The organism is Pseudomonas edaphica (genome assembly GCF_965277385.1).
Classification (GTDB): Bacteria; Pseudomonadota; Gammaproteobacteria; order Pseudomonadales; family Pseudomonadaceae; genus Aquipseudomonas; species Aquipseudomonas edaphica.
In genome coordinates this window covers 1,365,091-1,419,377 of the sequence record NZ_OZ255725.1, presented here as the reverse complement: position 1 = coordinate 1,419,377, position 54,287 = coordinate 1,365,091, and the positions used below count along the sequence as shown (strand labels likewise).

Genomic DNA, 54,287 nt, shown 5'->3' with positions numbered 1-54,287 from the left:
CATCGCTGCGGTCAGCGTCATGCCACCCAGGTTGATCAGGCCGTCGCTGTAGATCGCGGCGATACCGACCACACCGCCGGCGATAATGGCCCGGTGCGGTGTCTGAAAACGCGACAGTTTGGCCAGGAACGGCGGCAAGTAACCAGCACGGGCCAGGGCAAAGAACTGCCGCGAATAGCCGAGGATGATGCCGTGAAAGCTTGCCACCAAGCCAAACAGACCAATCCACACCAGCATGTGCAGCCAGCCGGAGCCGGTGCCCACCACGCTTTTCATCGCCTGCGGCAGCGGGTCGTTGATGTTCGACAGGGTGCGCCAGTCGCCCACGCCACCGGCGAAGAACATCACGCCCATGGCCAGGATCACCAAGGTCAGGATGCCGCTGATGTAGGCTTTTGGAATAGTGCGCTTGGGATCTTTCGCCTCTTCAGCTGCCATGGCTGCGCCCTCGATGGCGAGGAAGAACCAGATGGCGAAAGGAATAGCCGCAAACATCCCGGCAATGGCCGGTGCGCCAAAGGTGTCGGAACCCGCCCAGCCGTTCAGGGCAAAGTTGCTGAAGCTGAACGCCGGCGCGACCACGCCCATGAACACCAGCAATTCAGCGACGGCGAGCACGCACACCACCAGTTCAAAGGTCGCGGCGAGCTTCACCCCCAGGATATTCAGGCCCATGAACACGATGTAGGCCCCCACAGCCGCGTGTTTCGGGTCGAGTGCCGGGAACTGCACGTTCAGGTAAGCGCCGATGGCCAAGGCAATCGCGGGTGGTGCGAAGACAAATTCGATCAAGGTCGCCAGGCCCGCGATCAAACCGCCTTTCTCGCCAAAGGCGCGACGGCTGTAGGCGAACGGCCCGCCCGCGTGAGGAATCGCGGTGGTCAGTTCGGTGAAACTGAATATAAAGCAGGTGTACATGGCGGCGACCATCAACGAGGTCACCAAAAAGCCCAGCGTGCCGGCCACGCCCCAGCCATAGCTCCAGCCAAAGTATTCGCCGGAAATCACCAGCCCGACGGCAATGCCCCATAAATGCAGGGTGCCCAAGGTGGGTTTGAGTTGTGTGTTCATCGTGTGGCGCTCCCTGAACGGGTTGGAATGATTACTGGGTGTTGCAGCGGCCATGCCATTGCGCGAACTCATGTCGTAAAGGCGCCGAACTGTCGCCATGGGGACGGTTTGGCGTTTGAATTTTTTCGGCGTCGCACCAGATGGGTGCGGTGGTGGCCTCACCGACGCCATCGCGGGCAAGCCCGGCTCCCACAGGGAATGCATTTCAATGGTGGGAGCCGGGCATGCCCGCGATGAGGCCCGCCCAGGCGCTGAAAATCCCCCTGTAAACCCCGCATAAACCCACTCTTTACGCCGTCTTTACGCCCCGCCCATACCCTCGCTCTCGTTCCTTTACGCCACTCCTGCCGACAATTGCCCCACACGCGGCAATCGCCGCAAAACGGAGAGACTTCCATGAGCGTTCTGGACGGGGTGTCACTGCTATTGGCCGTGGCGCTGTTCATTTATCTGCTGGTTGCGCTGTTACGCGCGGATCGGAACTAGGAGCAGGCTATGCACAGTTATGACTATTGGCTGATCATCGCCTTCTTTGCCGTGGTGCTGGTGCCGGCACCGTTCCTGGGGCGGTTCTACTACAAGGTGATGGAAGGCCAGCGCACCTGGCTCTCGCCCGTGCTCGGCCCCGTCGAGCGCGGCTGTTATCGCCTGTCCGGCGTGGACGAGCACCAGGAGCAGAGCTGGCAGAAGTACACGTTGGCACTGCTGGCGTTCAACCTGGCCGGTTTTGTGTTGCTGTTTACCGTGTTGTTGTTCCAGGAATATCTCCCACTTAACCCGCAGAAATTGCCGGGTCAGGAATGGACGCTGGCCTTCAACACGGCGGTCAGTTTCATGACCAACACCAACTGGCAGAACTACAGCGGTGAAGCCTCCCTGAGCTATCTCAGCCAGATGATCGGTCTCACCGTGCAGAACTTCGTCAGCGCCGCCACTGGCCTGGCTGTGCTGGTCGCGTTGTGCCGTGGTATCGGGCGTAAATCCACCAAGACCCTGGGCAACTTCTGGGTCGACATGACCCGCGCCACCCTCTACGGCCTGCTGCCGTTGTGCCTGGTGTTCGCGTTGTTCTTGGTGTGGCAGGGCGTGCCGCAAACCTTCGCGCACTATGTGAATGCCGTGACGATGCAGGGCGTGGACCAAGTGATCCCACTCGGCCCGGCAGCCAGCCAGATTGCGATCAAGCAGTTGGGCACCAACGGTGGCGGGTTCTTCGGTGTCAACTCGGCGCACCCGTTTGAAAACCCGACTGCCTGGGCCAACCTGTTCGAGTTGTCGGCGATCATCCTGATCCCGGTGGCGCTGGTGTTCACCTTCGGTCATTACGTGAAAGACCTGCGTCAGAGCCGGGCGATCCTCGGTTGTATGCTGGCCTTGTTCCTGATCGGCGGCGCGACCTCGCTGTGGGCCGAATACCAGCCCAACCCCACCCTGAACAACCCAGCTGTTGAGCAAACCGCGCCGCTGGAAGGTAAAGAGGTGCGCTTCGGTACCACTGCCACCGTGTTGTGGTCGGTCACCACTACAGCGGCGTCCAATGGTTCGGTCAACGGTATGCACGACAGCCTCAACCCGCTGAGCGGCATGGTGGCGCTGGTCAACATGATGGTCGGCGAAGTGATCTTCGGCGGCGTCGGCGCCGGTATGTACGGCATGTTGCTCAACGTGTTGATCGCGGTGTTCCTCGCCGGCCTGATGATCGGCCGCACCCCGGAATACCTGGGCAAGAAGCTGCAGGCCAAGGAAGTGCAATTGCTGGTGGTGACTTTGCTGGTGATGCCGATCGGCACCCTGGTACTGGGCGCCATCGCCGCCAGCCTGCCGGGTCCGGCGGGGGCCATCAGCAACCCCGGCCCGCACGGTTTCAGTCAATTGTTGTATGCCTACACCTCGGCCAGTGCCAACAACGGCTCGGCGTTCGGCGGCTTCAGTGCCAACACCACGTTCCACAACCTGATGATGGGCCTGGGTATGTTGATCGGCCGCTTCGGCTACATCCTCCCGGTACTGGCCCTTGCCGGCAGCCTGGCGATGAAGAAAACCGCACCGATTGGCCAGAACAGCTTCCCGACCCATGGCCCACTGTTCGTGACCCTGTTGACCGTGACCATTTTGCTGGTGGGCGGCCTGACTTTCCTGCCGACGCTGGCACTGGGCCCAATTGCTGAACACCTGAGCATGGCTGCTCCTAAATAAAGAGCTAGAGGGGATATGAACATGAATATGCCTGCAAAAAATGCGGCCCCTGTGAGTTCTCAGGAACCGGCCAAAACCGCCATCTCCGCTCTTTGGCGTCCGGCGCTGGTCCAGGCTTTCGTCAAGCTGGACCCACGCCAACTGCAACGCTCGCCGGTGATGCTGGTGGTCGAGTTGACCGCCATCCTCACCACCGTGTTGTGCTTTGTGCCGGACACTGCGGTGCCGACCTTTGTTGCGGTACAAATCGCCGTGTGGCTGTGGTTCACCGTGCTGTTCGCCAACTTTGCCGAAGCCTTGGCCGAAGGTCGCGGCAAGGCCCGCGCCGACAGCCTCAAAGCCGGCAGCGAAGGCCTGAGCGCCCGCCGCAAAGAGGCCGACGGCAGCTTCAAGGTCGTGCCGGCCACCAGCCTGCGCAAAGGTGATGTGGTGCGCGTCGCGGCCGGGGAGATGATCCCCGGTGACGGCGAGGTCATCGAAGGTATCGCGGCCGTCAACGAGGCGGCGATCACTGGCGAATCCGCACCGGTTATCCGTGAATCCGGCGGCGACCGTTCGGCCGTCACCGGCAACACGCGGCTGGTGTCGGACTGGTTGCTGATCCGCATCACCGTCAACCCGGGCGAGTCCACGCTGGACCGCATGATCGCCCTGGTGGAAGGCGCCAAACGCCAGAAAACCCCGAATGAAGTGGCGCTGGATATCCTGCTGATCGGCCTTACGCTGATCTTCCTGCTGGTGGTGGTCACCCTGCAGCCGTTCGCCCACTTCGCCAATGGCAGCTTGCCGCTGGTGTTCCTGGTCGCGCTGCTGGTGACGCTGATTCCGACCACCATCGGCGGCCTGTTATCGGCCATCGGTATCGCCGGCATGGATCGCCTGGTACGCCTCAACGTCATCGCCAAATCCGGGCGTGCGGTGGAAGCGGCGGGTGACGTGCATGTGCTGCTGCTGGACAAGACCGGCACCATCACCTTCGGCAACCGTCGCTGTGCAGCCGTGATCGCAGCGCCTGGCGTCAGTGGTCGCGACCTGGCTGAAGGCGCGTTGCTGGCGTCCCTGGCGGACGACACGGCGGAAGGCAAATCCATCGTCGAATACCTGCGTGCTTTGCACCCTCAGGCCGAGCCAACCGTGGAGGAGCTGACCTCCGTGCCGTTCAGTGCCGAAACGCGCTTGTCCGGTGTCGACTACCAAGGCCGTGTGTTCCGCAAAGGCGCGGTCGATTCACTGCTGGCGTTTATCGGCCAACAACGCCGTGACCTGCAGCCGGCACTCTCGCGGGAAATCGACAAGATCGCCCAGAGCGGCGGCACGCCATTGCTGGTATGCGCCGATGGCAAACTGCTCGGTGCGATCCACCTCAAGGACGTGGTTAAACCCGGCATCCGCGAACGCTTCGCCGAACTGCGCAAACTGGGGATTCGCACCGTGATGGTCACCGGCGACAACCCGTTGACCGCCGCCGCGATTGCCGCTGAAGCGGGCGTGGACGACGTGCTGGCCGAAGCCACGCCAGAGAAGAAACTCGCCCGCATCCGCCACGAGCAGAACGACGGTCGCCTGGTTGCTATGTGCGGCGACGGCGCCAACGACGCTCCGGCGCTGGCCCAGGCCGACGTCGGCATGGCGATGAACGACGGCACCCAGGCCGCTCGCGAAGCGGCCAACATGGTCGACCTCGACAGCGACCCGACCAAGCTGCTGGATGTGGTGCAGATCGGCAAGGAACTGCTGGTGACACGCGGTGCGTTGACGACCTTTTCCATCGCCAACGACGTGGCCAAATACTTCGCGATTTTGCCGGCGCTGTTTGCCTCGATCTACCCGCAATTGGGCGTGCTCAACGTGATGCATTTGCAAAGCCCGCAGAGCGCGATTCTCTCGGCGATCGTCTTCAACGCGCTGATTATCGTGGTGTTGATTCCCCTGGCACTGCGCGGTGTGCGCGTACAGGCGGCGAGTGCGGCGGCGTTGCTGCGCCGCAACCTGCTGATCTACGGGCTGGGCGGGCTTTTGGTGCCGTTCGTGGGCATCAAGGCGATCGACATGCTCCTGACCGCGCTGCACCTGGTGTAACTGGATCGCACTTTTTGTGGAGAGGGAGCAAGCTCCCTCGCCACAGTGGTTACTCGATTTATTGAGGATTTCAAGATGACTAACATGATCCGCCCGGCCCTGAGCCTGCTGGTCCTCATGACCCTGATCACCGGCGTTGCCTACCCGCTGGTGGTCACCGGTGTCGCCCAAGTTGCGTTCCCCGACCAGGCCAACGGCAGCCTGGTGCGTGACGCCGAGGGCAAAGTGCGCGGCTCCAGCCTGATCGCCCAGGATTTTACCGGTGACAGCTGGTTCCACCCACGCCCATCGGCTGGCGCGTTTGCGACGGTCTCCAGCAGCGCCAGCAACCTGGCCCCAAGCAACCCGGCATTGGCCACGCGTATTTTTGATGACGCGAATAAACAGTTGGTGCCAGGCCAGGGGCCGGTGCCTTTGGCCTCCCTGACTACCTCCGGCAGCGGCCTTGATCCGCACTTGCCACCGGCGGCGATTGCCTATCAACTGGCGCGAGTGGCGGCGGCGCGAAATGTGCCCGTGTCTACACTGCAGCGCTTGCTCGATGAGCACATCGAAAGCCCGCTGGTGGGGCCGCCGGTGGTGAATGTGCTGGCGCTGAACATGGCGCTGGAAACGTTGTAAACCGTGGTGCCGTTATCGCGGGCAAGCCCGCTCCCACAGGGAAATGCATTCCAAATGTGGGAGCGGGCTTGCCCGCGATGACGGCCTGAAGGATTCCAAATAAACACCTGAAGGAACTCCAAAGCATGAGCGACTCCGGCCGCGCCGATGCCCTGTTAGCCGATCTGCCACGGGACGGCCGTGGCCGGCTCAAAGTCTTCCTCGGTGCGGCGCCCGGTGTGGGCAAGACCTACGCCATGCTCCAGGCCGCCCACACCCAACTGCGCCAGGGTGTGCGCCTGATCGCAGGCGTGGTTGAAACCCACGGCCGCGCCGAGACCGAAGCCTTGCTCAGCGGCCTGCCGCAGCAACCCTTGCTGCGCAGCGAATACCGTGGCGTGATGCTCGAAGAAATGGACCTCGACGGCCTGCTCGCCGCCAAGCCCAAGCTGGTGCTGGTGGATGAGCTGGCCCACAGCAACGCCCCCGGCAGCCGCCATGAAAAACGCTGGCAAGACATCCAGGAACTGCTCGCCGCCGGCATCAACGTGTTCACCACGGTCAACGTCCAACACCTGGAAAGCTTGAACGATCAGGTGCGTGGCATCACCGGCGTGCAAGTGCGTGAAACCTTGCCCGACTGGGTGCTGCAAGAGGCCGACGAGCTGCTGCTGATCGACCTGCCGTCCCGCGAGCTGCTGGAGCGCCTGCGCGACGGCAAGGTGTATGTGCCGGAACAGGCCCGCGCCGCCATCGACGCATTCTTCACCCAGACCAACCTGATGGCCCTGCGCGAGCTGGCCATGCAAACCGCTGCTGCGCATGTCGATGACGATTTGGCCCAAGGCTACCGCCAGCTCGGCCAGGCCGCCCCGGCGGTGCGCGGGCGTTTGCTGGTGGGCGTGGACGGTGATGCGCAGGCCGAACGCCTGGTACGTCACGCCAGCCGCGTGGCCCAGCGCCGGCATTTGCCGTGGAGCATGGTGCATATCGATAACGGCCGTGCGCACGACGAGCAATCGCGTCTGCGCCTGCAGAACGCCCAGCAGTTGGCTGAACGGCTGGGCGGCGAAGTGGTGTTGCTGCGCGCCGGTGAAGTGGCCAAGACGCTGATCCAGCATGCCGCCGAACGCCGCGCCAGCCTGCTACTCGTGGGGCAGTCGCGGATGCGCTGGCGGCGCAGGCTGTTCGGAGGGGGTTTGGCGGCACGCTTGCTGCGCAATGCGCGGGGTTTGGAGATCAACGTGCTCGACAGCGACGACATGCCCGCGCCGCCACGCCTGCCGGATGTGCGCGGGCTGGTGTGGTTCGACTATGGCCTGGCGGTGGTTGCAACCATCGTCGCGGCGGCGCTGGCCTGGGCGGTGGCCAGTGTGTTGCCGCTGCCGAATATCTCGTTGGTGTTTCTCGCTGCGGTACTGCTGGTCGGTGTGCGCAGCAGCCTGGGACCGTCGCTGGTGTGTGCGGCGCTGTCGTTCCTGAGCTACGACTTTCTGTTTATCCCGCCGAAATTCTCCTTCGCCATCCAGCGTGAAGAAGACGTGCTGACCCTGTTGTTTTTCTTGCTGATGGCGGCGCTGACCGGCAACCTCGCGGCGCGTCAGCGTCGGCAGTTGCAGGCCTTGCGCGACACCCAGGAAGAAACCAGCGAACTGCTCGACCTGTCGCGCAAGCTCACTGCGGCCACCGACCGCCAGGCGGTGATCAGTGCAGCGGCCCATCATCTGGACGGCTGGAGTGATCTGGACCTGTGTCTACTTAATCGCGACGGCCAGGGCGGCTGGAAGGTTGAAACCGGCACCGCGCTGAACCTCACCGAAGCCGAACGCGCCGCCGCCGATTGGGCCTGGCAGCATGATCAACCGGCTGGCATGGGCACCGGCACGTTGCCGTTTGGGCGTTGGTGGTGGTGGCCACTGTCGGGCGAGGAGGGGCCGTTGGGCCTGCTAGGCGTCAGCCCCAAACCCGGCCTGGAATTGAGCGGCCAACGCCGTCGTCTGCTCACCGCATTGAGCCAGCCATTGGCCCAGGCTCTGGCGCGCGCGCAACTGGCGCAGGAGCTGGAATCGGCGCGCCTGCACGGCGAAACCGAACAACTGCGCAGCGCCTTGCTGGCCTCGGTGTCCCACGATTTGCGCACGCCGTTGACCTCGATGCGCGGCAGCATCGACAGCCTGCTGGCGCTCGGCGAAGCCATCCCGCTGGAAGACCGCCGCGAATTGCTGGAAGGCACCCGCGATGAAGCCGAGCGCCTGGACCGCTATATCCAGAACCTGCTGGACATGACACGCCTGGGTCACGGCGCCCTGAAGCTGGCGCGCGATTGGGTCTCGCCGGGTGATATCGTCGGCAGCGCCCTGGGCCGCTTGCGCGCGGTACTGGCGCCGTTGCAGGTGCACACCGACGTGCCGGCGCAGTTGCCGTTGCTGTATGTGCACGCCGCGTTGATCGAGCAGGCCTTGGTCAATGTGCTGGAAAACGCCGCGCGTTTCTCACCGCCCCACGGCCGTTTGCAGGTGAGTGCCGGCGTGGCCGATGAGCAACTGTTTTTTTCGGTGGCCGACGAGGGACCGGGGATTCCCGAGGACGAGCGTGCGAAGATTTTCGATATGTTCTACACCGCCGCCCGTGGTGATCGCGGCGGGCAGGGCACGGGCCTTGGCCTGGCGATCTGCCAGGGCATGGTGGGCGCTCACGGTGGGCATATCCGCGTCGAGGATGGTATAGAAGGGCGCGGCACCTGCATCAGCTTGTTCCTGCCGTTACCGACGCAACCTGGCCCGGAGCGCGAGCCTTGAGCTACCCTCTTTTTTCCACGGATTTTGATTGGACACCATGAGCCAGACCGCGACGATTTTAGTCATTGATGACGAACCGCAGATCCGCAAATTCCTGCGTATCAGCCTGGCCTCCCAGGGCTACAAGGTGATCGAGGCCGGCACCGGCAACGAGGGCCTGGCCCAAGCGGCATTGAGCAAACCGGATTTGCTGGTGCTCGACCTTGGCCTGCCCGACATGGACGGCCAGCAAGTGTTGCGCGAGTTTCGTGAGTGGTCGACGGTGCCGGTGTTGGTGCTGTCGGTGCGCGCCAGCGAAGTGCAAAAAGTCGAAGCCCTGGACAGCGGCGCCAATGACTACGTGACCAAGCCCTTTGGCATCCAGGAATTTCTTGCCCGTGTGCGCGCCTTGTTGCGCCAGGCACCGGCGGGAGAAGCTCAGGAAGCGGCGTTGAGTTTCGGCCCTTTGACGGTGGACCTGGCCTATCGCCGGGTGCTGCTGGACGGTGTCGAGGTGGCCCTGACCCGCAAGGAATACGCGGTGCTGGCGCAACTGGCGCGGCATCCTGGACGGGTGATCACCCAGCAGCAATTGCTCAAGGATATCTGGGGGCCGACCCATACTGAAGACAGCCATTACCTGCGCATTGTGGTGGGCCATCTGCGTCAGAAGTTGGCGGATGATCCGACGCAGCCACGGTTTATCGTGACCGAGGCGGGTGTGGGGTATCGGTTGTTGAATGCCTGAATGTTGCAGTGCCTGAACGGGCCTCATCGCAGGCAAGCCAGCTCCCACCTTTCGATTTGTGACTACATTCAAAGGTGGGAGCTGGCTTGCCTGCGATAGGGCCATCAGCCACACCCACACGTTCAACCCTGCTCACTCTCATACTTGTCCAACGTATCACTGGCAATTTCGCGCCCCAACGCGATCAACTCCGGCGCCTTGTAGAACTCGAAAAACCGGCACACGCGCTTCGGCACGTTGATCAACACGTCCGGCGGGTAACCGGCAATCTTGTACTGCGCCAACGAGGTCTGCATCACTTCGAAGCTCTGGTTGATCAGGTCCAGCAGTGACGCCGGCCCGACGTTATCGATAATGAACGAGCCGGTCGCGGACTTCGGTGCGCCTTGTTTTTCCGGGGCGGCCGCAGGTTGTTGGGCCTCGGGTTCGGCCGACTCCAGCCACGGGTTGATTTCGGCGGCCTGGGACTGCAAGGCTTCCTGTTCCAGCTTCATCAGTTGCTCGGCCTGTTTGCGCCGAAACGGCAGGTGCGAACCCAGCGATTTGGCCAAGCTGTTGAAGCGGCTTTTGAACGCCGGCGGGCGCTGGATCACTGGCAGGTGGTAGTGCTTCTGGTTGGTGGCGTTGAGGTTGACTGCGATGATCAAGTCGCAATGGCTCGACACCACCGGCACGATCGGCAGCGGGTTGAGCAGGCCGCCGTCCACCAGCATGCGGTTGCCTTGCATCACCGGTGTGAACAGGCTGGGAATCGCCGCCGAAGCGCGCATGGCCTGGTGCAGGCAGCCTTCCTGGAACCAGATTTCCTGTTGGTTGGTCAGGTCGGTGGCCACGGCGGTGTAGGGAATGCGCAGTTCTTCGATATTGATCTCGCCGACGATCTTGCGGATTTGCCCGAAGACTTTTTCGCCACGAATCGCCCCCAGTCGAAAGCTCACGTCCACCAGGCGCAGCACGTCCAGGTAGTCGAGGCTCTCGATCCAGTTGCGGTATTCGTCGAGCTTGCCGGCGGCGTAGATCCCGCCGACCACGGCGCCCATGGAGCAGCCGGCGATACAGGCGATGTCGTAGCCGCGCCGTTCGATTTCCTCGATCACGCCGATGTGGGCGTAACCGCGGGCGCCGCCGGAGCCGAGCACCAAGGCAACACGTTTTTTCATGAGCTGATCCTTCGCAAAACAGTGGCCCACAATGCGCTTACCGGCCGAGGGCATCAAAATATTTTTCCAGAATAGCCATTACGCTCGGGTATGCTCTGGCGGTAGGCATTTCTGAGCAGGCACTTCTGAAAGCACTTTTGAATGGACACTTCTGATTTCAGGCGGCCCCCAAGGCACTTTTCCTTGGAGGCAACGTCTACAGCCTACGACTGTTTTTCTATATTTGAGGTGTCATTGATGAAAGCCTGGATGTGTGTGCCTGTGATCGTGTTGGCCCTGGCCGGTTGTGCCGGCAAAACCGCATACCGCGACAGCTGTGGCACACAATTGGATGCGGCCTGGCACGAGTTGGATTTGGCCAAGGCCGAAGGCTTTGCCGGCACCGTGAGCTACTCTAAGGCTTTGTCGCTGTTGACCGGCGCCAAGACCCAGCAGCAATTCGAAGCGTTTGAAGGCTGTTCCAACAAGGCCGAGAAAGCGCGCTTCTACATTCGTGAGTCCCGCGCCGGGCGTTGATCGGTAAGCGGCGACTAGGGTTTCATCGTTAAGGGGGAAGGGATGTCAGCGCTGGTTGATCAGTTAGTCGCTCAGGTCATTGGCCTGGAAGTAGGGTTACTGAGCTGCCAGGCTCGCCTCGCCGCCGTTACCGACGATGAAGCCTTGCATGACCTGCGCACCACCGTGCGGCGCCTGCGCAGTTTGTTGCGCCCCTTGCGTGGGCTACCGGGTGTCGAGCAGCTGGAATTGGCCGCCAGCACGGTCGGCCAATTGACCACGCCGTTGCGTGACCGTGAGGTGCTGGCGGCGTATTTGCAGCAGCACGGCCATCACGCGGCGGCCGACCGGCGCCTGCGTTTGCAGGCCGATGCTTACCGCCAGGTGGCGCAAAGTCCGGAACTCGCGCATTTGCTGCTGATCCTGGATGCCTTCCCGCGTTTTATCCGCGCCTCCCAACACCAGAAACTGCTCAAAGGCCTGCGCCCGCGCATCGAGAAGCGTCTGGCCAAGCAGTCGCAGAAACTCGATGACGCCCTCAAAGACCCGGATCATGACCGCCACCGTCTGCGCCTGCTGATCAAGCGCGTGCGCTACGCGGCCGAAGCCTACCCCGAACTGGACAAACTGCCGGCCAAGGCGATGCAACGCCTCAAGCAAGCGCAAGGCGCCCTCGGCGATTGGCACGATTGCTGGCAATGGCTGGCCCAGGCTGAACATCAACCCGACCTGCAGCCGTGTGTTGCGGTTTGGCAGCGCACCATGGCCAAGGCTGAAGGCCAGGCGGATCGGGTGCTGGACAAGCTCAGCGCGGATTGTTTCTAAACCGGTCCGGCTTTTGGCCGGAATAGGCGCTGTGCCTGCTCAACCTGCTGGTTAAGATCCCGACATCGGTTTTCTGGATGTGAGGTTGCCATGCGCTTTTGTGATTTGCTCGATGCCGCCCGTAACAACCCGCTCGAAGTGACCATCCCTGCCGAGTGGGCGCAGGGCCGCGCAACCTTTGGTGGCCTGGTGGCTGCCTTGCAATACGAAGCCTTGCGCGCCCAAGTGCCGGCGGAACGGCCTTTGCGCTCGCTGGCCATCACCTTTGTCGGCCCGGTAGCGCCGGATGTGCCCGCCAGTTATCAAGTCGAAGTGCTGCGCGAAGGCAAGGCGGTCAGCCAGTTGCTCGGCCGCGTGGTGCAGAACGGCGAAGTGGCGACCTTGGTACAAGCCAGCTTTGGCGCGGCCCGTGAGTCGGTAATTGATGTGTCGAGCGAAGCGCCGCCGGTGTTCAAACACTGGGATGAGTGCCAGGAACTGCCCTATATCAAGGGCGTTACCCCCGAATTCATGCGTCACTTGGCGATGCGCTGGAGTGTCGGCGGCCTGCCGTTTACCGGTAATAAATCCCGCGACATGGGCGGTTGGGTGCGTTTGCGTGGGGACGTGAAGGAAGAGCCGCTGACCGAGTCGCATATTCTTGCCCTGGTCGACGCCTGGCCACCGGCCTTGCTGCCGCACCTGACCAAGCCCGCGCCGGGCAGCACCTTGACCTGGACCATCGAGTTCATCCAGCCGCTGCAAAGCCTGACCACCCTCGACTGGTGCCAGTACTACGTCAACATCGAGCACGCCCGCGACGGCTACGGCCATGCCGCTGCCGCGCTGTGGAGCCCGAGCGGCGAGTTGATCGCCATCAGCCGCCAGACCGTGGTGGTCTTCGCCTGAGCCTCAGAAGTGCTGGCTGCCCTGGGCCTCCAGCGTGCGGCCGTGGCGTTGCAGCGCCACGCCCGCCAACACGCCGACGACGCCGATGGCAAAACTGGCCAGGCTGAAGCTGAATACGCCAGACACCATCAACAGAAAACCAATGATCAGCAAAGGCACGGCAATCAGTTGCAGGCCCAGGTTGGTGGGGTGCTGGTGAGCCTGTGGCTGAGTGCGCCATTGCCAGGCGGGGAAGTTGGGGTGACGTTTGCCCATGATGATCAATCCTCTGTCCGTTGAAACAACATGGACAAAGTTTAGGTCGCAGGCACCTGGGACGGCGAATCAAGGCTCGCTATGGAGGCCATAGCCAGCCTTGTTTGGCTTATAGCTTCAATTGCCCGATCGCCTTGCTCAACTCCCCGGCCAAGGTCGCCAGCTGATTGCTGGTGGTGGCCGACTCCACCGTCTGCTGCACGGTGTTCTCGGTCACATCGCGAATGCTCACCACCGCGCGGTTCATCTCTTCGGCCACATGGCTCTGCTGTTCGGCGGCCACGGCAATCTGGGTGTTGCTTTCGCGCATCTGGGCCACGGCACTGGTGATTTCGGCCAGTGCGGCACCGGCATCCTGGGCCTGTTGCACACAGTCGTCGGCCTTGAACGAGCTTTCCTGCATGAAGTCCACCGCGTCGCGGGTGCCGGCTTGCAGCGCCGAGACCATGCGGGTGATTTCGTCAGTGGAGCTTTGCACGCGCTTGGCCAGGTTGCGTACTTCGTCGGCGACCACGGCAAAACCACGGCCCATTTCGCCGGCGCGGGCGGCTTCGATGGCGGCGTTGAGGGCGAGCAGGTTGGTCTGTTCGGCAATGCTGTGTATCACGCCGACCACACCGTTGATTTTCTGGCTGTCTTCGGCGAGTTTCTGGATCATTTCAGCCGTCTGCTGCACGCCGGTGGACAGGCCGGCGATAGAGCGCTGTACCCGGGTGACCACTTCCTGGCCGCTGCCGGCGAGGGTGTCGGCGGTCTGGGACAGGTCGCGGGTAGCGCCGGCATGTTGAGCGATATGGTAGACGGTGGCGGTCATCTCATTGATGGCGGTAGCCGCCTGGTCGGTTTCGCTTTGTTGGCCGAGCATGCCGTGCTGTACCTCGTTCATGCTGCTGGCCAGGCGCGCGGCGCCGTCATCGAGTTGCTGGGCGGTGCGCGCCACGGTACTCACCACGCGCTGATAGCCGGCCTGCATGGCGTTGAAGGCGCTGGCCATCTGGCCCACCTCGTCCGTGCAGGCCAGGGGCACGCGGGCCGACAGGTCGCCGGTCTTCTCCACGTGCAGCATTACGTCCTTGAGGGTGTTGAGTTGGCTGAGCAGGAAGCGGATCAACAACTGCGAGGCACCGAGCATCGCCAGCATGAGGATCAACACGGCCACGGCGTAGTTGGCGAAGCGTTCGCTGAAGACCTGGCTGAGGCTGCGGCCATAGGCCAACACGGCGATCTGTTGGCCATCGGCCCGTGTGACGACGTCGGCACCGATCAGTGGGTTTTCCCCGAGCAAGGGCATGTGATTGAGTTCGACCCAACCGCTGGCGGTGCTCAAGGCGGTCAGATCCTGATCAGCCAACGATGGGATTTGGCCGCGGGCAAAGGTCAGCCAATGTTCATCTTTGGGTAATGGGGTGTTGGCCGGCCAGGCACCGAGTAATCGCGCCTGGGCCTGCGCCGAGGCCCGAGATGCATCGCTGCGGGCCTGTTGCTCGAGCTGCACGGCATAGAGCACCAGCAGTAAGGTGGTGATGAAAGCGACCGCATTCACGGCCCAGAATTTGTACTTCAGCGAGATATTGCTAAGCCAGGCACCCATGGAAGGTTTTCTCTGATAGCGGAAACAGCATTGGCAAGGTGCCATTATTGTGCCGCTACTCAGGAAAGCGTTTTTGACATGGGTCAATGCGCCGCATCATGTGTGAGCTGGCTTGCCTGCGATGGCATCAACTCGGTACACCTGACATACCAAGGTGCCTGCATCGCAGGCAAGCCAGCTCCCACATTTAATCGGGTATGGCTTCTGAGCTCAGGTCAAACCCTAAGTTGCCGCTAGACAGGCTACCGAGGGCAAACCGAAAAACGCACGGGAGCAGGCGGTGCTGTGCTCGGCCAGGTCTTCCGGCGTTTCATTGCGATGCAGTGCCACTTCACGCAGCACTTCGGGCAAATAAGCCGGTTCATTGCGGCCATTTTTCGGTTTCGGCCGCAGGGTGCGCGGTAGCAAGTACGGCGCATCGCTTTCCAGCATCAGGCGGCCACGGGGAATTTCTTTGACCAGCGGATGCAGGTGTGTGCCACGGCGCTCGTCGCAGATCCAGCCGGTGATGCCGATATGCAAGTCGAGGTCGAGGTAGCTGAACAGCGCCTGTTGCTCGCCGGTAAAGCAATGCACCACGGCGGCGCTGAGGTGGTCGCGGTAATCCTTGAGGATCTCCAGCAGGCGCTGGTTGGCGTCACGTTCGTGCAGAAACACCGGCAGTTTCAGCTCAACCGCCAGTGCCAGGTGCTCTTCAAGGACTTTTTCCTGCTGCGGACGCGGGGAAAAGTCGCGGTTGAAGTCCAGCCCGCATTCGCCCACCGCACGCACGCGGCTTTCGTTGAGCAACCCGCGCAAACGTTGGGCGCTGTCGCCGTTCCAGTCACTGGCCGAGTGCGGGTGGATGCCGGCGGTGCTGAACAGGCGTTGGCCGCTGTCATCGAGTTTTACGCACAGTTCCAGGGCTTGCTCGCTGCCTTCGACGCTGGTACCGGTGAGCACCAATTGTTGCACGCCGGCGGCGTAGGCACGGTCGAGAACGGCCTGGTGCCTCTCGTCGAAACTGGGGTTGGTCAGGTTGACGCCGATATCAATGAGTTGCATGGTGCTAGCTCCGCCTGCGGCCGGAAAGCATATCAGAGCTGTAGATTTATAAGAAAAACTAAGAACTACAACGCGTTATAGCTGTCTTTGAACGTCGCAAGTGACATTGTGGCTGGCCCGCCGCCTGCCCCGACGCCACCGTTGCGTGCCTTGCCAGCGCTTGAAGCGCTCTGTTTCTGACCTCCAGCTTCTCGTCTTTCACGAGATGGCTGGCCAGTATTCTTTCCGGAGAGCGGATGATCCGACCCTCGGCGTTGCTTATGTTGTGCCTGACGTTATTGCTGCCCACGGCGGCGGTCGCGCGTCTGGACGGGCCGCTGGAAGTGACCAAGCCCGGCAAGGTTCGTGATTTGGCGCAGATCCGTTCCAGCCGCACCCTGCGTGTGCTGGTCAACCAGAGCCGTAACAGTTCCGGTGAGGTCCAGGGCCAGGCCATCGGGGTCGAATACCATCGTCTGCGAGCCTTCGAGCAATACCTGAACGGCCATGCCCGGGATGGAGAAGCAATCAACCTCAAGATCATTCCCAAGGCCAAGGACCAATTGCTCGGCGCGTTGGCCCGTGGCGAAGGCGACTTGGTGGCGCCGGGTGAATTACTCGATGTGAAGGCCGCGCACAAAATCAGCACCAGCGACCCGATTGCCAGTGGTGTGCCGCTATGGCTGGTGGGCGTGAAGGGTGAGCGGCGGTTTACCAAGCTGGAGCAATTGTCCGGGCGCACCCTGGCGTTGACCACCGGCAGTGCGGCGGCGGACGCGATCAATCAGGTCAACCAGCAACTGGCGCTGCACAAGCGCCCGCCGGTAAAGGTGGAGTGGGTTGACCCGACGCTGGCCGTGGAGGATGTGTTGGAGATGGTCCAGGCCGGGATCTTCCACCTCACCATCGTTGAAAAACCGATTGCCGAACGCTGGTCGAAAATCCTGCCCAAACTGCGTTTTGATCGGCAGGTGGTGATCAGCGAGCCGGGCGACGAATACTGGTTTGTGCGCCAGGATGCCTCGATGCTGCGGGCCAGTATCGATCGCTTCCTCAAGACTTACCACACGCCGTCCGACCAGGACGTGGCGTTCCAGCGGATCTATCGACGTCTCTACCAAGTGCGCAACCCGCTGGCCCGCGCCGACCGCCAGCGCCTGGAGAAACTGCGTCCGGTGCTGCAAAAGCACGCCCGTGAGCAGGGCATGGACTGGCTGAACCTGGCCGCGCTGGCGTTCAAGGAATCCGCCCTGGACCCTGGCGCGCGTAACAGCGGCGGGCCTACCGGCCTGATGCAAATCACGCCATCGGCGGCGCAGCGGGTGGGGGTGAACAATATCGAGAGCCTGGACAGCAACGTGCAGGCCGGTGCGCGCTACCTGGCGATGATCCGCCGCAAGTTCTTCGCCAGCCCCAAACTCAACGAGCGCGAGCGCATGGCCTTTGTGCTGGCGGCTTATAACATGGGGCCGGAGCGGGTCCAGGGTATGCGTGCAGAAGCTCGCCGGCGGGGCTTGAACCCCAATCAGTGGTTCTTCCAGGTCGAACGTATTGCCATGGAACAGGTGGGAATGGGCGGCGTCAGCTATGTTAATAGCGTGAACAAGTATTACTTGGCGTTTGATCGGGAACGTGAATCCTTGGAGCCGTCGGCGCCGAAAATTGCCTCACGAAAATAATCGGTTTTATCGATAAGTATTAGGCGATTTTTGCGCTTTTATCATTGTCTGATCCGATTAATATAGCGGCCAACCAACCCCTACTTTGAAAAGGATTCTCTCCATGAGCCCACTGATCACTCGTATTCTGTCCACTCGCGCCGGTTACGGCCTGACCATCCTGCGAATTTTTGTCGGCATCGTTTTCGCCGCTCACGGTTCGCAAAAGCTCTTTGGCTGGTTTGGCGGCGGCGGCTTGGCCGGTACTGCGCAATACATGGAAAGCCTCGGCCTGACCCCAGGCACGCTGATGGCGGTGTTGTCCGGCGGTACTGAGTTCTTCGCCGGTCTGGCCTTGATCATCGGCTTGCTGGCGCGCCCAGCGGCTTTGGGCCTGACCTTCCTGTCGCTGGTGGCAATCTTCTCGGTGCATATCCATAACGGCTTGTTCATGGCCAACAACGGTTATGAGTTCGCCTTGGCCTTGCTCGGTGGTGCGTTGGCGGTACTGTTCGAAGGTGCTGGCAAACTTTCGGTCGACCGCGCCATCGCCCACTGATGACCCGCGTTACCTGCTGAAAAAGCCCGCCATGAGCGGGCTTTTTCATTGCTCGGGATTCTTGACATCGCCCCACCGGCTTCTCTAGGATGCTGCTCATGCGCCGATTTAAACAGCTAATTGCGGGGCGCCACTGGGACTCAATGCAGCCCGACAGAAGCATGCACTCATCAAGAGTCAGGTTTCGAAATACCGCTAAAGCGCTGGTTCGGTGTTGCCTCTCACCTGCCCGCAGACTTTTGAGGCAGAGACACGACACGATGAATGCACCACGCCCCCTCATACGCCTGGCTCCGATCACCGCGGACCTGACTCAACGCAACCCCAAAATCCTCTTGGGTGGCAAGCATCAGCCGACCTTGCTGCGTTACCTCGACGGATGGCCGCGCCGCACCGGGCGCCCTTCAGCGTTTCTGATCCAGTTTGTGGAAGATGGCGACTCCCTGGCGCGTTTTGCCAGCAACAGCTTTGATCTTGCCGTTATCCAGGCACCCAGCGCGGGCGATGCCGAGGAAGTGATCCGCCAACTGACGCGCATCGCCCGGCAAGGGCTGATTGCGCGTCGTTGACGGCTGATCAGTGAACGACAGCCGCCGATCGACGACGCCGGTGGTAGAGGAACACTGCACAGGCGATCAGGCATAACGGCAGCGGTACTGCGCCAATCATCAGCAGCTTGAGGTTGCGTTCTGTTCGATGCACCGATGCATACGCCTGGACCTTGAGTGCCTGCAACTCCATGGGCAGCCGCAGGCGTTCCTTGTTGAGCGCCTGCAACTGGATATTGGTGTCCACTGCACGGGTGCCGAAGCCAATACTCGGTGGGTTCAGGCGTTGCCATTCTTGCTCGGTTTGCTCCAGCCGTTTTTGCAGTTCCCCGGCCTTTTGTGCATAAGCCTGTGCGGCCGCCTCGCGCAGTTGCTCCAGTGCGTGGGTGGACTGGCTGCTTGCACGGGGTTGAATGCTTGCGAGCACGTCGGGAGCCGCAAGGTTATCCAAGGTGTTCAAGACAAACATCACGTTGTTGTTGGGCGCAGAGTTGATCACAGCGTCCATCAGTAAATCGGTGTCCGCGACCACCACCACCTCGATCTGTGCGGCCTTTTGCAAGCCTGCAGGCTGCCCGTCAATGCCGTCTGGAAAGGCCGAGTAGGCGGGGCCTTCGAGGCGCGCCGCGATCACGTGGGGTTGCGTGGCAGCCGGTATCCGTTCAGCCAGTAAGTCGTCTGCAGACGTTGCTGCAAAGCGGCCTGCGTCCAGCAGGGTGGAGCGCCTGGAGCTTTGTAACAGAGGCGTGAGTGTGGTGCGGCTTTTCCTCACGCGCGACAGCGCACCGCTGCTTGATACGATGACTGTATCCAATTTCCAGGCACTCACATCGTTGGCCGCCATTGCTTGCCGTGGCAGGTTCAGCTTGGCCGGGTGCAGTACTGCTGGCGCACCTGAACCAAATGCGTGATCGACCAGCAGTTTGTCCGCCGGCATCTGTATGCCCCAAGCCGCCAGTAGCCCGTCCAGCCTTGTGTCGACGGGTTTGGCGTTTGTCTCGGCCTCGCTCACCGGGTCAATAAAGAGCATCAGTTTGCCGCCCCTCAATACAAACTGGTCAATCGCATACAGGGTTTGTTCCGGCAGGGCGCGCGGGTGCACAACCATCAGGGTTTTGATCGATTCGGGCACTGTCGGAGTGCTTGATGCCAGACCTGTCAGATCAAAATGCTGATGCATCTGTGCCAGCAACTGTTCACCGGACGCGTTCAATGCCAACCCCGTCAATACGCCGACGGTGGGGGGCTCGGGGTGCATCAGTTGGTGGATCAGATGGCTGATTTCGTACTCAAGCAAGGGCTCGTCATCCAGGCGCAGTACATTGATACGTTGCGCGGGCTGGCCTGGGCGGGTGCCGATGAGGCCAAGAAAGCCTTGCTTGTCATCCAATCCGAACAGGCCGGCCTTGTAGGCATCCTCTGAATAAGGAGTAGGATCTATAACATGTAGGTTAATCATGGTTGCTGACGCTTTTTCGAACTCTTTGAGTAAATCTTCCACTCGTTCGCCGAAGCGGTTTATTGCCTGGCTTCTTCTGGGGTCATTACCTGAGTTGAAGTAATACAAATCCAGTGGGTGTTCCAGAGAGGCAAGCAGTTGTCGCGCAGGGGGCGATAACGTGTGGATTTTCTGCTGTGAGAAGTCCCAGCGGATATTCGGTAGTTTGCCGACCCACGCGAGATTGAATGCAAGGAAAAGCAGCAATATGACCACCAGTGTCATACCCGTACTCAGAGTAGAACGCATCGTTTGCTTTCCTTCTCAACTGGTTTTGTAGTTGAGCGTGACGGTGGATGCCGAGAGAAAGGCAAGGATCATGCTGATGTAGTACAAGCCGTCATGCAGCGTTAGTTTGCCGTTGTCGATAGCCCCGAAACGCGAAATCGGGTTAATCGAGACCAGGCTGTCTACGACCCAGATCGGCGCCTGATGCTCAAGTGCGTCGAGAACCGATGAAAGTCCGCTGGCGGCCAGTAACATCACCACCGTTATCAGGAAGACAGCCAAACGTTGGTGGGTCAGGGTAGACGTAAAGCATCCGACAGAAAGATAAGCGCCGGCCAGCAACCAACTGGCTAGAAACTGTGAAGCGATAACACGGTTGTCGGCGGTGCCGAGGTAGTTGGCGAGGATTACCAGTGGGAAAGTAAGCAGCAATGCGATTGCGCACACGACCCACGCAGCCAGAAACTTTCCGATGACCCGCTCTGCGCTGGTGATAGGCAGGGTTTTCATCATGTCGCGCATGCCGGCGTGGTGTTCGTCCGACCATAATTGTGTCGACAACATGGGAATCAGCAGCAGGTAGAGCCAAGGGTGCAATTGGAAAAACACCTGCAGGTCGCCGCTTTCCTGTTCCAGCCATTTGCTTGTGTACAACCCCAAGGTGGCGCACAACACTAGAAACGCGGCAATACCGAGGTACGTGCTGGGTGTACAGGCATAACTGGCCAGTTGGCGCTTGAAAATGACAGGCAGCAGTTTCAAAGAGTGACCTCGTGGCTCAGATGCTGAACGACTTCGTTCAGGCGACCTGGCTCCAGATTCAGTGACGTTATGTTCCAGCCGCGGCTGGCGATAAGTGCGTTGATATGGGGGTAGATGGCGTGCCCGGGCATCGCCAGAACCGTTACGGTGCCGGGCGCATGCCGGTCCTCTTCTATACCTGCCACGCCGGGTAATACTGCAAGTGCGAGTAAATCCAGGGGTGTTTCTGCGGCCAGCGTGACAGCTCGGTAATGCCGGGAGTTGCGCTGCAAATCGGGCAGCGGGGTGTCTGCCACAAGGTGCCCTGCAGCGATAACCAAGGCGCGCGTGCAAAGGCTCGACAGGTTGTCGCAATGCCGGGAGGCGATCAGGACCGTCATGTCTTCGGTCAGCGACTGGATCAGGGTCTTGAACTTGAGCAGTTGATCCGTTGCCAGCCCCTCAATCGGTTCATCGAGCAGCAGCAGGCCGGGGGTGTGCAGGATCGCCTGGGCGATAGCGACTCTGCGCTTCAAACCGACGGAAAGCGTATCGATCGGTGCATCGAGTACACGTGATAATTCCAGGCGCATGGCTGCTCGATCAACCCGGCTGCGTTTTTCAGCACCGCTGAAGCCGCGTACGGCGGCAATGAAATTGAGCACGCCTTTGACCGACATCGTTTGATGGCTAAGGCCGTCCTGGAGTTGATAGCCGAGGGCTCTTCGCGCTTGCAGAGGATGAGCCTGGGTATCAAAGCCTTCGACAGTGACATGCCCGGCCGAGGGGCTGGCCAAACCGGAGATAACATTCAGCAGTGTGGTTTTGCCTGCGCCACTCTCCCCGAACAAGCCGATACATTCCTAGCGTTGAGCGCTGAACGAGAGATTAGTGATGACGTTTCTTTTACCCAAACGCTTTGTCAGGCTGCTTATCTCGAGCATCTTTTTACCGAATAAGTTTTGCGAGGCGTAAGAACTTGTACCGTCATGCACGGTAAGCGCCGAGAAAGATACGTTTAATCATTGGACTTGGGAACAAGGGGACATACTTCTCAGATAATTCCTACGCCGAATCGGATAACTTGCTGAAACAATTGCGTTGTTCCGAGGTTAGTTAATGGCCGGGTATTTATCTGGCGCTTATATAAGGTTTACTCTTTCGCAATAAGGCCTGAATATCATGATGCTTCTTCGCACGCTTGTTCTTGAACGCAGCGGTCAGGACACGCCGGTCAACGGTGCACTGCTTTGTGGGTTTGCCGTTGCACAGACCGATTCCAATTTTTTGGTCTATAGCCTGGATGAAGAGACCGAACCTGGTAACTCCAGGGTCTACATCGCGGCGCTACGCAAGAAACTCGACCGGTACTTCCTCGGCGGGGTCGAGTCCAAGGAAGACCTGCAAGTTGCCATGCAAGTGTTCAAGCAAATCCTGATGGTGGCCGCCGCTTCCGGGACTAAGAACGGCACCGTTATCGAATCCTCGGTGCCTTTTCATTTCATTGATTTGAAAGGCTGCAAGTTACCGCCCGCCAGGCCTGAGGACCATCACTCGATGATCATCAAGAAGGCATTGGTCATGAAGGTCATTACCCTGGGCATGTCGGCACCCGTACTGCCGGCCATCGAAAGTGCTTCGTTGATCGTGCCTTCGATTCGTTTCTCGTCGCAGATGATTTCGCCGCCCAGGGCCACGAACCCAGCCAGGCCCGTCGAGCCGCCCGTTTCAGAGCCAGCCCAGGCTCAACCATTGGAGGCTCCCGCCGCGATAGCCCCTGCGCCAGAACCTGAACCAGAGCCCGAACCAGAACCAGAACCGGCGCCAGAGCCAGAGCCAGTGCCCGTCGAGCTCAGCGCGCCACCTGTTCAGGTCGAGCAAGCAGCGCCTGCACCGCGCCCACCTGCGCCGAAGATGGAACATGCCTCGTTGGCTGAGGTAGACAGCACGTTGTCCAGCCTGGCAAAGGTCGCCCAAGAGCTGTCGCAACAGCAACTTGCGGTGAACGAGCGCGAGGAAATGCTGACGCAGTGGCAGGCACGACTCGAGCAGGAACAGGGTGAGCTGGACGAAAGGAGCCAGGAGTTGCAGCAACAAGCAACGCAGTTGCAGGCGCGAAACCTTGAGGTTGGCCAAAAGGCTGAGAAGTTGACGCTGGCGCTGTCGCAGGTGGCGGGAATACGCCAGCGCCTGCAGAGTGTACTCCTGGAGCTTGATCAAACCCTGGACGGCCAGGCTTGAAGCTGATGTGTTCTACGGTCTGGCTACTTTTCAGGGTTCATTTATCATCAACCCCAGCCGGCCGGCGCCAGGGCATGACGCCTTGGCGTATCGGCACCATTGGATACTGTCTGGGGATGCACGCGTTTGAGTACCAAGCTGATAACCAAAGAAGGTCATGAGGCGCTGAAAAAAGAGCTGGATTACCTGTGGCGTGAAAAGCGTCCGGATACCACCCGCAAGGTGACTTGGGCGGCGTCCCTCGGTGATCGCAGCGAGAACGCGGACTATCAATACAACAAGAAACTGCTGCGTGAGATTGATCGGCGTGTGCGTTACCTGCGCAAGCGCCTGGAAGACATGCGGGTGGTGGAGTACATGCCCGAGCAGGAGGGCAAGGTGTTTTTCGGCGCCTGGGTCGATATCGAAAATGAGCAGGGCGAGACCAAGCGGTTTCGGATCGTTGGCTATGACGAAATTTATGAGCGCATGGATTACATCTCCATCGACTCCCCGATGGCCCGGGCGTTGCTGCGCAAGGAAGTCGACGATGAAGCCATGGTGCAGACGCCAACCGGCGAGGTGTGCTGGTGGATTACGGGTATCGAGTATGTGAAGTAAACGCTGGCCGGCACTCCGTCGGGCGTGCTGGCCAGCGCTGGTTTCAACCTTCGCGTAACACCGTCAATGGGCTGGCATTCAACGCGCGACGCGTACCGAATACACCAGCGCCGCCGATCAGCACGGCACCGATCACTGGCAGCAATAGCAACCACGCGTGTGGATGCCACGCCAGGTCAAAGGCGTAACGGTACAGCACCCAGGTCACCAGCTCGGTGCCCAGGGCTGCCAGCAAGCCGCTTACCGCACCCAGCAAGCCGAACTCGATCCGTCGCGCCTTGACCAGCAACTTGCGCTCGGCCCCCAGCGCACGCAACAGCGCGCCTTGGCGAATCCGCTCATCCAGAGTGGCCTGCAGGCCCGAAAACAGCACGGCCATGCCCGCCGCCAGCACAAACAGCAACACGTACTCCACCGCCAGGGTCACTTGGGCGAGGATGCTGCGCAACTGCTCCAGCAAGGCTTCGACCTGCAGGATAGTGACGGCCGGGAAGGCCCGGGACAGGTCGACGATCTGCTGGTCATGCCCCGGCGCCAGATAGAAGCTGGTCAGGTAAGTGGCGGGCAGGTCCTTCAAGGTGCCCGGCTGGAAAATCATGAAAAAGTTGGGCTGGAAGTTGTCCCAGTTGATGGTCCGCAGGCTCGTCACCCGTGCTTCGCGGTTCTCGCCACCGACGGTGAACACCAGGTGATCATCGAGCTTCAGCTTGAGGCTTTCAGCGACCTTGGCTTCTACCGACACCCCTGGGATGCCATCGCCCGGTTGCTGTGACCACCAAGCGCCTGCGGTGAGGAGGTTGCCCGGTGGCAGGTCGGCTGCCCAGGTCAGGCTCAGGTCGCGCTGCACAGCGCGGTCACCGCTGGAGTCTTTGCTGACAATCTCCTGCACTGGCGCGCCATTGATGCTGATCAAGCGGCCCGGCACCACCGGGTACAGCGGCGCCGCTTGTGCTTGCAACTCCAGCAGGCGGGCGCCAAAGGCGTCTTTATCGGCCGGCAGGATGTTCAAGGCGAAATAGTTGGGGGCGTCCTTGGGTAGCTGGTTTTGCCAGGTGTCGAGCAATTCGCCGCGCAGCAGGGCGATCAAGCCCATGGACAACAGGATCAAGCCAAATGCCAGGGACTGGCCGGCTGCGGCCAAGGGATGGCGCAGCAACTGGCCCAAACCCAGGCGCCAGGGCAGCGAGGCGCGAGCCAGTAGCCGGCGCAGGCTTTGCAGTAACAACAACAGCAGGCCGCCAAGGATCAGCGCGGCCATCACGCCACCGCCGAGCAATGCGAAGGTCAGCACCAGATCGAGGCTCAGGCGCCACATGATCAGGCCGAGGGCGAACAGCGCAGCGCCATACACCATCCAGGTGCTGGAAGGGATCGGCAGCATGTCACGTCGCAATACCCGCAGCGGCGGCACCCGGCCCAACGCTGCCAGGGGCGGCAATGCGAAGCCGGCGAGGGCGACCAGCCCGGTGCCGATGCCCGCCACTGCTGGCAGCAGCCCGCCGGGCGGCACGTCGGCCGGCAGCAAGTCATGCAGGAAATAGAACAGGCCAAATTGCGCCAACCAGCCGAGCACGGCGCCGGTGAGGCTGGCCAACAGGCCCAGTACGCTCAGTTGCAGGCTGAACAGCAGCATTGTTTCGCGGCGTGACAAGCCCAGGCAACGCAGCAGCGCGCTGGCGTCGAAACGGCGGCTGGCGAAGCGGTTGGCCGACAGCGCCACGGCCACGCCGGCCAGCAGCACTGCCACCAGGCTGGCCATGTTCAGGTAACGCTCGGCCTTGCCCAGGGCTCCGCCGATCTGCTGGTTGCCGTCACGCGAATCCTGCAAGCGCTGGTTGGCGGCAAGGCCCGGCTTGACCAGGTCGCGATAGGTTTGCAGTGCCGTGCTGCCCTGGGGCGCACGCCACAGTTCGCGGTAGCTCACGCGGCTGCCGGGTTGCACCACGCCGGTGGCATCGAGGTCGGCGAGGTTGATCATTACCCGTGGCGTGAGGCTGTAGAAGTTACCGGCGCGGTCGGGCTCGTAGGTCAGTATGTGCGTCAGCCGCAGGGTTTTCATGCCCACGTCGATGCTGTCGCCGACTTTGAGGTCCAGCGCCGTCAGCAGCCGTGCTTCCACCCAGGCTTCGCCGGGTTTTGGGCCGCCTCCTGCAGTTTCTGCGCCGAACGGCTGCGTGGCGCTTTTGAGTTCGCCGCGCAACGGGTACTGCTCGTTGACCGCCTTGATGCTGGAGAGCTGGATGCCATTATCGGTCGCGATAACGCTGGAGAACTCAACAATGCGCGCGTGATCCAGGCCCAGTTCGGTGCCTGACCTGATTTGCTCGAAGCGGGCCGGCGAGCTGCCTTCGAGCACCAGGTCGGCACCGAGGAATTCGGTGGCACGCAACAGCATGGCGCCGTTCAGGCGTGCACCGAAGTAGCCAATGGCGGTGCTGGCCGTGACCGCCACCAGCAGGGCGAAAAACAACACGCGCAACTCACCGGCGCGGGCGTCGCGCAGTAATTGGCGCATGGCAAGGCTGAACAGGCGCAACAGCGGCAAACGTGCCATCAAGGCTCCAGGGGCGCGACCATCAGGCCGGCTTCAAGGCGGATCAGGCGCCGGCAACGGTGGGCCAGGCGCTCGTCGTGGGTGACCAGCACCAGGGTCGTGCCGCTTTCTTTGTTGAGTTCGAACAGCAGGTCGCTGATGCGCTCGCCGGTGTGGCTGTCGAGGTTGCCGGTGGGTTCATCGGCAAACAGCACATCCGGTTCGGCGGCGAAGGCCCTGGCGATAGCGACGCGCTGCTGCTCGCCACCGGAAAGCTGGCGCGGCGAGTGGGTCAGGCGTTGGCCCAGGCCCACACGCTCCAGCAGGTGGGTGGCGCGCTCGCGGGCGTCCTTGCGGCCGTCCAGCTCCAGCGGCAGCATGACGTTTTCCAGCGCATTGAGGCTGTCGAGCAGTTGGAATGACTGGAAGACAAAACCCACGTGCTCGGCGCGTATGCGTGCGCGCTGGTCTTCGTCGAGGGTGCTCAAGGCTTGCCCGGCCAGCGTGACTTCACCGCTGCTGGGCAGATCGAGGCCGGCCAGCAGGCCGAGGAGGGTGGATTTGCCGGAACCGGAGCTGCCGACGATAGCCAGGCTATCGCCCTTGTTCAGTTCCAGGCTCAGTTCGTGCAGGATAGTCAGTTCACCTTCCGCGCTGGGAACCACTTTGCTAAGGTTTCGCGCGGTGAGAATGCTTGCGCCCATGGAGAATCCGATGCGAATGTGGTTTTTGAGTGCTGGCCTGGCCTTGATGTGCATGGCCCAGAACGCAGCGGCGGGTACAGTCCTGATCGTTGGCGATAGTATCAGTGCCGGTTTCGGGCTGGATACCAGCAAAGGGTGGGTAGCGTTGCTGGGACAACGGCTCAAGAGCGAAGGTTTCGACGATACAGTGGTCAACGCCTCCATCAGCGGCGACACCAGTGCCGGAGGCCTGGCGCGGCTGCCGGCGGCGCTTGCAGAGCATAAACCGGATGTGGTTATTCTCGAGTTGGGCGGCAATGATGGCCTGCGTGGGCAGCCGCCAGCGCAATTGAAACAAAATCTTGCGTCGATGATTGACCAGTCCAAGGCCAAGGGCGCCAAGGTGCTGCTGCTGGGGATGCAGTTGCCCCCAAATTATGGCCCTAAATACACCACGGCATTTGCCGAGGTCTACGGTACCTTGGCCAAGGAAAAAAGCATCCCGCTGGTGCCGTTTTTCCTTGAGGGCGTGGGCGGCCATCCCGAGTTGATGCAGGCCGATCAGCTTCACCCGGCAGTCGGCGCACAGGGCAAGTTGCTGGAAAATGTCTGGCCGACGCTAAAACCGCTGCTATGACGCTTTTCTACCGGCAGGCTTTCGGCTAAGGTGGCGCCCCCCCGATCTGGAGCCCCCGATGTCGCGCCCTGCCTGGTCCCTGTTCAACTACCAACTGATCGAGCCTGACGAGCAGCTGGATCTGTTCGCCTGCCAGGAAGTCCGGGTGCATCTGGTTGCGCGTCAATTGGAGCTGGGTGGCTCGATCGACCGCACGCTGTGCGGCACTTTGTTGCCGGCGCAACCACGCTGGTCATCGGTGGACCGTGCGATTTTTCAGGACCAGCGCCTGTGCCCGCTGTGCCGGGCAATTCTCGAATCGCAAAAGCGTGGCACGCCGCTGATCTGGCCAGAGCTGCGCTTTGAATAATTGAAGCAGCTGCAAGCTTCTAGCTATAAGCTGTAAGCTTGCTGCTTGCGGCTCGTTTTTTACCTACCCGTCGTTCTGCGAAGGATTTTCCGGATGTTGTCGCGCCTTTCCGTCGTTACCTGCTGCCTGTCTCTTGCTGCCTTGTGTGCAGCCGGTTCGGCGTCAGCCTTGCAGTTGCCCTTGCCACCGCCGGGTGAAGACATCGTCGGTCAGGTCCAGGTGATCAAGGCCAAGTACGAAGACACCTTTGCCGACCTGGGCACCACCTATGACCTGGGCTATTCGGAAATGGTCGCGGCCAACCCCGGTGTGGATGCCTGGTTGCCCGGCGCGGGCACCGAGATTGTGCTGCCTACGCGGTTTATTCTGCCGCCCGGCCCGCGCGAAGGCATCGTGATCAACCTGGCGGAATACCGGCTCTATTACTATCCCAAGGGCCAGAACGTGGTGTACACCTTCCCGTTGGGCATTGGCCGTGAGGGCTGGGGTTCGCCGGTCGCGCACACCACCATCACCGGCAAAATCCCCAACCCGACCTGGACCCCGCCCGCCTCGATCAAGGCCGAGCACGCCGCCAATGGCGACCCGCTGCCCAATGTGGTGCCGGCCGGGCCGGATAACCCACTGGGGCCGTTCAAGTTCACCTTGGGCACGCCGGGTTACCTGATCCATGGTTCGAACATGAAATTTGGTATCGGCACGCGTACAAGCCACGGTTGCTTCCGCATGTTCAACAACAACGTGCTGGAGATGGCCGACATGGTGCCGGTCGGCACCTCGGTGCGCATCATCAACGATGCGTACAAGTTCGGCAGCAGTGGCGGCAAGGTCTACCTTGAAGCGCATACGCCGCTGAACGACGATGGCACGCCTTCGGTGGTCGACAAGCACACCGCGGTCATCAATGCCCTGCTCAAGCGCGAAGACCTGGCCAACAATTTGCGCGTCAATTGGGATCAGGTGCGTGATGTGGTGGCCGCCGAAGATGGCCTGCCCACCGAGATTGGGGTACCGGGTGCCAACACGCCGGTGGTGTCCAGCACGCCAATCGATCTGCAGCAATAAGCCTGTTCGATCAAAAGCCCGCCAAGGCCTTGCGCTATGGCGGGCTTTTTATTGCGCTGGATTCAGGCCTGAATTGCAGGCAATAAAAAAGCCGATCCAAGAATGGATCGGCTTGATAACAACCCCGAGGGATTATTACTTGCGGCTTGCTTTTTCAAGCATGCGCAGAGCGCGCTCGTTAGCTTCGTCAGCAGTCTGTTGTGCTTTTTGAGCAGCAGCCAGAGCTTCATCAGCTTTACGGTAGGCTTCGTCTGCACGAGCCTGGGAGCGAGCTGCTGCGTCTTCAGTTGCAGTCAGACGAGCTTCGGTTTCTTTGGAGACGCTGCTGCAACCGGTAGCCAGAACTGCGGCCAGAGCCAGAGCAGAGAATTTCAGAACGTTGTTCATCGTGTTCCCCTTCAAGGACTTTCTATTAAATGGCTACTTTCTCAGGGTGAGCTGATAGCCGGCGTACATACTACTCATTACTTGTAGTAAGTAAACTGACGTAGCGCAAGAAGCAAAAAAAATTCTTGTGCCGTATCTATTTTGGCTAATCTTTTGGAGGTTTGTATAAAAACTGCTCAAAAATTTTCATTTCGACGGGAACTGGATCCAAGCTGAGAGGTCCGGCCAGCCTGTGTCAGGCTGGGTAAGCAGGTGTAAATTTATATATCTACGATGACACTTTTTTTCAGTTGGCCTTTGCCTGGCCCGGCATCTTTTGCGCATGTAGGCGCATCTAGAGGTGACTTTAAGAGCGGCAGTTCGTCTCAAGCTTCAACTGCCGGCAATGTTCAGGCTATCGATCATCGATTGATCGAAGCCCTTTCTGTAACCGCCAGCGGCAAGGGATGACGAGTGCGCCTTGAGCTATTGCAGCATTGGTGCCTACTATTCTCTACGTGCTGGTTGTGAGCGCTATAGGTTTTCTCGTTGTCGAAACCGGCACGGGGTGGCGTAGATGTTCCTTCGCCGGAAAAACATCGGTAAGGTAGGGGTCGAAATCCAAGACCCGCGAGGAGTAGTGATGAGCGAGGCGTTGTCCATCCACCATGACCAGGCTGGTCATCAGTTCGAGACCAATGTGGACGGTCATCGTGCCTATCTGACCTATATGGACCTGGGCAAACAGACCCTGGACATCTATCGCACCTTCGTGCCCAATGCATTGCGCGGGCGCGGCATTGCTGCTGCGTTGACCGAGGAAGCGTTGAAGTTCGCCGAAGAGGCCGGGTACACCGTGATCCCTTCGTGCTCTTACGTAGAGCGCTACATGGAACGCCATCAGCGCCATGCCGCGAAGCTCTGAATATTGAGTGAGGCGGGACGCGGAGCGTCCATGGCTGCATTCCCACGCAGAGCGTGGGAACGATCAATCAGATGCCGTACACAAAAACGCCGGGCTAAGCCCGGCGTTTTTGTGTGCGCAGTTTAAGGTCAGGTGCGTTTGCGCTTGGGCAACACGTCCTTGAGCTTGGCATGCATGCTGCGCAGGGTGGTCTCGGTGGCTGACCAGTCGATGCAGGCATCGGTGATCGACACGCCGTACTGCAAGTCGGCCAGGTCTTTTGGAATCGACTGGCAGCCCCAGTTCAAGTGGCTTTCGACCATCAAGCCGATAATCGACTGGTTGCCTTCAAGAATCTGGTTGGCGACGTTTTCCATCACCAGCGGTTGCAGGGCCGGGTCCTTGTTGGAGTTGGCGTGGCTGCAGTCGACCATGATGTTCGGCTTGATCCTGGCCTTGTTCAGCGCCTGTTCGCACAGCGCCACGCTAACCGAATCATAGTTGGGCTTGCCGTTGCCGCCGCGCAGTACCACGTGGCCATAGGCGTTGCCCTTGGTGGTGACGATGGACACGCCACCTTCCTGGTTGATACCCAGGAAACGGTGCGGGCTGGACACCGATTGCAGGGCGTTGATCGCAACCGTCAGGCCGCCATCGGTGCCGTTCTTGAAGCCCACGGCCGAGGACAGGCCGGACGCCATTTCGCGGTGGGTCTGGGACTCGGTGGTGCGTGCGCCGATGGCCGACCAGCTGATCAGGTCCTGCAGGTACTGCGGGGAGATCGGGTCCAGCGCTTCGGTCGCGGTCGGCAGGCCCATTTCGGCCAGGTCCAGCAGCAATTGGCGACCGATATGCAAACCGTCCTGAATCTTGAACGAGTCGTCCAGGTACGGGTCGTTGATCAAACCTTTCCAGCCGACGGTGGTGCGTGGTTTCTCGAAATAGACGCGCATCACCAGATACAAGGTGTCGGACACTTCAGCCGCCAGCACTTTAAGGCGCTCGGCGTATTCGTGGGCAGCCTTGAGGTCGTGGATCGAGCACGGGCCGATCACTACAAAAAGGCGGTGGTCGGTGCCATCGAGAATGTCACGAATGACTTCGCGGCCCTTGGTCACGGTCTGCAGGGCAGCATCGCTCAAAGGGATTTCGCGCTTGAGCTGATCAGGGGTGATCAGGGTCTCGTTGGATTCGACGTTAAGGTCATTGATCGGTAAATCAGCCATCGTGTTACTCGCCAGGGTCACGGGTGCCGGCCGCCAGCTATCCCCGTGCGGCGGGCACAGCATGATTTGAATGCAGGGGGGAGGAACCTTAGCGCGTAACACAGGGCCGCGACAATGGGCAAAGCCGGCTTTAATCCAGCACCGGCGCCACAAAGGTGTCGTGGGCGAACTCACTGGCATGGCGTGAAACCCACTCACGGGCCATGGTCTCGAGCTGGGCAGGGGTTGGCTCGGCGTCTTCGTGCAGGCGGCAGTAGCGTTCGATCTGGCACACTTGCTCGCCCATGCGCGCACCGAACAAGGCATGTTCATCGGTAAAGGAAATGCCGATACGGTAGCCATTATCGACTTTGCGACACCAGGCTACATAGCCCGGATAACGGGCGCTGGCACCCAGTGACGGGATGCGCAGATCAACCGCCGTGCCCTGGCGCCAGGCACGCGGGCAATTGCAGGCGACGCCGCCCAGGCCGATAGTGTGCAGGCGTTGGCGGGGAATAGCTGGGGCGGGACGTTGGATTAACTCGACAGCGACATCATCAGGGTGAGGTAAAAAACGACCCATGTACACGGACTCCGAGCACCGTCCAATTGACGGCAGTGGCAGCAGTATAGTGAAGGAACTGGAATTGACCGACCTGGATATTGACCAGCAATTGCTGGGATTGCCAGGTATTTCGCTGCTGGTGTTTACCAGCGTGGGCTGTTCCAGTTGCCGTTGGGCACGCCAGCAACTGCCCGGCTGGACGTTGCCGGTCGAGCGCGTGTGCTGGGTGGATGCCGGGCACAACGGCGGGGCGGTTGAGCGCTACCAGATCTTTCATTTGCCCGCGTTGTTCCTCGTGTGCGAGGGTCAATTCCTTGGGCAATTACAGGCGCGTCTTACCCGGCCCGACCTTGCGGACGCGATTAATCAAGCACTTACCCGTACTCCAGAGGATCTGCCATGACAGCACAGTCGCCCCGCATCGGCATTATCGGCACCGGTGCCATCGGTGGTTTTTACGGCCTGATGCTGGCGCGTGCCGGGTTCGATGTGCACTTTCTGTTGCGCAGTGAATATGCGGCGGTCGCCGAGCATGGCCTGCACCTCAACAGTACTGTGCACGGCAAGTTGCACCTGCACCCTGTGCAGGCCTATGCCCAGGCTGCCGATATGCCGGCGTGCGACTGGCTGCTGGTCGGCACCAAATCCACCGGCAATGTGGAGCTGGCCCCAACCCTTGCCCAGGTCGCTGCACCGGGCGCCAAGGTAGTGCTCCTGCAAAACGGCCTTGATGTTGAAGACAGCCTGCGCGAACACCTGCCATCGTCGCTGCACCTGTTGGGCGGCTTGTGTTACATCGGCGTGCATCGTTCCGGGCCGGGTGTCGTCGAGCATCAGGCGTTGGGCCGGGTGAATCTTGGCTATCACAGTGGCACGGCGGCCAACGATGAGGCGCAGCAGAAGGCCATTGTCGAGGAGGGCGCCGCGCTGTTTCACCAGGCCGGCATCGAGTCCCAGGCCATGGCCAATGTGCACCAGGCCCGCTGGCATAAATTGGTCTGGAATGTGCCGTTCAATGGCCTCTCGGTATTGCTGGGCACCGGCACCAGCGCGATGATGGCCGATGAGTCCAGCCGCGAACTGATCCAGGCCCTGATGACTGAAGTGGTGAAGGGCGCCCACGCCTGTGGCCATGAAATTCCCGGCAGTTACGTCGAGCAAATGCTCACCATGACCGACACTATGGCTGACTACCTGCCCAGCATGTACCACGACCACGTGCACAAACGCCCGCTGGAACTGGCGGCGATCTACGCCCGGCCATTGGCCGCTGCCAAAGCGGCGGGCTGTGAATTGCCACGCATGCAGGCGCTCTACCAGGCCTTGAGTTTTATTGATCGGCGCAATCGCTGAATTGGGGAGAAACACTATGGCGAAAGGATTGGGCGACAAACTGGTGCTGGCGATTTCGTCGCGGGCACTGTTCGACCTGAGCGACAGCCACAAGATCTACCTGAACGAAGGGGTGGAGGCGTATCGCAAATACCAGATCGAACACGAGGAAGAAACCCTCGAACCCGGCGACGCCTTCCCGCTGGTCAAAAAGCTCCTTAGCCTTAACGCCAGCCTCGGGCGTGCCCGCGTCGAAGTGGTGTTGGTGTCACGCAACAGCGCCGACACCGGTTTGCGCGTGTTCAATTCGATCCAGCATTACGGCCTGGATATTTCCCGCGCCGCTTTCGTAGGAGGGCGTAGTCCATATCCTTATTTGGCCGCGTTTGGTTGTCATTTGTTTTTGTCGACCCACGCTGAAGATGTGCGCAGCGCCCTGGATGCTGGTTTTGCTGCGGCGACGATTCTGTCCGGCGGCGCGCGCCGGGCATCGAGTGAAGAACTGCGCATTGCGTTCGACGGCGATGCGGTGCTGTTTTCCGATGAGTCGGAGCGCGTGTATCAGGTCGGTGGGATAGAGGCGTTTCATGCCAGCGAGCGCGAGTCGGCACGCGAGCCTTTGCACGGCGGTCCGTTCAAGGGCTTCCTGGCGGCGCTCAACCTGTTGCAGCGCGAGTTCGCGGACGACGCCTGCCCGATCCGCACCGCCCTGGTCACCGCGCGTTCGGCGCCGTCCCATGAGCGGGTGATTCGCACCTTGCGCGAATGGGACATCCGCCTGGATGAGTCACTGTTCCTTGGCGGCCTGGAGAAATCCGCGTTTTTGGAGGCGTTCGCCGCCGATGTGTTTTTCGATGACCAGGCCGGTCATTGTGAGAAAGCCAGGGAGGTGGTGACCACCGGGCATGTGCCCCATGGCATCAGCAATGAGTTGAAAATCCAGACCGAGAGCTAGCTGCTAAGCTCAATCAATCCCCGCCATCCTGGCAGTCCAGGAGGTTCTATGATTCGTTCGATGTTGTATGCCACGGACCTCGGTCTGTATGCGCCGTATGTCATGCAACATGCGCTGGCGCTGGCCCGGACGTTCAAGGCGGATTTGTATGTGATTCATGTGGTCGAGCCGATCGGGTTGTTCGCCGAATCGGTGTTGCAAAGCTACCTTGATGAGAAGGCCCTGAGTGAATGGCAGAGCCAGGGCCTGAACACGGTGATGGCGACCATCGAGCAACGGGTGCTCGACAGTTTCCGCGAGGAGTTGGGGGAGGGCGAGCAAGACCTGCAGTTGATTCGCTCGGTGCGCGTGATCCAGGGGGACCCGTGCGAGGTGATTCTCGATGAGCTGCGTAAACTTTCCGTGGACCTGTTGATCGTAGGTAGTCATAGCCACGCAACCGCGGCCGCCACACCGCTTGGGCGCACGGCGGCGCGGGTGCTGCAACTGGCCACAGTGCCGGTTTACATGGTGCCGTCGCTGCAGCGTCGACGCAGTGATGACGCGTGATTGGTAAAAACGATAAAAAGTTCTAGATTTATCTGTCTGACCTTTAATATAGTTATATACCGTCGCTGATACCCGTGGCGTCTATCCGCTTTGAGGGACATATATGAAGCTTCAACAACTGCGCTACATCTGGGAAGTGGCGCACCACGACCTCAACGTTTCCGCAACCGCTCAAAGCCTTTACACCTCGCAACCCGGTATCAGCAAGCAGATCCGCCTGCTCGAAGACGAGCTGGGCGTCGAAGTATTCGCGCGCAGCGGCAAACACCTGACCCGTGTGACCCCGGCCGGTGAGCGCATTATCACCACCGCCGGCGAGATCCTGCGCAAAGTCGAAAGCATCAAGCAGATCGCCCAGGAATTCTCCAACGAGAAGAAAGGCACCCTGTCGATCGCCACCACCCACACCCAGGCGCGTTATGCCTTGCCGCCGGTGATCCGCGATTTCATCAAGCAATACCCCGATGTGGCCCTGCACATGCACCAGGGTTCGCCGATGCAGATCGCCGAGATGGCCGCTGACGGCACCGTCGATTTTGCCATCGCCACCGAAGCCCTTGAGCTGTTCGGCGACCTGGTGATGATGCCGTGCTACCGCTGGAACCGTTGCGTGGTCGTGCCCCAGGGCCACCCGTTGGCCAAGCTGCCGAAGCTGACCCTCGAAGCCCTGGCTGAATACCCGATCGTCACTTATGTGTTCGGCTTTACCGGCCGCTCCAAGCTCGATGAAGCCTTCAGCCATCGCGGCCTCACGCCGAAAGTGGTGTTCACCGCCGCTGACGCCGACGTGATCAAGACCTACGTGCGCCTGGGCCTGGGTGTGGGTATCGTCGCCAAGATGGCGGTCGACACCAACCTCGATAAAGACCTGGTCGTGCTCGACGCCAGCGAATTGTTCGAGTCCAGCGTGACCAAGATCGGCTTCCGCCGTGGCACCTTCCTGCGTGGTTTCATGTGCGACTTCATCGAGAAGTTTGCACCGCACCTGACCCGTGAAGTCATGGCCAAGGCGATCCAGTGCCATAACAAGCAGGAACTGGAAGAGCTGTTTGACGGCGTTGAATTGCCCGTCCACTGATATTGATTATTGCAGGTGTGGTGAGGGAGCTTGCTCCCGCTCGGGTGCGTAGCGCCCGCAAGTTTTTTGGGGCTGCTACGCACCCCAGCGGGAGCAAGCTCCCTCGCCACAGGAGTGGTTTATTTGGCCTCGGTAACCGTGAAGTGTTGCCGGGCGCCCGCCACCAGAATCTCCACCTCATCACCCTCGAACTTGCCCAGCAGGCTTTTGCCCAGGGGCGAGCGCGGGGTGATGACGGTCACCGGCTGGCCCACCACATCGACTTTCAAGCCTGCCGCATCCGGCGCCAGGAACAGCCACTGCTGGCGGCTGTTCTCGTCCTCCAGGCCCAGTAGCGTGCCGACCTCAATCCCGCGTTGATCATCGTAGGCGCGTAGTTGCAGGTTCTGGCACAACGCCAGCGCTTGCTTGATCTCTTCGACGCGTTTGGCTTGCCCGGCCGCGAGGTAGGAAGCTTCCAGCCCCAAGGTGTCGTACTTGTTCTCCGCGATGTTTTCTTCGTGGGTCGCGGTTTCGTAGGCGGTCTGTGCGGCACGCTGAGCGATGTCGAGGTCGACGCTGAGTTTTTCCAGGATCAACTGGTGAACGGCATGTTTATTCATGAGTGTGCTGGGTCATTCGCAAAATTGCAGGACATTCGCCTTGCTCTTTTCATTGGGCGCGTTCTGGTCTTGTTGCAGCCAGAACTGGCATTTGGGGTTGGACAGGTTGCGCGCATTGTTGCGCGCCTGGTCCAGGGTTTGTTGTTGTTCCTGCTTGCGCAGGTTCTCGGTGTATTGCTCGAACATACGGTTCGGCGGCTCCGGCGCCACAGCGGCCGGTTTGCCCATCTGTTGAACGGCTTGTTGAACCGCTTGAGCCACGGGTGCGAGGCTTTGCGGGAACAGGTAGCGCGAGGCCAGCCAGGCGGTCAGCACAATGGCGATAAACCCCAGCCACAGGCCAAAGGCCACGGCAGCACTGAGCTTGAACAGCGACAACGGACGTTCGGACATGTTGGCCTCCTGGCAGGCATTGACGGCGTGGCGGCGATTGTCGCACAGCCACTGTGCAGAATAATCGCGATCAAGCCTTCTGCATCGGTGCATTTATGCGGACAATCGAGCCTTTGAATGTTGGAGCCCGGAATGAAAGCCCGCTGGGATATTTTTTGCAGCGTCGTCGACAACTACGGCGACATCGGCGTGACCTGGCGCCTGGCCCGGCAGTTGGTGGTTGAGCACGGGTGCGAAGTGCGCTTATGGGTCGACGACCTGCGCGCCTTCGAGCGCATGTGCCCCGAAATCGAGGTGCAGCGCGATCAGCAATGGCAGGAAGGCGTTGAAGTGCGTCACTGGCCGGCCGACTGGCCGCAGACGCCACCCGCCGACGTTGTGATCGCCGCCTTCGCTTGCCAGTTGCCGCCCGATTATATGGAGGCCATGGCCGCGCGCGAACGCACGCCGTTGTGGATGAACCTGGATTACCTCAGCGCCGAAGACTGGGTGGTGGGTTGCCACCGTCTGCCGTCGGTGAAGTTCAAGGGCGTGCAAAAGTACTTCTTCTTTCCGGGGTTTCGTCCGGGCACGGGCGGGCTTTTGCGTGAAGGCGGGCTGTTGGAGCAGCGTCAGGCATTTCAGCATGACGGCGCAGCGCGACAACAATTCCTGCAGTCGATAGGCGTCGTTCCGGCAGCCGGTGCGCGGCTGATGTCGTTGTTTGCCTATGAAAATGCCGGGCTCGCCAGCTGGCTGGACGTGTTGGCGACGGATGGGCATGCCACTCATCTGTTGGTGCCGGAAGGCCGCATCCTCGGCGACGTGCAGCGCTGGCTCGGTGTCGAGGCGCTGGCGGTGGGCGATGTGCATCAACGCGAGGCGCTGACCGTGCAGGTGCTGCCGTTCGTGCGCCAGGAACAATATGACCGCCTGCTGTGGTGCTGCGACTTCAACGCCGTGCGCGGCGAAGACTCATTCGTGCGTGCCCAATGGGCGGGGCGGCCGTTGCTGTGGCACATCTACCGCCAGGACGAAGACATCCACCTGGACAAGCTCGACGCCTTTCTGGCGCTGTACACCGCCGCGTTGTCGCCCGCCGCCAAGGTCGCTGTGGTGACCCTGTGGCAAGCCTGGAACGCTGATGGCGATATGGCACAAGCGTGGAAAATGCTCATGGAACACTGGCCGGAGGTACACCTGCACGCGCAAACCTGGTGTCTGGAACAAGGCTTGCAGGCCGATCTTGCGACGGCGCTGGTACAGTTTTATGAAAGTTGGATATGATACGCCACCTTGAATTTTGTAAATCCCATCCAAATTTCGGATATATGCAATGAAAACTGGTAAAGAACTGAAACCCGGTACAGTGATCCGTCTCGAAAACGACCCTTGGCTGGTTCAGAAAGCTGAGTTCACCAAGTCTGGTCGTAACAGCGCAATCATGAAGACCAAGCTGAAGAACCTGCTGACCGGTTACAAGACCGAGATCGTCTACAGCGCCGATGACAAACTGGACGACGTGATCCTCGACCGCAAAGAAGCGACCCTGTCCTTCATCAGCGGCGACACCTACACGTTCATGGACACCACCGACTACACCATGTACGAGCTGAACGCTGAAGATATCGAAGCCGTTCTGCCGTTCGTGGAAGAAGGCATGGAAGACGTCTGCGAAGCGATCTTCTTCGAAGACCGTCTGGTTTCCGTAGAGCTGCCGACCACCATCGTGCGTAAAGTTGCCTACACCGAAGGTTCCGCTCGCGGCGACACTTCGGGCAAGGTGATGAAGCCTGCCAAACTGGCTAACGGTACCGAGCTGCAGGTTGCTGATTTCATCGAAATCGACGACCTGATCGAGATCGACACCCGTGAAGGTGGTTCGTACAAAGGTCGCGCCAAGAAGTAATTCTGGCCAAACCCTACGACAAAAAAAGCCCGACCTGGCGTCGGGCTTTTTTGTGCGCGTGTGTAAATCAGACCGTCACGTGCAGGCGCACATCGACGTTGCCACGGGTGGCGTTGGAGTACGGGCAGACCTGGTGCGCGGCGTCGACCAGGCTTTGCGCCTCGTCTTGTGCCAGGCCCGGCAGGCTGACGTGCAGGTCGATATCCAGGCCGAAACCGCCGGGGATTTGGCCGATGCCGACGTGGGCGGTGATCGAGGCGTCATCCGGGATTTTGCGTTTTGTCTGGCTGGCGACGAATTTCAGCGCGCCGATAAAGCAGGCCGAATAGCCGGCGGCGAACAGTTGCTCGGGGTTGGTGGCCTGGCCGCCAGCGCCGCCCAATTCTTTTGGGGTGGAGAGTTTGACGTCGAGGATGTTGTCGCTGGAAACAGCGCGACCATCACGGCCGCCGGTGGCGGTGGCTACTGCGGTATAGAGCGTTTGCATGGTGTCGTCCTCTTGTGGTTTAGCGCTAAATGTTTGCGCGCTAAGTAGTTGGTGAGGCGAATATATAGCGCTAATATTTAGCGCGCAAGATAAATATAAAAAATGTTTTGTTGAGTACAAAAATCCCAAAATGTGGGAGCGGGCTTGCCCGCGATGGCGGTGAATCAGTTAGCACATCTGGCGACTGACACACCGCTATCGCGGGCAAGCCCGCTCCCACATTCAGATTTTTAGTGTTTGGAAAATCGCGTCAGACAGCGCCCTGCAAATTACTACGCAACGCAATCAGATCCGCCTGCAGCTTGCGCAACTGCTCAAGCTGCATACCGCTCGCTCCCAGAATGCACTGCGGAATCCCCATCGCCTTTTCCTGCAAGGCACGTCCCGCTTCGGTCAGTTCCACCACCACCACCCGCTCATCTTCACGCTTGCGGGTGCGGCTGAGCAGGCCTTCGGCTTCCAGGCGTTTGAGCAATGGCGTGAGGGAGCCCGGGTCGGTGAGCAAGCGGTGGCTGATTTCGCCGACGGTCAAGCCATCCTCTTCCCACAGCACCATCATGGCCAAGTACTGCGGGTAGGTCAGGCCGAGGGCTTGTAGCAGCGGCTTGTAGACTTTGGTCATCAGCAACGAGGTGGAGTGCAGGGCGAAACACAGCTGGTTGTCCAGCATCAGGTTTTCGCACGGGTTGGGATTTTTACTCATGGTGCTGCCTTAAAAAGCGTGTATGCCCAGGAATCTAGCGGGCAAACCTTTAATGCGCCAGATAATTCTGGCGCAGCGGTCAGACCAGGCCGCTTTGCAGCGCCAGATCCCATGGCGGCACAGGGCTGAAACGCGATTTGAGGTATTCCAGCAGCAAACGGCTGCGCGCATTCGGTTGCTGTTCCAGGCGCAACGCGTAGATGCCAGCGGTTTCCGGGCTGGGCAGGCCGTTTTCGCAAAACAGCGGCAGCAACTCGCCGCGCACCAGGTATTCGCTGGCCAGCCACGTGGGCAGGTGGGCGATACCCAGCCCGGCAAGGGCGCCAGACAGTAGGGCTTCGGCGTTGTTGGCGCTCATGCGGATACGCCGCGGCCGGTAGAGGGTGCGGCGCCCGTCCAGTTCGAAGCGCCACGCGAACATCGGCGCCAGGCCGTCCCAGTCCAGGCCATCGTGCTCGCTCAGCTCGCGTGGGTGGCTGGGCGTGCCATGGCTTTTGAGGTATGCCGGGCTGGCACAGGCGATGCGCACAATGCTCGCCAGGGGAGTGGCCACCAGGCGAGTGTCAACGATATGCCCGGCGCGCAGCACCAAATCGACTTTGCCCAGGTGCGCGCCCTGCATATCGACAAAGCTGTCGATCAAGTGCAGGTGCACATCGAGCCCAGGGTACACATTCAAAAAGTCGGCAATTACCGGCGCCAAGTGCCGTCGACCAAAGGCGGCCGGGGCGTCCACCCGGATCAAGCCTTCCGGCGCATGGCTCAAGGACACGGCTTCGGCACGGGCCAGTTGCAATTCGCTGACGATCCGCCGCGCCCGCTCGGCGAAGGCCAGGCCCGCCGGCGTGGGCAGCACCGCGTGGGTGCTGCGCTGGAACAGGCGGCTGCCCACCGAGCTTTCCAGGCTGTCGATGCGCCGCGCTACCGCCGAGGGTGTCAGTGGGTGGCGGCGCGCGGCGGCGGAAAAACTGCCGGTCTCCAATACATCCAGAAACAGGCTCAGTTGCTCGGTCAGAGTGTTGGGGTTCATGGGCGTGCGCTTATGCGAGATTGGCACAGCCATTGTGCGTTGCTGTGCGTTTCCACGCTATAGCCGACTGCGTAGCATGCAAGGCCTGGGCTTCTGGAGTGGTGAGCGGTGATGGATTTGGCGATGTATCTGGTATTGGGCGCGGCGCTCGGTACGGTCGGCGGCTTGTTTGGCATTGGTGGCGGGCTGATCGCAATTCCGGTACTGGGCGTGTTGTTCGGCCTGGATCAACAGATTGCCCAAGGCACGGCCTTGGTGATGGTCGTGCCCAACGTGATGCTGGCCTTGTGGCGTTACCACCAACGCAACCGGATTGAATTGCGTCACGCGCTGCCGCTGGGGGTCATGGGCTTCAGCTTTGCCTGGCTGGGTTCGATCTGGGCGGTGGGCCTGGACGCCGGGGCCATGCGCATCGGCTTCATCGCGTTCTTGCTGACGCTGGCGGCGTACAACCTGCTGCGCCTGTTCACCCGCAACGCACCGCCGACTGCGCAAATGCGTTATTCCTGGCCATGGCTTGGTGTGCTGGGTGCTGCGTCCGGTTCCATGGGCGGCTTGTTCGGCGTGGGCGGCGCGGTGGTTGCCACGCCGGTACTGACCAGCCTGTTCGGCACCACCCAAGTGGTTGCGCAAGGCTTGTCGCTGGCCCTGGCATTGCCCAGCACCAGTGTGACGCTGGTCACCTACGCCTGGCACCATGAGGTGGACTGGATGATCGGCGTGCCGCTGGCGGTGGGTGGCCTGCTGAGCATCAGTTGGGGCGTGAAAGTCGCCCATGCGTTGCCGGAGCGTGTGTTGCGCGGGCTGTTCTGCGCTTTCCTGGCGGTGTGTGCGGTGATGTTGACCTTTAAAGTCTGAAGCCTTCGACGATGTATTGCGCCAGGCATTCGGTGATCGGCGAGGTCATTGCCGGGTTGCGTAACAAGTGCAGGTTCATCGAGGGCAGTGGCGGGAAGCCTTCGTCGCTGCTCAGGATTCGCAAGTCGTCGGTCACCAGGCTTTCCATGCACACCATCACTGCCAGGCCAGCGTTAACCACCGCCTGGATCGCCGCCACATTAGAGCTGTGGTAGGCCATGCGATAATCACGCCCGGCCGCATCCAGCGCTGCACGGGTCCACTGGTAGTAGAGGCAGTCAGTACCGGAACCGGCCAGGGGCAGTGCCTCGTGCTCGTCCACGCAGAAGCACGGCGCGGCCGCCCACACCATGCGCTCGGTGCGCAACAACTCGCCGATTTCCTTGCCGGGTTCACGGCTGATGACGGTCAGCGCCAAGTCTCTGCGCTGCATCAACACCGATGACGACTCGCAGTGCATCTCGATCTGGATCAGTGGGTAGGCCTTGGAAAACTGTTTGAGAATGCCCGGCAGAAAACGCATCACGTAGTCATCCGGCGTGCCGATGCGCACCAATCCCACCATATGTGGCTCGCGCAAGGTGTTGAACACTTCACTGTGCAGTTTCAGGATGCGCCGTGCATAACCCAGTAATACCTCGCCTTCCGGCGTGAGCCTTACTTGGCGGCCATCGCGCTCGAACAACTTGCGTTGCAGCACGTCTTCTTCCAGCCGCTTCATCTGCATGCTCACCGCCGATTGCGTGCGGTTGACCAACTCGCCGGCGCGGGTAAAGCCGCCCTGGTCGGCGATGGCGACGAAGGTGCGCAGTACGTCGGTGTCAATGCTTGGGTAGCTGGACAATTGATCAATCTCAGAGATGTATTGCATAAGAAACATTCGTTGGATTGATCATAAGGCCAGGCACACACTTGCGCCATCCCCACTGGAGGGCGAGAAGATGAAAGGTCAGAAAGGTTTTGTGTTGCTGGGCAAGCGCCCGTTTTCCGTGCTGCTTCGCAGCATTGCCCGCTGGCAGGCGCTGCATGAGGAGCGCCATGCCCTGGCAAGCTTGAGCGATGAAGCGCTTAAGGATATTGGGCTTAACCGCAGCGATGTCGAGCAGGAGCGTCATCTGCATTTCTGGCAAGACCCGCTGCGAAAATAAGCCAGGATGCAGTAGGGTGGTCGGCGAGCTCACACGGAGAGACCCATGCCCGTCGACCTGTCGTTTTCCCTCAAGCAAGCGCGCCGCATGGCGCTGGTGGCCCAGGGATTTTCCGGGCGCCAAGCGCCAGCATTGATCAAGGCTGCGCACCTCAACCGTTTGATTGAGCGGTTGGGTGTATTGCAGATCGATTCGGTCAACGCCGTGGTGCGTTCGCATTACCTGCCGCTGTTTTCGCGCCTGGGCCATTACTCCCCGTTGATCCTTGAACACGCTGCCTGGAGCCAGGGCCGGCGCCGCTCGTTGTTTGAGTATTGGGGCCATGAGGCCTCCTTGCTGCCCATGGCGCTGTACCCGTTGATGCGCTGGCGCATGGAGCGGGCGAAGTTGGGGCAGGGCATCTATTCGCAGATGGCGCGCTTTGGGCGTGAGCAGCAGGCCACCATTCAGCGCGTGCTGCACACCGTCGAGCAGCAAGGCGCATTGGGCGCGGGCAGCTTGTCGACCCGCGAGGAGCGTGCCGGCCCCTGGTGGGATTGGAGTGAGGAAAAACACGCACTGGAATGGCTGTTCGCTGCCGGTTTGGTCACTGTCGCGGGGCGGCGCGGTTTTGAGCGGCTTTATGATTTGCCGGAACGGGTCATTCCCGCCGATATTCTTCAAGCGTCTGTGAGCGAAGCCGAGGCTCAGCGCGGTTTGCTGCTGCACAGCGCGACTGCATTGGGCGTCGCCACCGAAAAAGACCTGCGCGACTATTTCCGCCTGGACCCCGCCGACAGCCGTGGCCGCCTGGCCGAGTTGGTCGAGGATGGGCAGTTGCAGGTGTGCCAGGTGCAAGGCTGGAAGCAGGCGGCTTACTGCGTGCCTGAACCCAAAGTGCCACGCAAAGTGCCCGCAAGCGCCTTGCTCTCGCCGTTCGATTCATTGATCTGGGAGCGCAGCCGCACCGAGCGTCTGTTCGATTTTCGTTACCGGCTGGAGATCTACACCCCGCAACACAAACGGGTGTATGGCTACTACGTGCTGCCGTTTTTGCACAATGAGCGGATTGCCGCGCGGGTTGACCTGCGCGCCGAACGCGCCAATGGGCGCCTGGCGGTGCACGCGGTGCACGAGGAAGAACCGGGGCTGGATGAGGAAGGGATGCAGGCGTTGGCCCTGATTCTGCGGCAGATGGCGGACTGGCTTGGGTTGGAGCAGGTGCAGCTCAACTGCCAGCGGCCGAGTGCGGCGCGGCTTCGGGTGGCGATGCTCAGCTTGGGTGTTGAACTTTAGGACGCCATCGCGGGCAAGCCCGCTCCCACATAAAAATTGCATTCCCCTGTGGGAGCGGGCTTGCCCGCGATGGCGTCGGCCCAGGCAACTAAAATCTCAGCGTTTGACTTGCTTCAACGTCTCGGCAATCAAAAACGCCAATTCCAGCGACTGATCGGCATTCATCCGTGGGTCGCAATGCGTGTGATAACGGTCAGACAAGCCATCTTCGGTAATCGGCCGCGCGCCGCCAATGCATTCGGTGACGTTCTGCCCGGTCATCTCGATATGGATCCCGCCGGCATAGCTGCCCTCGGCCTGGTGCACCTGGAAGAACTCCTTCACCTCGCCAAGAATCTGCGCAAAGTCGCGGGTCTTGTAGCCGCTGCTGGCCTTGATGGTGTTGCCGTGCATCGGGTCCGAACTCCACAGCACCTGCTTGCCCTCGCGCTGTACTGCACGAATCAGGTTGGGCAGGTGGTCGCCGACCTTGCCGGCGCCCATGCGCGCAATCAGGTTGAGGCGGCCTGGGTCGTTGTCCGGGTTGAGGATGTCGATCAGGCGGATCAGGTCCTCAGGCTTCATGCTCGGGCCGACCTTGACCCCGATCGGGTTGTTGACCCCGCGCAGGAACTCGACGTGGGCACCGTCCAGCTGACGGGTGCGGTCGCCGATCCAAAGCATATGGGCCGAGCAGTCGTAGTAGTCGTTGGTCAGGCTGTCGCGGCGCACGAAGGCCTGTTCATAGTTCAGCAGCAGCGCTTCGTGGGCGGTGAAGAAGCTGGTTTCGCGCAATTGCGGCGAGCTGTCCATACCGCAGGCGCGCATGAACGCCAGGGTTTCGTCGATGCGGTCGGCCAGTTGGCTGTATTTTTCGGCCAGCGCGGAGTTGGCGATAAAGTCCAGGTTCCACTTGTGCACTTGGTGCAGGTCGGCAAACCCGCCCTGGGCAAACGCGCGCAGCAAATTCAGGGTGGCAGTGGACTGGTGGTAGGACTGCAGCAGGCGGTCCGGGTCTGGCACGCGGCTCTTTTCGTCGAAGCCGATACCGTTGACGATATCGCCCCGGTAGGCGGGCAGGGTGACGCCGTCGATGGTTTCATCGTTGGCCGAACGCGGCTTGGCAAACTGGCCGGCCATGCGTCCAACCTTGACCACCGGGCAACCGGCGGCGAAGGTCATCACGATCGCCATCTGCAACAGTACTTTGAAGGTGTCGCGGATTTTTGCAGCAGAAAACTCGGCAAAGCTTTCGGCGCAGTCACCACCTTGCAACAGGAAGGCGCGGCCCTGGGTCACTTCGGCAAACTGACGGCGCAATTCGCGTGCTTCCCCGGCAAATACCAGTGGCGGGTAGCTGGCCAGGCTGTGCTCCACTTGCAGCAAGTGCGCAGCGTCCGGGTACTGGGGTTGTTGCTGGATCGGCAGGGCGCGCCAGCTGTCGGGGCTCCAGGGTTGGCTCATCATGAACTCGATAGGTTGATTGACGGTCGGGCGCCAATGTTAGCAGCAATTAGTGCGTGACCTGTTGCCGCCGCTTGGCCGACAATCGCGCCTTTGCCGTGCGGTAAACCCTTTAGGAGTAGTGATGAGCGAGGAGCGTGTCGAGCGCCTGCTGGCTGAAGTCCATGATGATTTCGGCATGATTCGTGTGCTCGAAGTGGCCGATTACCGTTTTCTCGAGTTTGGCGATGCCATCGAGCAAAGCTGCGTGTTTACCGCCGACCCGAGCTGGCTCGAGTACGACTACACCCGCGCGATGTTGATTGGCGCGTTGTGCCATGAGCAACCGGAAAGCGCGCTGTTCCTCGGCCTGGGCGCCGGTACGCTGACCCAGGCGTGCCTCAAGTTTCTGCCGCTGGAAGACGTCGAGGCCATCGAGCTGCGCCCGGATGTGCCGCGCCTGGCCATCGAGTACCTGGGGCTGGATGACGACCCGCGCTTGTACATCCGTATTGGTGACGCGTTGCAATTGCTCGATACCGCCGAGTCGGCCGACCTGATTTTCGTCGACTTGTATACGGATGTTGGCCCAGGCGTCGGGCACCTGGCCTGGACCTTTCTGGAAAACTGCCAGAAAAAACTCAACCCGGGTGGCTGGCTGGTGATCAACCAGTGGGCGACCGATGACGGTAAACCATTGGGCGCGGCGTTGTTGCGCGGGTTGTATCACCGGCATTACTGGGAACTGCCGGTGAAGGAGGGCAATGTGATTTTGCTGGTGCCATCGGAGCTGGATCAGGAACTGGATATGGCAGCGTTGTCGGACCGCGCCGAGGCGTTGGCGCCGCGGTTGGGGTATTCGTTGCAGGCGTTGATCAAGGCGATTCGGCCGGCGACCTAGTTGCCTGTACTGACGCCATCGCGGGCAAGCCCGGCTCCCACAGTTGAATAGCATTTTCCGGTTGAAATGCATTCCACCTGTGGGAGCGGGCTTGCCCGCGATGAGGCCCGCACAGCCTACTCAAATCCCCTTGAACACCCCCGGCCGCTTCTCAACCATCGCCCGCACACCTTCTTTGGCATCTTCACTGTTCAACAATTTCTCCACCACCACCTGCAACCCGGCCGCCGCCACGGCTTCACCTTCCATGCGCGCCTGGCGCGCCGACATCAACGTCGCCTGCACGCCCAGCGGTGCCTGGCGGGCAATGCGGCTGGCCAGTTCGATGGCGCGCGGCAGCAGGTCTTCACTGGCCATCACTTCCTGCACCAGCCCCAGCCGCAGCGCCTCATGGGCGTCGAACTCATCGCCGGTGAGCAGCCAGCGCATCGCGTTGCCCCAGCCGGCGATCTGATGGAAGCGCAGGGTCGCGCCGCCAAACGGGAAAATCCCGCGCTGCACTTCCATCTGCGCAAAGCGCGTATTGCTGGCACAGAGGTTGATATCCGCCGCCAGCATCAATTCGATGCCGATGGTCAGGCAGTAACCCTGGGCCGCGACGATTACCGGTTTATTGACGCGGGGGCCGGCAAACACGCCCCACGGATCGCAGCCGCCCAACGGTGGTTGCCAGCCTCCCGACATCACGCCACTGACATTGGCCAGGTCCAGCCCGGCAGTAAAATGTTCGCCGTGGGCGAATACCACGGCCACGCGAGCGTCGTCGTTTCGATCAAATTCGCCATAGGCCAGGCTCAGCTCATTGAGCAGGTCCAGGTCAAAGGCATTGCGCTTGGCCACTCGATCCAGTCCCAACAGCAGGACATGACCCTGTAATTCACGGCTGACGCGACTGCTGCTGGCTTGATTCATCGGGGGTGGCCTCGGGGGCTTGGGTAGGGTTTTAGACCAGTGGGCCTTAATGGGCAGGTGAACCGTTTAAGTGTTGTGACCAACAGGGCCGGGCCTTTGAAAAATAGACCTTGGCGCGGGTATACGCAAAGAAGGTGACGCAGCGCGGTATATCGGCACTTTCGGATAAAAAAAGCTCCCTTTTTCAGCTATTTCCGGTATAGTGCGCGCCGGCCTTTAACCGGGCCGCGTTTAGGTAGCGCAATTCCCCGAAGTCAGCTTCGGCTGCACGTCCGCACAGCGGACTCTCCCTTGACGAATCTTTTTCATTCATTCGTTTTCGCAAATCCCCGCCGACAAAGCAGCCAGGGCGACTCTTGAGTCTCAACACGGCATGCGCAGCTTTGGAGCATGGGTCTTTGCGGATGCACTTAGAGGCAGACCCATGACCCAGGAAACCGGCGGCTTCGCCGCTTTTAATCTTAACCCGAACATTCTCGCTGCCGTCATCGCGACCGGCTACGAAGAACCTTCGGCTATTCAGCAGCAATCGATCCCGATCATCATGGCCGGCCAGGACATGATTGGCCAGGCGCAAACCGGTACCGGTAAAACCGCCGCGTTCGCCCTGCCTATCCTGCACTGCATCGATCCTGCCAAGCGCGAGCCGCAAGCCCTGATCCTGGCGCCAACCCGTGAGTTGGCGCTGCAAGTAGCAACCGCTTTTGAAACCTACGCCAAGCAAATGCCAGGCGTAACCGTTGTGGCCGTTTACGGCGGCGCGCCTATGGGCCCACAACTTAAAGCAATCCGTAACGGCGCACAGATCGTTGTCGCCACGCCGGGCCGTCTGTGCGACCACCTGCGTCGTGACGAGAAAGTGCTGTCGACCGTGAACCACCTGGTTCTGGACGAAGCTGACGAAATGTTGAAGCTGGGCTTCATGGATGACCTGGAAGTCATCTTTAAAGCACTGCCACCGACCCGTCAGACCGTACTGTTCTCGGCCACCCTGCCACAGTCGATCCGTGCCATTGCCGAACGCCACCTGCGCGATCCGCAACACGTGAAGATCCAGACCAAGACTCAAACCGTTACCGCGATCGAACAGGCTCACCTGTTGGTTCACGCTGACCAGAAGACCTCGGCTGTATTGAGCCTGCTGGAAGTCGAAGACTTCGACGCCCTGATCATGTTCGTGCGCACCAAGCAAGCGACCCTGGACCTGGCCAGTGCCCTGGAAGCCAAAGGCTACAAAGCCGCTGCGCTGAACGGTGACATTGCCCAGAACCAACGTGAGCGCGTGATCGACTCCCTCAAGGATGGCCGTCTGGACATCGTTGTGGCGACCGACGTTGCCGCCCGTGGCCTCGACGTTCCACGTATCACTCACGTGTTCAACGTTGACATGCCTTACGATCCAGAGTCCTACGTTCACCGTATCGGCCGTACCGGCCGTGCGGGTCGCGAAGGTCGTGCACTGCTGCTGGTGACTCCGCGTGAGCGCCGCATGCTGCAAGTGATCGAGCGTGTAACCGGTCAGAAAGTTGCCGAAGTCCGCCTGCCGGATGCCCAGGCCGTTCTCGATGCTCGCATCAAGAAACTGACCAACAGCTTGTCGCCGCTGGTGGCTGACGCTGAATCGACCCACGGCGACCTGCTGGACCGCCTGACTGCCGATATCGGTTGCACCCCACGTGCCCTGGCTGCAGCTCTGCTGCGCAAAGCCACCAACGGTCAGGCTCTGACCCTGGCAGCGATCGAGAAAGAACGCCCACTGGTACCGAACAACGCGCCACGCGGTGATCGTCCAGAGCGTACCGGTGACCGTCCAGACCGTGGTGATCGTGAGCGTCGCGCTCCGGTTCCATTGGCTGAAGGTCGTGCTCGCTGCCGTACCGCGCTGGGCGCGCGTGATGGCATCGCTGCCAAGAACCTGCTGGGCGCTATCCTCAATGAGGGTGGCCTGGCACGTGAAGCCATCGGTCGCATCCAGGTTCGTGACAGCTTCTCCCTGGTGGAGCTGCCGGAAGACGGTCTGGAAAAACTGCTGGCCAAGCTCAAAGACACTCGCGTTGCCGGTAAGCAGCTGAAGCTGCGTCGCTACCGCGAAGATTGATCCGCCCTTGGGCTGATTGATCGCATATAAAAAATCCCCGACTGGTTCGGGGATTTTTTATGCCTGGCATTTTTTGCGAGGCTGCAGGGTCAATTGTGGGAGCTGGCTTGCCTGCGATAGCGGTGTATCAGTGGCAAATAGGCTAACTGAACCACCGCTATCGCAGGCAAGCCAGCTCCCACCTTTAGATCTCCGTCAGCCGAAACGGTAGATGTCCATCCCCAGCGCGCCCAAGGTGAACCCCTGATGCGCCACACTGAAATCGCCTCCGGCGCCCCGTGCAAAGTACAACGGCAACAAATGCTCATCGCTGGGATGGCTGCGCACGGCATGCGGCGCCTGGCGGCGGTAGTCGTGCAGGGCCGCTTCATCGTTGGCGGCAAGTTTATCCACCACCCAATCGCGAAAATCCCGCGCCCACGGCTCGATGCTCTCAGGGCCGGCGCGCCAGTTCAGCTCACCCAGGTTATGGGTGATGCTGCCGGAGCCGATCAACAGCACACCCTGTTCGCGCAGGCTCGCCAGGGCATGCCCGACTCGGGTTTGCAACGCCGGGCCCATGCGGCTAGGCAAGGAAACCTGCACCACTGGAATATCCGCCGCCGGGTACATCAGTGACAGCGGCACCCAGGTGCCGTGGTCGAAGGGGCGGCGTTCATCGAGTTGCGCGTCGAGGCCATCGGCTTGCAGCAGCCCGACGATTTGCGCGGCCAGCTGCGGGTTGCCCGGCGCCGGGTACTGCACGGCAAACAGTTCGGGAGGGAACCCACCGAAGTCGTGCCAGGTTTGCGGGGCGGCGCTGCCAGTGACGAGTAATTGGTCGCTTTCCCAATGCGCCGATACCACCACAATCGCCTTTGGCCGTGGCAGTTCAGCCGCCAAACGGCGCAGCGCCGGGCCACTGGCACCGGGTTGCAGGGCGAGCATGGGCGAACCGTGGGAGATAAACAGGCTGGGGAGCATAAGTCGGGTCCTGAGGGTTAACATAGGCCCATCTTCAATCAGATCATTGATCTAAATCTAATATAAGTTTTAGCGCCTTTTGATCGAATTTTCAGGGTGATTTATGGAGCCTAAGTTTTGGCAAGAGCGCTGGGCGCGCAATCAGATTGGCTTTCACCTGCCTGACGTCAACCCTTACCTGCAACGGCATTGGCCGAAACTGGTACTGCCGGTTGGCGCAAAAGTGCTGGTGCCGTTGTGTGGCAAGAGCCTGGATATGATCTGGCTCGAAAGCCATGGGTATCGCGTAATGGGCGTGGAATTGTCGGAGCAGGCGGTTGAAGCCTTCTTCAATGAGCAATCGTTGACGCCGCATATCCGCCAGCAGGGCGCGTTCAAGGTGTATGCGTCCGGCTTGATCGAGGTGTGGTGCGGCGACTTCTTCGCCATCGACGCCGATGCGGTGAGCGATTGCACTGCACTCTATGACCGCGCGGCGTTGATCGCTTTGCCGCCACTGATGCGGGCGCAATACGCTGAGCACCTCAATACGCTTCTGCGTCCGGGTTGCAAGGGGCTGCTGATCACCCTGGACTATGATCAGACGCAGAAGGCTGGACCGCCGTTTGCGGTGACTGACGAAGAAGTAAGGGTATTGCTGGGCTTGCGTTGGAGCCTGACTGTACTTGAAGAGCAAGACATCCTGGGCGAGAGCTGGAAGTTTGTGCAGGACGGCGTTACGCGGCTGGAGGAGCGTGTGTATCAACTGACTCTGCGTTGACTATTGCATCGCCATCGCGGGCAAGCCCAGCTCCCACAGTGAATGCGTTCACTGTGGGAGCCGGGCTTGCCCGCGATGGCGTTATCAGCACCCACAAAAAAGGGGCGATCAAATCGCCCCTTTCTGTGTCGCATCAGCCCCGACGACGCAGCGCGTCGATACGCTCCTCCAGTGGCGGGTGGCTCATGAAGAAGCGGGCAAAGCCTTGCTTGATGCCACCGTTGATGCCAAACGCGGTCAGGCTGTCGGGCATGTGTACCGGCAGGCCCTGTTCGGAGCGCAGGTGTTGCAGCGCTGCGATCATTGCACCGGTGCCGGCCAGGCGGGCGCCGGCTTCGTCTGCGCGGAACTCGCGTTTGCGTGAGAACCACATGGTGATCGCACTGGCCAGGAAGCCCAGCACCACTTCAGCAAAGATGGTCGCCACGAAGTAAGCGATACCACGGCCTTCTTCGTTCTTGAAGATCACCTTGTCGACAAAGTTGCCGATGATCCGTGCGAAGAACATCACGAAGGTGTTCACCACGCCTTGTACCAGCGCCAGGGTGACCATGTCGCCATTGGCTACGTGGCCGATCTCGTGGGCCAGCACGGCCTTCACTTCGTCGTAGGAGAAGCGTTCGAGCATGCCCTGGCTCACCGCAACGAGCGCGTCGTTCTTGTTCCAGCCGGTGGCGAAGGCGTTGGCTTCATAGGCGGGGAAGATCCCGACCTCAGGCATCTTGATGCCGGCCTCGCGGGACAGTTGCTCAACGGTTTGCAGCAACCATTGTTCATGCCGGGTGCGTGGCTGGGTGATGACCTGGGTGCTGGTGCTCATCTTCGCCATCCATTTGGAGATGAACAGCGAAAACAGCGAGCCGGCAAAACCAAAGACCGCACAGAAAACCAGCAGCTGATTGAGGTTCAGATCAACCCCGTTGGCCGCCATGAACCCGTTGAAGCCGAAAAGGCTCAGGGTGATGCTGGCAATCAGCACGACCGCCAGGTTAGTGGCCAAGAACAGCAGGATGCGCATCATGGTTGTAGAGTTCTCCTCATGCTTAATATGTCGCGTACTGCGGGGTATATAAGGTGCGGCCTAAGGTGATTCAACCGAGCGACTATTTCAAACTGTGTCCTACAGCATCAATGTAGAGCCTTGAAGGGAATTTCTGACCTGGAAAGTGACGGGTGATCACCCCGCTCATGCCTTGGCGCCCTGTAATTACAAGGGGTTGACCGGTGCGTGGTGTGCAGCGGCGAGCGAGGAGGGGGGGCAGGCTAGAGAAGTGTTGCCAGATACTCGCTGTACGACCGAATGGCGGTCGTACAGCGACTTTTAGATTACTGGCGATAGGACTTGAGGAAGTTGCCGATGCGACCAATGGCCATGTCCAGGTCATCCACTCGCGGCAAGGTCACCACGCGGAAGTGATCCGGCCACGGCCAGTTGAACGCCGTTCCCTGCACCACCAGCAGCTTTTCCGACAGCAGCAGGTCGAGCACGAATTTCTCGTCGTTGAGGATCGGGCAGACTTTCGGGTCGATGCGTGGGAAGGCATACAACGCGCCCATGGGTTTCACGCAGCTGACGCCCGGGATCGCGTTGAGCAGTTCCCAGGTGCGGTTGCGTTGCTCCAAGAGACGGCCCTGGGGCAAGACCAGGTCGTTGATGCTCTGGTAGCCGCCGAGAGCGGTCTGGATCGCATGTTGGCTCGGCACGTTGGCGCACAGGCGCATATTGGCCAGCATGTCGATGCCTTCGATGTAGCTCTGGGCATTGTGCTTGGGGCCCGAGATGGCGATCCAGCCGGAGCGGAAACCCGCCACCCGGTAGGACTTGGACAGGCCATTGAAGGTCAGGCACAGCAGGTCCGGTGCCAGGGAGCCGGTGCAGATGTGCACGGCGTCGTCGTAGAGGATCTTGTCGTAGATCTCGTCGGAGAACACCACCAGGTTGTGCTGGCGCGCCAGTTCGAGCATGCCCAGCAACACTTCTTTGGAATAGACGGCGCCGGTGGGGTTGTTCGGGTTGATGATCACCAGGGCCTTGGTGTTCGGGGTGATCTTGGCCTTGATGTCGGCCAGGTCCGGGAACCAGTCCGCGCCTTCATCGCACAGGTAGTGCACCGGGTGGCCGCCGGCGAGGGTCACGGCAGCGGTCCACAGCGGGTAGTCGGGCGCCGGCACCAGCACTTCATCGCCATTGTTGAGCAAGGCCTGCATGGACATCACGATCAGCTCGGACACGCCATTACCCAGGTAGATGTCTTCGATGCCGACACCTTCGACCTGCTTTTGCTGGTAGTACTGCATCACGGCTTTACGCGCGCTGAACAGGCCCTTGGAGTCGCTGTAGCCCTGGGCTGTCGGCAGGTTGCGGATCACGTCCTGGAGGATTTCGTCCGGCGCTTCGAAACCAAAAGGCGCCGGGTTGCCAATGTTCAGCTTGAGGATGCGATGGCCTTCCTCTTCCAGGCGTTTGGCGTGCTTGAGCACTGGGCCGCGAATGTCGTAGCAGACGTTGGCGAGCTTGTTCGATTTGCTGACCTGCATGGCGATGTGATCCTGAAAATGAACGATCCAGACGGCGTGGACACTACCGTACTGCGGAACCTGCGGGGCTCGCACCCATAAATACGTTTGAATGCCGGTAGCGCGGGTGCCAGACTGGCGTTTTGAAGAGGCGCAATCATACGTGCCGCCTGATCCATGGAAAAGACACAGATCAGGGTTTTTCAGTTGCCGAGGTGTATCGATGGATAAGTTGCAGAAAACCGTTGAAGAATGGAAGGCGATGCTCGATCCGGAGCAGTACAACGTGTGCCGTCTCAAAGGCACCGAGCGACCTTTCAGCGGC

Annotated in this window: 54 protein-coding genes and 2 pseudogenes (2 of these 56 only partly in view); 32 read left to right on the top strand and 24 right to left on the bottom strand. The window is 60.6% G+C overall.

Features of this window, described 5'->3' with window-relative positions:
- Nucleotides 1-1,071: the 5' portion of an ethanolamine permease gene (gene eat / locus ACQY47_RS06260; RefSeq protein ID WP_428556531.1), read on the bottom strand. It extends 294 nt beyond the left edge of the window; 1,071 of the gene's 1,365 nt are visible here — the first part of the coding sequence; it begins with the start codon at nucleotides 1,069-1,071; its stop codon lies off the left edge, out of view.
- Between the two features lie 396 nt (nucleotides 1,072-1,467).
- Here eat and kdpF point away from each other — a divergent pair, with 396 nt between their 5' ends.
- The 6 genes from kdpF to ACQY47_RS06230 all read left to right on the top strand — a co-directional run bounded on the left by kdpF (nucleotide 1,468) and on the right by ACQY47_RS06230 (nucleotide 9,471).
- A complete protein-coding gene (gene kdpF, locus ACQY47_RS06255; RefSeq protein ID WP_003218754.1) occupies nucleotides 1,468-1,557 on the top strand; it encodes a K(+)-transporting ATPase subunit F in 90 nt (29 codons plus the stop codon).
- A 9-nt stretch (nucleotides 1,558-1,566) separates the two neighbouring features.
- Nucleotides 1,567-3,267, top strand: coding sequence for a potassium-transporting ATPase subunit KdpA (gene kdpA / locus ACQY47_RS06250; RefSeq protein ID WP_428556528.1), 1,701 nt, complete (start codon nucleotides 1,567-1,569; stop codon nucleotides 3,265-3,267).
- Between the two features lie 21 nt (nucleotides 3,268-3,288).
- Nucleotides 3,289-5,346: a potassium-transporting ATPase subunit KdpB gene (kdpB, locus tag ACQY47_RS06245; protein WP_169985681.1), complete on the top strand. Its 2,058-nt coding sequence runs from the start codon at nucleotides 3,289-3,291 to the stop codon at nucleotides 5,344-5,346.
- 75 nt (nucleotides 5,347-5,421) lie between these two features.
- Nucleotides 5,422-5,967, top strand: coding sequence for a potassium-transporting ATPase subunit KdpC (gene kdpC / locus ACQY47_RS06240; protein ID WP_017136081.1), 546 nt, complete (start codon nucleotides 5,422-5,424; stop codon nucleotides 5,965-5,967).
- Between the two features lie 125 nt (nucleotides 5,968-6,092).
- On the top strand, nucleotides 6,093-8,744 hold the full coding sequence (locus tag ACQY47_RS06235) for a sensor histidine kinase (protein ID WP_017136124.1): 2,652 nt from the start codon (nucleotides 6,093-6,095) through the stop codon (nucleotides 8,742-8,744).
- A gap of 37 nt (nucleotides 8,745-8,781) precedes the next feature.
- Nucleotides 8,782-9,471 (top strand): response regulator, encoded by a 690-nt coding sequence (locus ACQY47_RS06230; protein ID WP_053255124.1) that lies wholly within the window; start codon nucleotides 8,782-8,784, stop codon nucleotides 9,469-9,471.
- Between the two features lie 122 nt (nucleotides 9,472-9,593).
- Here ACQY47_RS06230 and ACQY47_RS06225 read toward each other — a convergent pair whose 3' ends face one another.
- Nucleotides 9,594-10,631: a patatin-like phospholipase family protein gene (locus ACQY47_RS06225; protein WP_099549110.1), complete on the bottom strand. Its 1,038-nt coding sequence runs from the start codon at nucleotides 10,629-10,631 to the stop codon at nucleotides 9,594-9,596.
- A 237-nt stretch (nucleotides 10,632-10,868) separates the two neighbouring features.
- Between ACQY47_RS06225 and ACQY47_RS06220 the strand changes: the two genes are divergently transcribed.
- The 3 genes from ACQY47_RS06220 (at nucleotide 10,869) to ACQY47_RS06210 (ending at nucleotide 12,839) form a co-directional block, all read left to right on the top strand.
- Nucleotides 10,869-11,147 (top strand): hypothetical protein, encoded by a 279-nt coding sequence (locus ACQY47_RS06220; RefSeq protein ID WP_010176194.1) that lies wholly within the window; start codon nucleotides 10,869-10,871, stop codon nucleotides 11,145-11,147.
- A gap of 42 nt (nucleotides 11,148-11,189) precedes the next feature.
- Nucleotides 11,190-11,951: a CHAD domain-containing protein gene (locus ACQY47_RS06215; protein ID WP_428556523.1), complete on the top strand. Its 762-nt coding sequence runs from the start codon at nucleotides 11,190-11,192 to the stop codon at nucleotides 11,949-11,951.
- Between the two features lie 90 nt (nucleotides 11,952-12,041).
- Nucleotides 12,042-12,839, top strand: coding sequence for an acyl-CoA thioesterase domain-containing protein (locus tag ACQY47_RS06210; RefSeq protein ID WP_017136128.1), 798 nt, complete (start codon nucleotides 12,042-12,044; stop codon nucleotides 12,837-12,839).
- 6 nt (nucleotides 12,840-12,845) lie between these two features.
- Here the strand turns inward: ACQY47_RS06210 and ACQY47_RS06205 are convergent.
- From ACQY47_RS06205 to ACQY47_RS06195, 3 genes and pseudogenes are all read right to left on the bottom strand, one after another.
- Nucleotides 12,846-13,094, bottom strand: a pseudogene (locus ACQY47_RS06205) (terminase); the annotation flags it as partial.
- Nucleotides 13,095-13,203: 109 nt separating this feature from the next.
- Complete coding sequence (locus ACQY47_RS06200) at nucleotides 13,204-14,685, bottom strand: methyl-accepting chemotaxis protein (protein WP_428556521.1); 1,482 nt, start codon at nucleotides 14,683-14,685, stop codon at nucleotides 13,204-13,206.
- 222 nt (nucleotides 14,686-14,907) lie between these two features.
- Nucleotides 14,908-15,729: a TatD family hydrolase gene (locus ACQY47_RS06195; protein WP_428556519.1), complete on the bottom strand. Its 822-nt coding sequence runs from the start codon at nucleotides 15,727-15,729 to the stop codon at nucleotides 14,908-14,910.
- 236 nt (nucleotides 15,730-15,965) lie between these two features.
- Between ACQY47_RS06195 and ACQY47_RS06190 the strand changes: the two genes are divergently transcribed.
- The 3 genes from ACQY47_RS06190 to ACQY47_RS06180 all read left to right on the top strand — a co-directional run bounded on the left by ACQY47_RS06190 (nucleotide 15,966) and on the right by ACQY47_RS06180 (nucleotide 18,494).
- Complete coding sequence (locus ACQY47_RS06190) at nucleotides 15,966-17,387, top strand: transglycosylase SLT domain-containing protein (protein WP_428556517.1); 1,422 nt, start codon at nucleotides 15,966-15,968, stop codon at nucleotides 17,385-17,387.
- A gap of 103 nt (nucleotides 17,388-17,490) precedes the next feature.
- Nucleotides 17,491-17,925 (top strand): DoxX family protein, encoded by a 435-nt coding sequence (locus ACQY47_RS06185; protein WP_017136132.1) that lies wholly within the window; start codon nucleotides 17,491-17,493, stop codon nucleotides 17,923-17,925.
- A gap of 260 nt (nucleotides 17,926-18,185) precedes the next feature.
- The gene (locus ACQY47_RS06180; protein ID WP_003172695.1) at nucleotides 18,186-18,494 is read left to right on the top strand and encodes a hypothetical protein; all 309 of its coding nucleotides are present in this window, start codon (nucleotides 18,186-18,188) and stop codon (nucleotides 18,492-18,494) included.
- 7 nt (nucleotides 18,495-18,501) lie between these two features.
- Here the strand turns inward: ACQY47_RS06180 and ACQY47_RS06175 are convergent, their stop codons facing one another.
- The 3 genes and pseudogenes from ACQY47_RS06175 to ACQY47_RS06165 form a co-directional block, all read right to left on the bottom strand.
- Entirely contained in the window at nucleotides 18,502-20,220 is a 1,719-nt protein-coding gene (locus ACQY47_RS06175; protein WP_428556514.1) for a Gldg family protein, read from the bottom strand.
- Nucleotides 20,221-20,235: 15 nt separating this feature from the next.
- A complete protein-coding gene (locus ACQY47_RS06170) occupies nucleotides 20,236-20,961 on the bottom strand; it encodes an ABC-2 transporter permease (RefSeq protein ID WP_017136134.1) in 726 nt (241 codons plus the stop codon).
- Nucleotides 20,958-21,884, bottom strand: a pseudogene (locus ACQY47_RS06165) (ABC transporter ATP-binding protein). Before ACQY47_RS06165 ends, ACQY47_RS06170 begins: the two are co-directional and overlap by 4 nt.
- Nucleotides 21,885-22,122: 238 nt before the next feature.
- On the opposite strand from ACQY47_RS06165, the gene ACQY47_RS06160 reads away from it, so the two are divergent.
- Both ACQY47_RS06160 and greB read left to right on the top strand, forming a co-directional pair.
- On the top strand, nucleotides 22,123-23,181 hold the full coding sequence (locus ACQY47_RS06160; protein WP_428556512.1) for a hypothetical protein: 1,059 nt from the start codon (nucleotides 22,123-22,125) through the stop codon (nucleotides 23,179-23,181).
- A 126-nt stretch (nucleotides 23,182-23,307) separates the two neighbouring features.
- On the top strand, nucleotides 23,308-23,781 hold the full coding sequence (greB, locus tag ACQY47_RS06155) for a transcription elongation factor GreB (protein WP_056857197.1): 474 nt from the start codon (nucleotides 23,308-23,310) through the stop codon (nucleotides 23,779-23,781).
- Between the two features lie 43 nt (nucleotides 23,782-23,824).
- On the opposite strand, the gene ACQY47_RS06150 is transcribed toward greB, so the two are convergent.
- Both ACQY47_RS06150 and ACQY47_RS06145 read right to left on the bottom strand, forming a co-directional pair.
- The gene (locus ACQY47_RS06150; protein WP_099549076.1) at nucleotides 23,825-26,335 is read right to left on the bottom strand and encodes an ABC transporter permease; all 2,511 of its coding nucleotides are present in this window, start codon (nucleotides 26,333-26,335) and stop codon (nucleotides 23,825-23,827) included.
- Nucleotides 26,335-27,018, bottom strand: coding sequence for an ABC transporter ATP-binding protein (locus ACQY47_RS06145; protein ID WP_017136140.1), 684 nt, complete (start codon nucleotides 27,016-27,018; stop codon nucleotides 26,335-26,337). The genes ACQY47_RS06150 and ACQY47_RS06145 overlap by 1 nt, the downstream gene beginning before the upstream one ends.
- Before the next feature lie 10 nt (nucleotides 27,019-27,028).
- On the opposite strand from ACQY47_RS06145, the gene ACQY47_RS06140 reads away from it, so the two are divergent.
- From ACQY47_RS06140 to ACQY47_RS06130, 3 genes are all read left to right on the top strand, one after another.
- Nucleotides 27,029-27,634, top strand: a complete 606-nt coding sequence (locus tag ACQY47_RS06140) for an arylesterase (RefSeq protein WP_236460659.1) — start codon at nucleotides 27,029-27,031, stop codon at nucleotides 27,632-27,634.
- A gap of 58 nt (nucleotides 27,635-27,692) precedes the next feature.
- A complete protein-coding gene (locus ACQY47_RS06135; protein WP_017136142.1) occupies nucleotides 27,693-27,983 on the top strand; it encodes a hypothetical protein in 291 nt (96 codons plus the stop codon).
- 93 nt (nucleotides 27,984-28,076) lie between these two features.
- On the top strand, nucleotides 28,077-29,048 hold the full coding sequence (locus ACQY47_RS06130; protein WP_017136143.1) for a L,D-transpeptidase family protein: 972 nt from the start codon (nucleotides 28,077-28,079) through the stop codon (nucleotides 29,046-29,048).
- Nucleotides 29,049-29,183: 135 nt separating this feature from the next.
- On the opposite strand, the gene oprI is transcribed toward ACQY47_RS06130, so the two are convergent.
- Nucleotides 29,184-29,435, bottom strand: coding sequence for an outer membrane lipoprotei OprI (oprI, locus tag ACQY47_RS06125; RefSeq protein ID WP_003172710.1), 252 nt, complete (start codon nucleotides 29,433-29,435; stop codon nucleotides 29,184-29,186).
- A 622-nt stretch (nucleotides 29,436-30,057) separates the two neighbouring features.
- Here oprI and ACQY47_RS06120 point away from each other — a divergent pair.
- A complete protein-coding gene (locus ACQY47_RS06120; protein WP_003189869.1) occupies nucleotides 30,058-30,339 on the top strand; it encodes a GNAT family N-acetyltransferase in 282 nt (93 codons plus the stop codon).
- Nucleotides 30,340-30,467: 128 nt separating this feature from the next.
- Here the strand turns inward: ACQY47_RS06120 and ACQY47_RS06115 are convergent, their stop codons facing one another.
- Together ACQY47_RS06115 and ACQY47_RS06110 are read right to left on the bottom strand one after the other, a co-directional pair.
- Entirely contained in the window at nucleotides 30,468-31,544 is a 1,077-nt protein-coding gene (locus tag ACQY47_RS06115) for a 3-deoxy-7-phosphoheptulonate synthase (RefSeq protein ID WP_017136144.1), read from the bottom strand.
- Nucleotides 31,545-31,674: 130 nt separating this feature from the next.
- Nucleotides 31,675-32,109, bottom strand: a complete 435-nt coding sequence (locus tag ACQY47_RS06110) for a PilZ domain-containing protein (RefSeq protein WP_170038969.1) — start codon at nucleotides 32,107-32,109, stop codon at nucleotides 31,675-31,677.
- Here ACQY47_RS06110 and ACQY47_RS06105 point away from each other — a divergent pair.
- The 5 genes from ACQY47_RS06105 to cysB all read left to right on the top strand — a co-directional run bounded on the left by ACQY47_RS06105 (nucleotide 32,108) and on the right by cysB (nucleotide 36,005).
- Nucleotides 32,108-32,494: a hypothetical protein gene (locus ACQY47_RS06105; RefSeq protein ID WP_017136146.1), complete on the top strand. Its 387-nt coding sequence runs from the start codon at nucleotides 32,108-32,110 to the stop codon at nucleotides 32,492-32,494. The two genes, ACQY47_RS06110 and ACQY47_RS06105, sit on opposite strands and share 2 nt — an antisense overlap.
- Nucleotides 32,491-33,444: a putative 2-dehydropantoate 2-reductase gene (locus ACQY47_RS06100; RefSeq protein WP_099549073.1), complete on the top strand. Its 954-nt coding sequence runs from the start codon at nucleotides 32,491-32,493 to the stop codon at nucleotides 33,442-33,444. The genes ACQY47_RS06105 and ACQY47_RS06100 overlap by 4 nt, the downstream gene beginning before the upstream one ends.
- A 16-nt stretch (nucleotides 33,445-33,460) precedes the next feature.
- Nucleotides 33,461-34,378 carry a 5'-nucleotidase gene (locus ACQY47_RS06095; protein WP_017136148.1) on the top strand — a complete coding sequence of 306 codons (918 nt, stop codon included), beginning with the start codon at nucleotides 33,461-33,463 and terminating at the stop codon, nucleotides 34,376-34,378.
- A gap of 48 nt (nucleotides 34,379-34,426) precedes the next feature.
- Complete coding sequence (locus ACQY47_RS06090) at nucleotides 34,427-34,927, top strand: universal stress protein (RefSeq protein ID WP_305458685.1); 501 nt, start codon at nucleotides 34,427-34,429, stop codon at nucleotides 34,925-34,927.
- A 103-nt stretch (nucleotides 34,928-35,030) separates the two neighbouring features.
- Entirely contained in the window at nucleotides 35,031-36,005 is a 975-nt protein-coding gene (gene cysB, locus ACQY47_RS06085; RefSeq protein WP_003189876.1) for an HTH-type transcriptional regulator CysB, read from the top strand.
- 119 nt (nucleotides 36,006-36,124) lie between these two features.
- On the opposite strand, the gene ACQY47_RS06080 is transcribed toward cysB, so the two are convergent.
- Nucleotides 36,125-36,607 carry a GreA/GreB family elongation factor gene (locus ACQY47_RS06080; protein ID WP_069788694.1) on the bottom strand — a complete coding sequence of 161 codons (483 nt, stop codon included), beginning with the start codon at nucleotides 36,605-36,607 and terminating at the stop codon, nucleotides 36,125-36,127.
- A gap of 12 nt (nucleotides 36,608-36,619) precedes the next feature.
- On the bottom strand, nucleotides 36,620-37,000 hold the full coding sequence (locus ACQY47_RS06075) for a hypothetical protein (RefSeq protein WP_069788695.1): 381 nt from the start codon (nucleotides 36,998-37,000) through the stop codon (nucleotides 36,620-36,622).
- Between the two features lie 132 nt (nucleotides 37,001-37,132).
- Here ACQY47_RS06075 and earP point away from each other — a divergent pair, with 132 nt between their 5' ends.
- Together earP and ACQY47_RS06065 are read left to right on the top strand one after the other, a co-directional pair.
- Nucleotides 37,133-38,266 carry an elongation factor P maturation arginine rhamnosyltransferase EarP gene (gene earP, locus ACQY47_RS06070; protein WP_428556503.1) on the top strand — a complete coding sequence of 378 codons (1,134 nt, stop codon included), beginning with the start codon at nucleotides 37,133-37,135 and terminating at the stop codon, nucleotides 38,264-38,266.
- 49 nt (nucleotides 38,267-38,315) lie between these two features.
- Nucleotides 38,316-38,888, top strand: coding sequence for an elongation factor P (locus ACQY47_RS06065; RefSeq protein WP_003218698.1), 573 nt, complete (start codon nucleotides 38,316-38,318; stop codon nucleotides 38,886-38,888).
- Nucleotides 38,889-38,955: 67 nt separating this feature from the next.
- Here ACQY47_RS06065 and ACQY47_RS06060 read toward each other — a convergent pair whose 3' ends face one another.
- The 3 genes from ACQY47_RS06060 to ACQY47_RS06050 form a co-directional block, all read right to left on the bottom strand.
- The gene (locus tag ACQY47_RS06060) at nucleotides 38,956-39,375 is read right to left on the bottom strand and encodes an organic hydroperoxide resistance protein (RefSeq protein WP_076017342.1); all 420 of its coding nucleotides are present in this window, start codon (nucleotides 39,373-39,375) and stop codon (nucleotides 38,956-38,958) included.
- Nucleotides 39,376-39,625: 250 nt separating this feature from the next.
- A complete protein-coding gene (locus ACQY47_RS06055) occupies nucleotides 39,626-40,078 on the bottom strand; it encodes a MarR family winged helix-turn-helix transcriptional regulator (protein WP_017136154.1) in 453 nt (150 codons plus the stop codon).
- A 79-nt stretch (nucleotides 40,079-40,157) separates the two neighbouring features.
- Nucleotides 40,158-41,108 (bottom strand): LysR family transcriptional regulator, encoded by a 951-nt coding sequence (locus tag ACQY47_RS06050; protein WP_058422841.1) that lies wholly within the window; start codon nucleotides 41,106-41,108, stop codon nucleotides 40,158-40,160.
- A gap of 108 nt (nucleotides 41,109-41,216) precedes the next feature.
- On the opposite strand from ACQY47_RS06050, the gene ACQY47_RS06045 reads away from it, so the two are divergent.
- Nucleotides 41,217-41,966 (top strand): sulfite exporter TauE/SafE family protein, encoded by a 750-nt coding sequence (locus ACQY47_RS06045; RefSeq protein WP_065929730.1) that lies wholly within the window; start codon nucleotides 41,217-41,219, stop codon nucleotides 41,964-41,966.
- On the opposite strand, the gene ACQY47_RS06040 is transcribed toward ACQY47_RS06045, so the two are convergent.
- Nucleotides 41,956-42,837 carry a LysR family transcriptional regulator gene (locus ACQY47_RS06040; protein WP_428556499.1) on the bottom strand — a complete coding sequence of 294 codons (882 nt, stop codon included), beginning with the start codon at nucleotides 42,835-42,837 and terminating at the stop codon, nucleotides 41,956-41,958. The genes ACQY47_RS06045 and ACQY47_RS06040 overlap by 11 nt on opposite strands.
- Before the next feature lie 70 nt (nucleotides 42,838-42,907).
- Here ACQY47_RS06040 and ACQY47_RS06035 point away from each other — a divergent pair, with 70 nt between their 5' ends.
- Together ACQY47_RS06035 and ACQY47_RS06030 are read left to right on the top strand one after the other, a co-directional pair.
- Nucleotides 42,908-43,114: a DUF1127 domain-containing protein gene (locus ACQY47_RS06035; protein ID WP_026013616.1), complete on the top strand. Its 207-nt coding sequence runs from the start codon at nucleotides 42,908-42,910 to the stop codon at nucleotides 43,112-43,114.
- Between the two features lie 45 nt (nucleotides 43,115-43,159).
- Nucleotides 43,160-44,389 carry a winged helix-turn-helix domain-containing protein gene (locus ACQY47_RS06030; protein WP_428556496.1) on the top strand — a complete coding sequence of 410 codons (1,230 nt, stop codon included), beginning with the start codon at nucleotides 43,160-43,162 and terminating at the stop codon, nucleotides 44,387-44,389.
- Between the two features lie 96 nt (nucleotides 44,390-44,485).
- Here ACQY47_RS06030 and ACQY47_RS06025 read toward each other — a convergent pair whose 3' ends face one another.
- Complete coding sequence (locus tag ACQY47_RS06025; RefSeq protein ID WP_428556494.1) at nucleotides 44,486-45,832, bottom strand: class II 3-deoxy-7-phosphoheptulonate synthase; 1,347 nt, start codon at nucleotides 45,830-45,832, stop codon at nucleotides 44,486-44,488.
- 124 nt (nucleotides 45,833-45,956) lie between these two features.
- Between ACQY47_RS06025 and ACQY47_RS06020 the strand changes: the two genes are divergently transcribed.
- Nucleotides 45,957-46,712, top strand: coding sequence for a spermidine synthase (locus ACQY47_RS06020; protein WP_017136161.1), 756 nt, complete (start codon nucleotides 45,957-45,959; stop codon nucleotides 46,710-46,712).
- 120 nt (nucleotides 46,713-46,832) lie between these two features.
- Here the strand turns inward: ACQY47_RS06020 and ACQY47_RS06015 are convergent, their stop codons facing one another.
- The gene (locus ACQY47_RS06015) at nucleotides 46,833-47,624 is read right to left on the bottom strand and encodes a crotonase/enoyl-CoA hydratase family protein (protein WP_017136162.1); all 792 of its coding nucleotides are present in this window, start codon (nucleotides 47,622-47,624) and stop codon (nucleotides 46,833-46,835) included.
- Nucleotides 47,625-48,048: 424 nt separating this feature from the next.
- Here ACQY47_RS06015 and ACQY47_RS06010 point away from each other — a divergent pair, with 424 nt between their 5' ends.
- Nucleotides 48,049-49,722: a DEAD/DEAH box helicase gene (locus tag ACQY47_RS06010; protein WP_017136163.1), complete on the top strand. Its 1,674-nt coding sequence runs from the start codon at nucleotides 48,049-48,051 to the stop codon at nucleotides 49,720-49,722.
- A 195-nt stretch (nucleotides 49,723-49,917) separates the two neighbouring features.
- Here the strand turns inward: ACQY47_RS06010 and ACQY47_RS06005 are convergent, their stop codons facing one another.
- Nucleotides 49,918-50,685: a DODA-type extradiol aromatic ring-opening family dioxygenase gene (locus ACQY47_RS06005; protein ID WP_138451885.1), complete on the bottom strand. Its 768-nt coding sequence runs from the start codon at nucleotides 50,683-50,685 to the stop codon at nucleotides 49,918-49,920.
- A gap of 103 nt (nucleotides 50,686-50,788) precedes the next feature.
- On the opposite strand from ACQY47_RS06005, the gene ACQY47_RS06000 reads away from it, so the two are divergent.
- Nucleotides 50,789-51,445, top strand: coding sequence for a thiopurine S-methyltransferase (locus ACQY47_RS06000; RefSeq protein ID WP_428556491.1), 657 nt, complete (start codon nucleotides 50,789-50,791; stop codon nucleotides 51,443-51,445).
- 133 nt (nucleotides 51,446-51,578) lie between these two features.
- On the opposite strand, the gene htpX is transcribed toward ACQY47_RS06000, so the two are convergent.
- Both htpX and ACQY47_RS05990 read right to left on the bottom strand, forming a co-directional pair.
- A complete protein-coding gene (gene htpX, locus ACQY47_RS05995) occupies nucleotides 51,579-52,466 on the bottom strand; it encodes a protease HtpX (RefSeq protein ID WP_017136167.1) in 888 nt (295 codons plus the stop codon).
- Nucleotides 52,467-52,771: 305 nt separating this feature from the next.
- Nucleotides 52,772-53,983, bottom strand: coding sequence for a pyridoxal phosphate-dependent aminotransferase (locus ACQY47_RS05990; protein WP_017136168.1), 1,212 nt, complete (start codon nucleotides 53,981-53,983; stop codon nucleotides 52,772-52,774).
- A 202-nt stretch (nucleotides 53,984-54,185) separates the two neighbouring features.
- On the opposite strand from ACQY47_RS05990, the gene msrB reads away from it, so the two are divergent.
- Nucleotides 54,186-54,287: the beginning of a peptide-methionine (R)-S-oxide reductase MsrB gene (msrB, locus tag ACQY47_RS05985; RefSeq protein ID WP_017136169.1), read on the top strand. Its footprint extends 291 nt past the window's final position; the window shows 102 of its 393 coding nt (coding positions 1-102); it begins with the start codon at nucleotides 54,186-54,188; the stop codon falls past the right edge of the window.

Excerpts from the sequence above, each read along its gene's own strand:
- ACQY47_RS06210 (WP_017136128.1), top strand. The coding sequence starts at position 12,042 with ATGCGCTTTTGTGATTTGCTCGATGCCGCCCGTAACAACCCGCTCGAA.
- ACQY47_RS06135 (WP_017136142.1), top strand. The coding sequence starts at position 27,693 with ATGTCGCGCCCTGCCTGGTCCCTGTTCAACTACCAACTGATCGAGCCT.
- ACQY47_RS06060 (WP_076017342.1), bottom strand. The coding sequence starts at position 39,375 with ATGCAAACGCTCTATACCGCAGTAGCCACCGCCACCGGCGGCCGTGAT.
- ACQY47_RS06150 (WP_099549076.1), bottom strand. The coding sequence starts at position 26,335 with ATGGCACGTTTGCCGCTGTTGCGCCTGTTCAGCCTTGCCATGCGCCAA.
- ACQY47_RS06075 (WP_069788695.1), bottom strand. The coding sequence starts at position 37,000 with ATGTCCGAACGTCCGTTGTCGCTGTTCAAGCTCAGTGCTGCCGTGGCC.
- ACQY47_RS06160 (WP_428556512.1), top strand. The coding sequence starts at position 22,123 with ATGATGCTTCTTCGCACGCTTGTTCTTGAACGCAGCGGTCAGGACACG.
- ACQY47_RS06005 (WP_138451885.1), bottom strand. The coding sequence starts at position 50,685 with ATGCTCCCCAGCCTGTTTATCTCCCACGGTTCGCCCATGCTCGCCCTG.
- ACQY47_RS06050 (WP_058422841.1), bottom strand. The coding sequence starts at position 41,108 with ATGAACCCCAACACTCTGACCGAGCAACTGAGCCTGTTTCTGGATGTA.
- ACQY47_RS06110 (WP_170038969.1), bottom strand. The coding sequence starts at position 32,109 with ATGGGTCGTTTTTTACCTCACCCTGATGATGTCGCTGTCGAGTTAATC.
- ACQY47_RS06230 (WP_053255124.1), top strand. The coding sequence starts at position 8,782 with ATGAGCCAGACCGCGACGATTTTAGTCATTGATGACGAACCGCAGATC.
- ACQY47_RS06225 (WP_099549110.1), bottom strand. The coding sequence starts at position 10,631 with ATGAAAAAACGTGTTGCCTTGGTGCTCGGCTCCGGCGGCGCCCGCGGT.
- ACQY47_RS06055 (WP_017136154.1), bottom strand. The coding sequence starts at position 40,078 with ATGAGTAAAAATCCCAACCCGTGCGAAAACCTGATGCTGGACAACCAG.
- ACQY47_RS06145 (WP_017136140.1), bottom strand. The coding sequence starts at position 27,018 with ATGGGCGCAAGCATTCTCACCGCGCGAAACCTTAGCAAAGTGGTTCCC.
- ACQY47_RS06040 (WP_428556499.1), bottom strand. The coding sequence starts at position 42,837 with ATGCAATACATCTCTGAGATTGATCAATTGTCCAGCTACCCAAGCATT.
- ACQY47_RS06025 (WP_428556494.1), bottom strand. The coding sequence starts at position 45,832 with ATGAGCCAACCCTGGAGCCCCGACAGCTGGCGCGCCCTGCCGATCCAG.
- ACQY47_RS06220 (WP_010176194.1), top strand. The coding sequence starts at position 10,869 with ATGAAAGCCTGGATGTGTGTGCCTGTGATCGTGTTGGCCCTGGCCGGT.
- oprI (WP_003172710.1), bottom strand. The coding sequence starts at position 29,435 with ATGAACAACGTTCTGAAATTCTCTGCTCTGGCTCTGGCCGCAGTTCTG.
- kdpC (WP_017136081.1), top strand. The coding sequence starts at position 5,422 with ATGACTAACATGATCCGCCCGGCCCTGAGCCTGCTGGTCCTCATGACC.
- htpX (WP_017136167.1), bottom strand. The coding sequence starts at position 52,466 with ATGATGCGCATCCTGCTGTTCTTGGCCACTAACCTGGCGGTCGTGCTG.
- kdpA (WP_428556528.1), top strand. The coding sequence starts at position 1,567 with ATGCACAGTTATGACTATTGGCTGATCATCGCCTTCTTTGCCGTGGTG.
- ACQY47_RS06180 (WP_003172695.1), top strand. The coding sequence starts at position 18,186 with ATGAATGCACCACGCCCCCTCATACGCCTGGCTCCGATCACCGCGGAC.
- kdpB (WP_169985681.1), top strand. The coding sequence starts at position 3,289 with ATGAATATGCCTGCAAAAAATGCGGCCCCTGTGAGTTCTCAGGAACCG.
- ACQY47_RS06215 (WP_428556523.1), top strand. The coding sequence starts at position 11,190 with ATGTCAGCGCTGGTTGATCAGTTAGTCGCTCAGGTCATTGGCCTGGAA.
- ACQY47_RS06200 (WP_428556521.1), bottom strand. The coding sequence starts at position 14,685 with ATGGGTGCCTGGCTTAGCAATATCTCGCTGAAGTACAAATTCTGGGCC.
- ACQY47_RS06065 (WP_003218698.1), top strand. The coding sequence starts at position 38,316 with ATGAAAACTGGTAAAGAACTGAAACCCGGTACAGTGATCCGTCTCGAA.
- ACQY47_RS06130 (WP_017136143.1), top strand. The coding sequence starts at position 28,077 with ATGTTGTCGCGCCTTTCCGTCGTTACCTGCTGCCTGTCTCTTGCTGCC.
- ACQY47_RS06015 (WP_017136162.1), bottom strand. The coding sequence starts at position 47,624 with ATGAATCAAGCCAGCAGCAGTCGCGTCAGCCGTGAATTACAGGGTCAT.
- ACQY47_RS06235 (WP_017136124.1), top strand. The coding sequence starts at position 6,093 with ATGAGCGACTCCGGCCGCGCCGATGCCCTGTTAGCCGATCTGCCACGG.
- ACQY47_RS06020 (WP_017136161.1), top strand. The coding sequence starts at position 45,957 with ATGAGCGAGGAGCGTGTCGAGCGCCTGCTGGCTGAAGTCCATGATGAT.
- ACQY47_RS06175 (WP_428556514.1), bottom strand. The coding sequence starts at position 20,220 with ATGCGTTCTACTCTGAGTACGGGTATGACACTGGTGGTCATATTGCTG.
- ACQY47_RS06030 (WP_428556496.1), top strand. The coding sequence starts at position 43,160 with ATGCCCGTCGACCTGTCGTTTTCCCTCAAGCAAGCGCGCCGCATGGCG.
- ACQY47_RS05990 (WP_017136168.1), bottom strand. The coding sequence starts at position 53,983 with ATGCAGGTCAGCAAATCGAACAAGCTCGCCAACGTCTGCTACGACATT.
- ACQY47_RS06115 (WP_017136144.1), bottom strand. The coding sequence starts at position 31,544 with ATGGCTGATTTACCGATCAATGACCTTAACGTCGAATCCAACGAGACC.
- ACQY47_RS06100 (WP_099549073.1), top strand. The coding sequence starts at position 32,491 with ATGACAGCACAGTCGCCCCGCATCGGCATTATCGGCACCGGTGCCATC.
- kdpF (WP_003218754.1), top strand. The coding sequence starts at position 1,468 with ATGAGCGTTCTGGACGGGGTGTCACTGCTATTGGCCGTGGCGCTGTTC.
- ACQY47_RS06095 (WP_017136148.1), top strand. The coding sequence starts at position 33,461 with ATGGCGAAAGGATTGGGCGACAAACTGGTGCTGGCGATTTCGTCGCGG.
- ACQY47_RS06120 (WP_003189869.1), top strand. The coding sequence starts at position 30,058 with ATGAGCGAGGCGTTGTCCATCCACCATGACCAGGCTGGTCATCAGTTC.
- ACQY47_RS06140 (WP_236460659.1), top strand. The coding sequence starts at position 27,029 with ATGCGAATGTGGTTTTTGAGTGCTGGCCTGGCCTTGATGTGCATGGCC.
- ACQY47_RS06185 (WP_017136132.1), top strand. The coding sequence starts at position 17,491 with ATGAGCCCACTGATCACTCGTATTCTGTCCACTCGCGCCGGTTACGGC.
- earP (WP_428556503.1), top strand. The coding sequence starts at position 37,133 with ATGAAAGCCCGCTGGGATATTTTTTGCAGCGTCGTCGACAACTACGGC.
- ACQY47_RS06080 (WP_069788694.1), bottom strand. The coding sequence starts at position 36,607 with ATGAATAAACATGCCGTTCACCAGTTGATCCTGGAAAAACTCAGCGTC.
- ACQY47_RS06010 (WP_017136163.1), top strand. The coding sequence starts at position 48,049 with ATGACCCAGGAAACCGGCGGCTTCGCCGCTTTTAATCTTAACCCGAAC.
- ACQY47_RS06035 (WP_026013616.1), top strand. The coding sequence starts at position 42,908 with ATGAAAGGTCAGAAAGGTTTTGTGTTGCTGGGCAAGCGCCCGTTTTCC.
- ACQY47_RS06105 (WP_017136146.1), top strand. The coding sequence starts at position 32,108 with ATGTACACGGACTCCGAGCACCGTCCAATTGACGGCAGTGGCAGCAGT.
- cysB (WP_003189876.1), top strand. The coding sequence starts at position 35,031 with ATGAAGCTTCAACAACTGCGCTACATCTGGGAAGTGGCGCACCACGAC.
- ACQY47_RS06090 (WP_305458685.1), top strand. The coding sequence starts at position 34,427 with ATGATTCGTTCGATGTTGTATGCCACGGACCTCGGTCTGTATGCGCCG.
- ACQY47_RS06195 (WP_428556519.1), bottom strand. The coding sequence starts at position 15,729 with ATGCAACTCATTGATATCGGCGTCAACCTGACCAACCCCAGTTTCGAC.
- ACQY47_RS06190 (WP_428556517.1), top strand. The coding sequence starts at position 15,966 with ATGATCCGACCCTCGGCGTTGCTTATGTTGTGCCTGACGTTATTGCTG.
- ACQY47_RS06000 (WP_428556491.1), top strand. The coding sequence starts at position 50,789 with ATGGAGCCTAAGTTTTGGCAAGAGCGCTGGGCGCGCAATCAGATTGGC.